The sequence below is a fragment of the Streptomyces sp. Je 1-332 genome (assembly GCF_040730185.1).
Classification (GTDB): domain Bacteria; phylum Actinomycetota; class Actinomycetes; order Streptomycetales; family Streptomycetaceae; genus Streptomyces.
The window spans coordinates 6832208-6889878 of sequence record NZ_CP160402.1; the positions used below are offsets into that span (position 1 = coordinate 6832208).

A 57671-nucleotide genomic window follows, 5' to 3' on the forward strand; every position below is an offset into this window, starting at 1 on the left:
GCCCGGCGCCCCGCGGCGATCCGCATCCTCACTCCGGGCGACCGGCCGGCCCGCACGCATCAGGGTCTCCTCACGCCCTCCGACGGCGAGGGCGACACGCTCCTCGTGGTCGACCAGTTCGAGGAGGTCTTCTCGCTCTGTCACGATCCGGCCGAACGGGATCAATTCCTGGCCCGGTTGCTGGTGGCCCGCGCCCCCGAGAGCCGCCTGCGCGTGATCGTCGCCGTACGGGCCGACTTCTACGGCCGGTGCGCCGAACACGGCCCCCTCGCCGAAGCACTGTCCGAGGCCGGTCTCCTCGTCGGGCCCATGTCGCCGAGCCGTCTGCGCGAGGCCATCGTCAGGCCCGCGGCGGCCGAAGGCCTCATCGTCGAGCGGGCGTTGACGGCCAGGATCGTCGCCGACGTGGCGGACGAGCCGGGCGGCCTGCCCCTCATGGCGCACGCCTTGCGCGAGGTGTGGCGGCGCCGCACAGGCAAGACGCTGACGGAGGCGGCGTACGAGGCGATCGGCGGGGTACGCGGCGCGATCGCGCACACGGCGGAGGAAGCGTTCGCACGCTTCACCGAGCCGGAGGCCATGACGGCCCGCACACTCCTTCTGCGGATGGTCGCGCCGGGGGACGGCACGCAGGACACCCGCCGCCCCGTCGACCGCGCCGAACTCCCGGCCGGCTGCGACGACGTACTGGAGGCCCTGATCGGGGCCCGCCTGCTCACCGTCGACGGCACGACGGTCGACCTCGCGCACGAGGCCCTGCTCAGCGCCTGGCCCAGACTGCGCGGCTGGATCGAGGGGGACCGGGAACGGCTGCGGCTGCATCGCGCACTGACCGAAGCGGCCGTCATATGGCGCGAGTTGGGGAGCGATCAGGGAGCGGTGTACCGAGGGACGCGGCTCACCGCGGCGCGCGAGACCTTCGGCGAAGACCCGGACACGGCCGAACTGACCCGTCTTGAGCGGCAGTTCCTGGAAGCGAGCGTCGCGGCGCACGACGAAGGGGTGCGCGCGAAGGCGCGCGCGGCTCGCCGCACACGTTCGCTGCTGTCCGGCCTCGTCGTGCTCCTGTGCCTCGCGGTCGTCGCGGGAGTGGCCGCCTGGCAGCAGAACCGTGACGGGGAGCGGCGCCGGGCGGAGGCGGAGGCTCGCCGGATCGTCGGCGTCGCGCGGACGCTGCGTGCGTCGGACCCGGCGACCGCGATGCGGCTGAGCGTGGCGGCCTGGCGCGTGGCGGACCTGCCCGAGACCAGGGAGGCGGTGCGCGGCGCCGCCGCGTGGCGGGAGCGGGACGCGTTCTCCGGCCTCGACGACGGCACCGCGCCGGGCGCCCCCCGCTTTCTGAGCGCGGACGGCCGCACGCTGACGTCGATGGCCCGTGACCGTGTGGTGCGCTGGGACATGCGCGACCGGCGCCGCATCGACGCGCACACCAGGCCGGGCAGCTACGAAAGAAGCATGGACGTCAGCGCCGAGGGGAGGCTGATCGCGCAGCACGGCGAAGACGGCGTTCAGGTGTGGGACATGCAACGGAAGCGAGCACTCGGCCGACCCTTCGGGCCAGGTGAATGGCGCGACACGGAAGGGGAGTTCGGGCCCAGTGGGCGGACCTTCGTCCTCCGCTCGGGGACCCGGGGTGGAGCCACGGTTCAGGTGTGGGACGTCCGGCGCCACGAGCTGCTCGACGAGATCTCCGGCCGAGCGACCGACAGCCCGGCCCCGGCGCTCAGCCCCGACGACCGGCTGCTCGCGACCTGTTCCGCCAAGGACGGCCGCCTCTCCCTCAGGGACACGGTGAAGGGACGGGAGATGCGACGGACGTGGCCGCGTGAGGTGGACGAACAGGCCTGCGGCGCTCCGGGGCTGATGTTCACGCCCGACAGCCGCGCGCTGGCGTTCGACGGGAAGGGCGGGCTCCGGACCTGGGAGCCGCGAACCGGACGGGAACGTCCGAAGATCAAGGTGCCGGGTCTCGACGAAGACAACCTGTCCTTCAGTGCGGACGGTGACACGGTGGCTGCCCTCGGGGACGGGGACATCACACTGTGGCGGACCGAGGCGCCCGGCACTCCACTGCTGCGCCACCCCGTCCCCGACCGCGGGGCCACCGACGTGCGGTGGGACGCGGAGGCAGGCGTGATCCGCTACATGGCCAATGCGGAGGTCGTCAGAACCATCGAGGTCGGCAAGGCTCTCTCGACGCACCGCCTGAAGCAGCCCCTCGCCGCGGCGCGCTTCAGCCCTGACGGGCGGACCCTGGCGTCCGTCGAAACCGGCGGCGACGGAGCCGAGTTCAGGCTGCGTGACGCGCGCGACGGCACGGTGTCCCGGGCGCTGCCGGGCCAGGGATGCCAAGACTGCGGAGCACCGGCGTGGGCGTTCTCACCGGACGGCCGCAGATTCGCGTACGGGGTCGCGGGCCGGCACGGCACCACCGTGCGGCAGTGGGACGTCGGACGCGGCAAGGGGGCGTCCCGCACTCGAGTGCCGTCGTGGGTCGAGAGCCTTGTCGTCCCGGCCGAGGGGGCGGACGTGGTGACCGGGGGCGCGCCCCTGGAGGTGCAGGACAACGACAACTGGCACGTCGAGGTCTGGAAGGTGGAGGGCACGACCCGCACCAAGGCGCTGCGCCGCCGGACCGCCGGTCATTCCGGCACCCTGGCTCCCGACGGCCTCTCGCTGCTCACCTGGGACGGTGTGCTGACCGACCTCGAGACGGGCCGGTCGGTCAGTGCGCTGCGCGGCGAGGACATGCTTGCCGCCGCTGTCTACAGCCCCGACGGCCGCCATCTCGCGGTGTCCGACACCAACGGCAGGCTCACCTTGTGGGATGCGCGAGGCACCCGCGTCCTCGGAGTGCTCTCGCCGGGTTCGTACGACAGGGGCAGTGCGAGCGAGCCACTCGGCTCCGTCCTGTCCTTCTCCGAGGACGGCCGCTACGTCGCGGCGGGCGGGGAGGACGGCACCGTACGCGTCTGGGAGACCGGCACGCCACGTCTGCAAGGCACCGAGTACCCCGGGACCGACGGCCCCGTCCTGGCCCTCGGCTTCGCGGGCTCCCAACTGCGCGTGGCCACACCGCGCGTTCCCACCCGTTCCCTGGCCATCGATCCCGAGCGGGCGGCGCAGGCCGTGTGCGACAGGGCCCGCGGCGGCCTCACGCGGGAGCAGTGGCGGACGTACCTGCCCGGCCTCGGCCATCGGGAGACCTGCACGGACTGAAGGGCGCCCCCACCGGCCCGAGCCGGTGAAGGCGCCCTTCGTCTCGTTCAGTGGCTTGGGGCGACCGACTCAGGACACGTCGAACGAAGCCGGGTCCGGGCCCAGGCGTCGGTCCTCGTTCAGGGCGCTGATCGCCGCCATGTCCTCGGGGTCGAGTTCGAAGCCGAAGACGTCGATGTTCTCCTTGATCCGGGACGGGGTCACGGACTTGGGGATCACCACGTTGCCGAGCTGGATGTGCCAGCGCAGGACGACCTGGGCCGGCGTGCGGCCGTGCTTCTGGGCGATTGCGATGATCGCCGGGACCTCGAGGAGGCCCTTGCCCTGGCCGAGCGGGGACCAGGCCTCCGTGGCGATGCCCTGTTCCGCGTGGAACTCGCGGGAGGCGCGCTGCTGGAGGTGCGGGTGGAGCTCGATCTGGTTGACCGCCGGGATGACCGACGTCTCGGCGAGCAGCTGCTCCAGGTGCTCGGGCAGGAAGTTCGAGACACCGATGGACTTCGCGCGGCCGTCGGCCTGGATCTTCTCGAAGGCCTTGTACGTGTCCACGGCGAGGCCCTTGGAGGGCAGCGGCCAATGGATCAGGTACAGGTCCACGTAATCGAGGCCGAGCTTGTCCAGGGACGCGTCGAAGGCGCGCAGCGTCGAGTCGTATCCCTGGTCGGTGTTCCAGAGCTTCGTCGTGACGAAGAGCTCCTCGCGGGCGATGCCGGAGGAGGCGATGGCCTTGCCGGTGCCCTCTTCGTTGCCGTAGACGGCAGCGGTGTCGATGCTGCGGTACCCGGCCTCCAGCGCCGTCGCGACGGCCGACCGGGCCTCGTCGTCCGGGACCTGCCAGACGCCGAAACCGAGCTGCGGCATCTCGACGCCGTTGTTCAGGATGATCGGGGGGACCTTGCTCACGAGCTTTCGATCCTTAAGTCGTCGGGTGGTACTCCCATGGTCAACGAACACGTGCGGTGCCGCATTCCTTGACCACTCCCATGTGCACGACTCTATTGCACATCTTTGAACTCGGAATACTTATGTGAACGACCGGTAAATGCTCGGATGTGCGGTGGCTAAGCCGCCGTCGTGCCGAGATACGCGTCCCGCACCCTCGGGTCCGCGCGTACCTCGGCCGCCGTGCCCTCGGCCAGGACGGTGCCGAGGTCGAGGACCACGACGCGGGCGCAGAGTTCCATCACGAACGCGACGTTGTGCTCCACGAGGAGCACGGCGCAGTCCTCCTCGTCCGCGAGGTGCCGGATGACGGCCGACAGCTGGCCTCGCTCGTCGGCCGTCATCCCGGAGGCGGGTTCGTCCAGGAGGAGCACCCTGGGCGGGTCCGCCACCGCGCGTGCCAGTTCCACCATGCGGGCCCGGCCGACCGGGAGAGCGCCCGCGTAAGCCTGGGCCAGGTGCTCAAGTCCGCACTCACGCAGCACGGTTGAGGCCCGAGCGCGTCGGTCCTTCTCGTACGTACGCCGGGTGGGCGCCGCGAGGAGGTCCGCGCCGAACCCGCCACCGCCGCCGCGCCACTCCTGCGCGACGAGCAGATTGTCGGCGACCGTGAGCTGCCCGAAGAGCTGCTGGCGCTGGAAGGTGCGGCGCATGCCGTGGCGGGCGCGCCAGACGGGCGAGCGGCGGGTGACGTCGGCGCCGTCGAGCAGGACGCGCCCCCGGTCGGGGCGGCGGATGCCGGAGACGACGTCGAACAGGGTGGTCTTTCCTGCTCCGTTGGGGCCGATGAGGCCGCAGACCTCGCCGGGGCGCAGGCTCAGGTCCACGCCGTCGAGTGCGTGGATTCCGCCGAAGCGGACGCCGATGCCGGACGCTTCGATGACGTTCTCGCTCATGGCCGGCCCACTCCCTCGGTGCTGCCCCGCGCGGCGATGCCCAGATAGGCCTGGGTCAGCTGGTCGGCCCGGACCTCGGAACGCGGGCCGCACCAGGAGACCCGGCCCTGCGCGAGGTAGGCGACGGTGTCGGCGATACCGAGGATCTCCGCCGCCTTCTCCTCCACCAGGAGCAACCCCGTCCCGGCGTCGCGGAGTTCGGCGAGCAGCCGGAAGACCTCGTCGACCACGCGGGGGGCGAGGCCGAGGGACGGCTCGTCAGCGATCAGGACCTCGGGCGGGCGCTGGAGGAGAGGTGCGAGGGCGAGCATCTGCTGCTCTCCTCCGGAGAGAGCGCCGGCGGTGACCTTCCGCCGTGCGGCGAGGCCGGGGAAGCGGTCGTACACGGCGTCGCGGGCGGGCGCCTCCCGGAGGTGCAGGGCGAGGTTCTCCTCGATGGTGAGGGAGGGGAAGATGCCGCGGCCCTCGGGGGCGAGGAGGACTCCCGCCCGGGAGCGGCGGACGGGCCCGCTGCCGGTGGCGTCCGCCCCGGCGACGTGGATCCGCCCCCCGGTGGGCGCGATCAGCCCTGCCGCGACTCGGCACGTCGTCGACTTGCCGGCGCCGTTGGGGCCGAGCAGGGCCAGGATCTCACCCGGGTGGACGGTGAGGTCCACGCCGTGGAGGACGGGGGCGCCGTCGTATCCGGCGTGGACGTCGTGGAGGGCGAGGGCTTCTTCCTCCCCGCTCCCGCCCCTTCCCGAACTGGGGCTCCGCCCCGGACCCCGCTCCTCAAACGCCGGAGGGGCTGGAATTTTCAGCCCGTCCGGCGTTTGAGGACGAGGCCGAAGGCCGATGCGGGGGTCCGGGGGCAGAGCCCCAGGTTTCGGGAAGGGGCGGGCTTGGGGAAGTTCACCGCCGGAGGCAACCTCAGCTCCCGACACCCGCACGCGCCTGCGATGCCTCCGCACCGACACCGCCGCGCAGTACCCATCCGGATCATTGGCCAACGCCAACCCGGCCAGACCGAACAGGATCACCGGCAGCTGCACCGACTCCGTCACGTAGTCGGCGATCAGATGCGGCACGATCGCGAAGACGAGCCCCGCCACGACCGCGAACTGCGGCCTGCGCACGCCCGCGGCCACCACCACCGCGAGCCACACGAGCCCCGTCATGGCGGTGAAGTCCGTCGCCGTGATCCGGGTGTTGAACGACGCGTACATCACGCCGCCGAAGCCCGCGAGCCCCGCCGACAACGTGAAAAGGAGCAGCTTCGTGCGCACCACCGAGACCCCGGAGGCCATCGCGGCGGCCGGAGCGGAGCGCACCGCCAGCATCGCCCGCCCCGTCGCTGACCCCCGCAGCGCACTCAGCGCGGCCACGGCCGCCGCCACGAGGACGACCATCGCCACGCCCATCGCGCGGTCGTCACTCAGGTCGACGGGGCCGAAGACGGCGCGCGGGATCTCCCACCCGGTGTCGCCGTTCCTCAACCACCCCATCTGGAAGAGGACTTGGTCGGCGAGGAAGGCCAGGGCGAGCGTGGCGAGCGCCAGTGACCGGCCGCCGAGCCGCAGCGCGGGCAGGGCGACCAGGGCGCCGAGCACCGCCGCCCCGCACGTCCCCACCAGCGCCGCGGCGATGAACGGCCACCCTTGGCTCATCAACAGGCCCGCCACGAGCGCCGCGCCCGTCACGAACGTCGCCTGCGCCAGGGACACCATCGCGCCGAGGCCCGTCACCACGGTGAAGGAGATGAAGACCAGGGAGATCGCAAGGCCCTGCGCGAGGATGCCGCTCCAGAAGGGCGTGGTGACCGTGTAGAAGGACAGGGCGAGCAGCACGCCGCCGACGGTCCACGGCCCCCAGCGCCGCATCCACGACTTTCCCGCCAGATAGTCGACCGGCGGCGCGTCCACCGCCGCCGTGCCCGCCGTCCGCTGCCGCCGCGTCATCAGGAGCAGCCCGGCGAAGAGGATCAGGAAGGGGACCGCCGTACGGAAGCCGGTGATCTTCTCCGCGAAATCCGCGTACCCGGCGACCAGGTTCTGCAGGACGCCCAGGCCGAGCCCGCCCGCGAACGCCAGCGGGATCGACATGAAGCGCCCGAGCACCGCGGCCGTGGCCGACACGAACAGGAACAGGGTGAAGTCGTGCGAGGAAAGCCCGAGGAGGGGCGTGGCGAGGACGCCCGCGAGCCCCGCGAGCCCCGACGACAGCATCCACGCCACCGTCGAGAGCCGGTCCGCGCTCATGCCCCGCAGCTCGACGAGCGAGCGGTTGTCCACGGCGGCCCGCAGCCGGAGCCCGAGCGGTGTGTGCCGCATCAGGATCCACAGGCCGATCGCGACCACGGCCGTCGCGACCCAGGTGATCAGCTGGTCGGAGTCGATGCCGACCCCGTCCATGAGCTGCCAGTTCTCGGCGGGGCTCGGCCCGACGCCCGGAAGTCCGAACTGGTTCTCGGCCGGCTTGACGGACGCCCCCGCGTCCTCCAGAAGCTCCACCACCCACAGGCCGAGCGCGGGCAGCGCGACGAGCAGTCCGATCGTCGCCACGATCTGCGCGGTCTCGCCCACCCTCGCCAGCTTGCGGAACATCAGCCGGTCGAGACCCCAGCCGAGCGCCGGCGCCACGACGAGGACGAGCAGCAACGCCGTCGGTACGGCGGGCCAGCCGAAGCCGGAGTGGAGTTCGTAGAAGGCGAGCGCGCAGAGATAGGCGGTCGCGCCGTGCGCGAAGTTGAAGAGGCCGGATGCGGAGTAGGACAGGACGAGACCCGTCGCGAGCAGCGCGTACAGGGCGCCGGAGACGAGACCGCTCAGCACGAATCCCAGCAGGTCGGACACGAGTGGCCCGCCCTTCTACTTGAAGGGGATGGGTTCGTAGCACCTGAAGGGCGACGACACCGAGTACGTGCCGTCCTTCAGCTGCACGAGGGCGCCGCAGCCGAACGACTCCTTCTGTCCCTTGGGCAGACTGCGGTCGCCGACCATCGTGTCCTTGTCCGAGAAGCCGTTCGCCGCCGCCTGGAAGGCGTTTACGGTCAGGTCCTTGCCCGCCTTCTCGGCGATCGAGAGGAAGAGGTCCGCCGACATATAGCCGGTCATCATGTGCATGTTGAGCGGGACATCCTCGCCCGCCGTCTTCCTGATGTCCGCCTTGAACTGCTTCATCGCCGCCGTCTTCTGCTCGAAGGGCTGGAAGGACAGCAGGATGTGCACGCCGTCGAGCGCCTTCCTCGTCGCGCTCTTGGCGAGCAGACCGGGGTCGTAGTCGGTCGGGTCCGTGATCACGCCCTTGAACCCGGAGCGCTTGACGGCCGTGAACAGGCCGATGTTGTACGGGGTCTGCATCACGGAGACAACGACGTCCGGCGCCTTGCCGCCGTCGGAGCGCAGGATCTCCTTGGTGTACGCCGACCAGTCGCTCGGCACGGAGGTCGCGGGCACGGTCGACTTGGCGTACGTGACCTGGTAACCGGCGGCAGCGAAGCTCTGCTTGTAGGTGCGGATGGCGAAGGTGCCCGCGTCGTTGTCGTTGGCGAGGATGGCCACGGACTTGCCCTTCGAGCCGTCCGTGACCTTCTTCAGGCCCTCGGGCCAGCTCTGGGTGATGGTGCCGCCCGGCATCGGGACCATGCAGCCGCCGAAGCCGTACATGTAACTCGGTCCGCAGAAGGGCGGGATGGTGCCCCAGCCGAACGTCGGCACCTTCTGCTTCTGGAGGAAGTCGGCGCCGGAGAAGGTGACCGAGCTCATCGGCGAGATCGCGAACACCTTGTCCTGCTGGACGAGTTTGCGCGCCGCCGCGAGATTCTTGCCGGGGTCCTGGCCGTCGTCCTCCGCGCCCAGGTAGTCGATCTTCCGCCCGTGTACGCCGCCTTCGGCGTTCGCGCGGTCGAAGCGGGCCTTCGCGCCGAGGTCGGTGTCCTTCTTGCTGTAACCGCTCGCGGTCGTCATGGAGACGATGCCGCCGACCTTGATGGAGTCGGCGCTCACGCCACGTACGGAACCGCCTGCCTTGTCTCCGCCGCTCGAATCACTGCTGTTGGAGGCGGAGTTGCAGGCGGTGGCGAGCAACAGCGCGGCCACGGCGGCGGTGATGGTGCGGATCGATCGCGACACGGGTCAGCCCCCTGAAGTCGAAGTGGGGCTGATTCTGTGCGGGACCTGATGAACCGTCAATAACTGGCACGGCAGTAATTGATGAACCGTCAGAAACTCCGCCCCGGCACCCTCAGGCCCGGTACAGGGCCTCGACCTCAGCCGAGTAAGCCGTCTCGATCGCCTTGCGCTTGAGCTTCAGCGAGGGAGTGAGCAACCCGTGCTCCTCGGAGAACTGATGCGCCAGTATCCGGAACGTACGGATCGACTCGGCCTGTGAGACAAGGGTGTTGGCGGCCACCACAGCCCGACGCACCTCGGTCTCCAGATCCGGGTCCCGCACCAGGTCCGTCGGGGACATCGGCGGCTTGCGGCGCATGTTCAGCCAGTGCTCGACGGCCTCCCCGTCCAGCGTGACGAGCGCCGCGATGTAGGGGCGGTCGTTGCCCACCACGATGCACTGCGCGACCAGCGGATGGTCGCGCACCCGCTCCTCCAGCTGCCCCGGCGAGACGCTCTTGCCGCCGGAGGTCACCAGGATCTCCTTCTTGCGCCCGGTGATCGTGAGGTAGCCGTCCTCGTCGAGCGCGCCCAGGTCGCCGGTGGCGAGCCAGCCCTCATGCAGGGTCGCGTCGGTGGCCTTGGGGTCGTTGAGGTAGCCCTGGAAGACGTTGCCGCCGTTCAGCCACACCTCGCCGTCCTCCGCGATGTACACGGTGGTGCCGGGGATGGCCTGGCCGACCGTGCCGTAGCGGGTGCGCTCGGGCGGGTTGGCGGTCGCGGCGGCCGTCGACTCCGTGAGGCCGTACCCCTCGTAGATCTCGACGCCCGCGCCGGAGAAGAACAGGCCGAGGCGCCGGTCCATCCCGGAGCCACCCGACATCGCGTGCCGGACGCGACCGCCCATCGCGTCGCGCACCTTGGCGTAGACGAGCTTCTCGAAGAGCGAGTGCTGCATGCGCAGGGCCGCCGAGGGCCCGGGGCCGGTGCCGAAGGCCTTGGCCTCCATCGCGTCCGCGTACCGCACGGCGCACTCCACGGCCTTGTCGAAGGGGCCGGTCTTGCCGTCCTTCTCGGCCTTGCGCCGCGCCGCGTTGAAGACCTTCTCGAAGATGTACGGCACGGCCAGGATGAAGGACGGGCGGAACGCGGCCAGGTCCGGGATGAGCGCCGCCGCGTTCAGGCTCGGCTGATGGCCCAGCTTGACCCCGCCACGGACCGCCGCGACCTGCACCATGCGCCCGAAGACGTGCGCGAGCGGCAGGAAGAGCAGCGTGGTCGCCTCGTCGCCGCGCCGGGAGTGGAAGACCGGCTCCCAGCGCTGGATGACCGTGTCCGCCTCGAACATGAAGTTCGCGTGCGAGATCAGGCACCCCTTGGGGCGGCCCGTGGTGCCCGAGGTGTAGATGATCGTGGCGATCGAGTCGGGCGTGACGGCGCGGCGGTGGCGGTTGACCACCTCGTCGTCGACGTCCTGGCCCGCCCGGTACAGCTCCTCCACGGCGTCGGCGTCCAGCTGCCACAGCCTGCGCAGCTGCGGCAGCCGGTCGATCACCGAGCCGATCGTCATCGCGTGGTCCTCGTGCTCGACCATGGCGGCCGACACCTGCGCGTCGTGCAGCATCCAGAAGACCTGCTCGGCGGAGGACGTGGGGTAGACCGGCACCACCTGGGCGCCGACCGTCCAGAGCGCGTAGTCGAAGAGCGTCCACTCGTAGCGGGTGCGGCACATGATGGCGACACGGTCACCGAAGCGCACGCCCTGGGCGAGCAGCCCCTTCGCCAGCGCCATCACCTGGTCGCGGAATTCCGCCGACGTGACGTCACGCCACTCGCCGTCGGTCTTGCGGCCGAAGGCGACGTGGAGCGGATCCCCAAGGGCATGGTCGAACACGACGTCGGCAAGGCCGCCCACCAGCGGCGCCGACGCCAACGGAGGGTTCGTGAACTCGCGCAATGATGCTCCTTGTGGCGCTCCGCACAGCGCCGGTGACGGTACCCCACCGCGCGGCCCGGCGGGAGAGGGGTGACCGACCCGTCGGTACGTACCATCGACGCTGGTCAGCCGGTGAAATCCGGCCACAAGGGGGAGAGGCGGGACAGATTACTTACGGTTGAGTAAGTTTCGGTGGCGTAATCTCCACCGAATCTGTACGCAGCGGTTACGGCTGTGGCTCCGCCGCAGGGACTCTCGCGGAGGACCGCCTACCCCCGCTGACGCCGCCGGTGCAGCCGGTCGCCGCCCGCGAGGATCGAGGCCGCGAGCGCGTCCGCCGCGCCCTGCGCCGAGGCCCGCCGCTCCCCGTGCAGGAGGACGAAGTCGACCGCGCCGAGCTCCGGAAGGCCCGCCCGCTCCGGGACGCGGACCAGGCCCGGCGGGATCAGGCCATGGGAGTGCGCCATCACGCCGAGTCCCGCCCGGGCGGCGGCCACGAGGCCGTTCAGGCTGCCGCTCGTGCAGGCGATCCGCCAGGCACGGCCCCGCCGCTCCAGGGCCTCGAGGGCCAGCGCGCGGGAGATGCCGGGTGGCGGGAACACGATGAGCGGCACCGGCTTCTCGGGGTCGAGGCGCAGCCGCTGCGCGCCGATCCAGACCAGCTCGTCATGCCAGACCAGCTCGCCGCGTGGGTCCTCCGGACGCCGCTTGGCCAGGACCAGATCGAGCTTGCCCGAGTCCAGCTTCTCGTGCAGCGTGCCGGACAGCTCGACCGTCAGCTCCAGATCCACGTCGGGGTGGTCGTGCCGGAACGACTCCAGGATGTCGGTGAGCCGGGTCAGGACGAAGTCCTCCGACGCCCCGAACCGCAGCCGCCCGCCGAGCCGCGTCCCGGTGAAGAACGCCGTCGCCTGCTCGTGCACCTCCAGGATCCGCCGCGCGAAGCCGAGCATCGCCTCGCCGTCCTCGGTCAGCTCCACGGAGTGCGTGTCCCGCGCGAAGAGCTGGCGTCCGGTGGCGTCCTCCAGGCGGCGCACGTGCTGGCTCACCGTGGACTGGCGGAGCCCGAGCCGCCGCGCGGCCTGCGTGAAGCTCAACGTCTGGGCCACGGCGAGAAACGTACGGAGCTGGGCGGGGTCGTACATGGTCACGAGCTTATCGCGGAACGTGATGACAGTCAGAGCGGTATCCGGGATTCCCGATCGCGGTGAACGGGAGGATCATCGAGAGGGCACGACATGCACCGAACCGTTGGAGCGAAGTGAAACGCCCGAGCTGGCCCACCTGGATGCCGATCGACCCCTACATCCTGGCGTTGCTCGGCACGGTGGGCATCGCCGCGCTGCTGCCCGCGCGCGGCACCGGAGCCGACATCGCGGGCGGGGCGTCGACCGGGGCCGTCGCGCTCCTGTTCTTCCTCTACGGGGCACGGCTCTCCACCCGTGAGGCCCTGGACGGGCTCAAGCACTGGCGGCTTCATGTCACCGTCCTCGCCTGTACGTTCCTGCTCTTCCCACTGCTCGGACTCGCGGCCAAGGGGCTCGTTCCGTACGTCCTGACGCCCGCCCTCTACAGCGGGTTCCTCTTCCTGACGCTCGTGCCGTCCACGATCCAGTCGTCGATCGCCTTCACCTCCATGGCACGCGGCAACGTCCCCGCGGCGATCTGCGCGGGCTCCTTCTCCTCGCTCGCCGGCATCGTCCTCACGCCGCTGCTCGCGGCGGCCCTGCTCGGCAACAGCGGGGGCGGTTTCTCCGCGGACTCCGTCCTGAAGATCGTGCTCCAGCTCCTGGTGCCGTTCCTCGCGGGGCAGTTCCTGCGCCGGTGGGTCGGCGCTTTCATCGCCCGGAACAAGAAGGTGCTGAGCCTCGTCGACCGCGGCTCGATCCTGCTCGTCGTCTACACCGCGTTCAGCGAGGGCATGGTGCAGGGCATCTGGCACCAGGTGACGCCACTGCGGCTCGGCGCGCTGCTCGGCGTGGAGGCGGTGCTGCTCGCCGTGATGCTCACCCTCACCTGGTACGGCGCCAAGAAGATGGGCTTCGGCCGCGGGGACCGTATCGCCATCCAGTTCGCCGGGTCGAAGAAGTCCCTCGCGGCCGGACTGCCCATGGCGAGTGTCCTGTTCGGTGCCCACGCCTCGCTCGCCGTACTGCCGCTGATGCTCTTCCACCAGATGCAGCTGATGGTCTGCGCGGTGATCGCCAAGCGCCGTTCGCGGGACCCGGAGAACGCCGAGGACTTCGTCACCGAGCCGTCGCGATCCGAAGCGACACGAACCGCGGTCGGTACAGGGACACGTTCCGGCTGACGTTGGCCGCCGCGCTCGCGGGCGCCGCGTCCAGCCAGTTGACGTCGTAACTGAGCAGCAGCCGCCCGTTCTCGCTGAGCGCGGGATGCGCCTGGGGGTTGTACGCGGCCATGTCCTGCTCGGCCGAACCGTCCTTCGGAAGAGGCGGCGCGAAGCCCTTCGCGGGCCCGTGCCAGGGGCCGGTGGGCGAGCACGACCAGTACGACGTCACGGTCGTCAGGCCCTCGGCTCCCGCGGCCATCGTGAACAGGACGTACGTCCCCTTCATGCGCACCACGGTGAACGCGCTGCCCACGCCCTTGCGTTTCCCGTCGCCGAGCACGGCTTCCGGTTTCCCCGTCTCCGTCCAGTCCTCGCCGTCCCAGTACCGCCACGCGCCGGGCTCCGCCAGCCTGCCCTTGGGCACGCGCGCCACATACGCGTGCGAGGCGGGGCGGGATACCGCCTTGCCGTCGTTGCCGCCGAAGACGTACGTCCAGTCGCCGTCGTCCACCGTCGTCGTGCCGTACAGGACCCGCTGGTCCAGGTCTCGCACGGCGCTCTGGTCGGAGACCTTGACGATGCCCTCGACGCGCAGGTCGGGCAGCGAGAGCGTGGCGACCTCGGTGGCGTGCGGCACTCCGTAGATCCACGGGCCCGTGCCGGTGGAGCGGGTCCACAGCAGGACGCGCACGACCTTCTCGGACGAGCCGGGGGAGCGGGGCTCCACCTTCGCGGCGACCGGCCAGCGCCACTGCTGCGGCGCGGGGTCGGGGAAGAGCGGGGTGGGCAGGGTGCGCTCCAGGGTGCCCGAACGCGACATGACCACCGCCGAGTTGCGCACCATGGGAGCGGTCGCGTCGCGCCAGGTGTGCGGCTGGCCCACCGGGTTGGGCGGGGCGTGCACCTGGCCGAGGAAGGTGTCGGAGAACAGCCAAAGGAGACGTCCGTCCGGCAGGCGCACCGAATGCGTGCCGTCGCCGCCGGTCCAGTCGTCCGCCCGCTCGGTGTCGTCGCCGTAGCGGGCGAACGCTCCGGTGACCTCGTCGTCGGCGGTCCAGGATGAGACGGTGCGCGCCTGACATGCGTCGCCGCCCTCCCGGTCGTCTTCCGGGAGGGCGGTGAGCAGCACGGCCGCGCAGGTCAGGGCGAGCAGCAGGACGATCCAGGTCCTGCGCGCGCTCCAGCCTCGGCGTCGACCTTGGTCGGCGGACACGTGCGGGACGTTAGTTGCTCCCGTGGACGTGGTCCATGGGGAGCCATGCGACGGTGTCCCGCGTCACAGGGGCCTTGGCCGCCCCGCTCCTGCCGAGTGCGGTCAGCTGGTCGTCGCTCAAAGCGCGGTCGTAGACCCGCACTTCATCGATGGAGCCGGTGAAGTGGGCTCGGCTGTCGACCCGTTGACCGACATGGAAGCCGAACCCGGAGGTGCGGGTGACCGTGCCGGGAACGTCCGCCGTGGTAACCCGCGTACCGTCGACGGACAGCGTCAGCTCCCCGCCGCCGCGCCGCAGCGCGATGTGATGCCACTGGCCGTCGTTGTAGGCACCGGTGGTGCGCACGGAGGCGGACCTGGGGGGAGAGGAGCCCTCACGCGTGGTGATCAGACCCGTGACGCGGTTGCTGGCGGGTTCGCCGCGCAGCCACACCTGAGGCTGGTTGGTGCCGATGCCGCCCATCCAGAGCAGCGGCTGCTCACCACTGGTCGCGGAGTACCGGAACCACAGGGAGGCAGTGAAGTCCTTCGTCCCTAGCGGGAGTTGGCTGCGGTAGGGCAGCCGTACGGCATCATTCGAGCCGTCGAAGGAGAGGGCCTTGCCGAACCGTCCCTCGGAGGTGGACGCCCCGCCCAGCACGGCCGCGGGCTTCGCGTGCGGCGCGCGGTCGTTGGTCCTCGGGTCAGGGCCCCGGCGCGGCTGCAGCCAGTCCTCGGTGAAGCGCGCGAAGCGGATCTCGTCACGGGCGTCGACCGCCCCGCCCTCGTACATCAGGCCCACGTGCTCGTCGTCGGCCCGCACCATGTCCGAGTAACCGGACCAGTCCGTGGTGACCGTCGTGCCACGGTCCACGCTGTCCCAGGTGCGGCCGCCGTCGTACGAGGAGCGGATCTGCATCGTGCGGCGGCGGTCCGGGTCGCCGGGGCAGGCGAGCAGCATCCGCTTGCCGAACTGGAGCGTGGAGCCCTGTACTTGGGGTGTGTAGAGGTCGGGAATGGCCTGGAACGGCGCGGCATAGGAATCACCCCCGTCACGGCTGATCGTGTGCGTGCGATGCCCGAGGTCGGTGCCGTCCTGCTCGCGCCCGCTGACGTAGACCGCGCCGTCCGGGCGCTCCGTGATGGTCATCTCGGACGGCTTCTGCCGGAACATGCCGTCCTGCGCTATCGGGTACGAGGCCTTGGCGCCGATCCTCCAGTTGTCGCCGCCGTCGTCGCTGACGATCAGGGACGCGTGGTTCGCGGTGACCCGCCTGCCGTCCCACGTCTCGGTGTTGGCGGTGAAGACGAGCCTCCCGGCGTGCCGGCCGCGGGTCAGCTGGAGGCCGTGCACGGGCCCGGTCGCGTACCAGGAGTTCCAGTCCTTCGGCAGGATCTGGTCGCTCAGGTCACGCGGCGCCGACCAGGTGCGGCCGTCGTCGTCGCTGTACTGGAGGTGCGGGGTGCGGTCGCAGGGGACGGTGCAGTTCCCGCTGTCCGTGCGGCCGGTGTTGTAGGTCTCCGCCAGGAGGATGCGGCCGGTCCTGCGGTCCACGATCGGCGCGGGGTTGCCGTGCGTGTCACCGGCGCCCTCGTTCACCACCTGCAGCGGGCTCCAGGTGCGGCCGCCGTCGTGCGACCGTTTGACGACGATGTCTATGTCGCCCGCGTCACCGCAGTCGTTCACACGCCCCTCGGCGAAGGCGAGGAGGGTGCCCTTGACCGTCTTCACCACGGCGGGAATGCGATAGCAGGCATACCCGGCATCCTGCGAGGCCTTGAAAAGCACCTGCTGCTCGAACCCCGCAGTGCGGACGTCCGGCGCCGCCTGCGCGGCGGGCCCGGGAAGCAGGGCCCCGACGGCGACGACGGTCAAGGCGGCCGTGGCGGTGCGCAGGGATCTGAGGCGTACATGGAGAGCTGATGGCATGGCGCGGCCCACCCTTCAAGGTGACTGGACATCCTGACATCCCACGTCCAACGTTCGCGCCTGAGACGCTACTTGGATGGCTCGACACCCCACAAGAAGCGTGCGTGGCACGAATGGACGCGGCCTGGTCAGGGGCCGGAACCCGTTCAGGGCAGCTGACGGAGCGGTACCGGGACCCCGCCGGCGCAGGGGGCGCTCCCCGCCGGTCGGGGTCCCGCCGCCGTGCAGCGGGGAGTGGCCGGTCAGCCCTGGGAGGCCGCGGCCCGCACGGCGATCCGGTGCTCGCCCGCGTACACGTTCATGGAGGAGCCGCGCAGGAAGCCGACCAGCGTCAGGCCCGTCTCGGCGGCCAGATCGACGGCGAGTGACGACGGCGCGGAGACGGCGGCGAGCACCGGAATGCCCGCCATCACCGCCTTCTGTGCCAGTTCGAACGAGGCGCGCCCCGAGACGAGGAGCACCGCCCGGGACAGGGGCAGCCCGCCCTCCTGGAGGGCGCGCCCGACGAGCTTGTCGACCGCGTTGTGGCGGCCCACGTCCTCACGTATGTCGAGGAGCGCGCCGTCCTCCGAGAAGAGCGCCGCCGCGTGCAGGCCACCGGTCCGGTCGAAGACGCGCTGCGCCGCACGCAGCCGGTCGGGGAGGCACGCGAGCAGGTCGGACCCCAGCCGGACCGGGGGAGTGTCGGCGATCGGGAACCGAGCCGTCGTCCGGACCGCGTCCAGGCTCGCCTTGCCGCACAGGCCGCAGGACGAGGTGGTGTAGACGTTGCGTTCGAGGTTGATGTCGGGCAGGAGGAGCCCCGGGGCGGTCTTCACGTCGACCACGTTGTACGTGTTCGAGCCGTCCGCCGTGGCCCCGGCGCAGTAGACGATGGACTGGAGTTCGTCCGCCGAGCCGAGCACCCCCTCGCTCACCAGGAAGCCCGCCGCGAGCGCGAAGTCGTCACCCGGCGTGCGCATGGTGATGGCAAGCGGCTTCCCGTTGAGTCTGATCTCCAGAGGTTCCTCCGCGACCAGGGTGTCCGGCCGCTCGGTGACGGCCCCGTCCCTGATGCGGATGACGCGGCGGCGCTCCGTGACTCGTCCCATGTCGATCAGTCCCGGTTCTGTACGTGCTGGTAGCCGAAGCGGCCCTTGATGCAGAGGTTGCCGTGGGTCACCGGATTGTCGTGCGGCGAGGTGACCTTCACGATGTCATTGTCCTGCACGTGCAGGGTCAGATTGCAGCCGACTCCGCAGTACGCGCACACCGTCGTCGTCTCGGTCTGCCGCTCCTCGTCCCAGGTCCCGGCGGCCCGCATGTCGAACTCGGACTTGAAACTGAGGGCGCCGGTCGGGCAGACCTCGATGCAGTTCCCGCAGTACACGCACGCGGAGTCGGTCAGCGGACCGTCGTGCTCGACGGCGATCCTGGCGTCGAAGCCGCGGCCCACCACGGAGATGGCGAAGGTGTTCTGCCACTGATCACCACAGGCGTCGACACACTTGTAGCAGAGGATGCACTTGTCGTAGTCCCGGACGTACAGGTCGTTGTCGACCCTGGGCTCTTCGTCGAGCCGCGCGGCGTCCGGACCGAAACGGTCGGGCTTGGCCTCGTACTCCTTGAGCCAGCCCGCGACCTTCGGCGTCGTCGACATGTCGACGGATGAGGCGAGGAGTTCGAGCACCACCTTGCGGCTGTGGCGGGTGCGCTCGGTGTCGGTCAGGACGGTCATGCCCGGATCGGCCCGGCGTGAGCAGGCCGGGGCGAGCGTACGGGCGCCCTCCACCTCGACGACACAGACCCGGCAGGCGTTCTTCGGGGTCAGGGTGTCGCCCTCGCAGAGGGTCGGGACGTCCTTGCCCGCGGCCCGGCAGGCGTCCAGGATGGTGGACCCTTCGGGCACCCGGGTGGCCTGCCCGTCCAGCGTGAACTCGACGAGACGGCGCGGGATTCCCAGCGGTACGGCTGTCACTTGTACGCCCCCAGACGGTCGATGGCGGATTCCACGGCGTTCCACGCGGTCTGGCCGAGCCCGCATATGGAGGCGTCCCGCATGGTTCTCCCCACCTCGCGCAGGAGAGCGATGTCACCGGCGGCATCGGCCCCCGTCCGCTCGACGATGCGGTGCAGGGCTTCCTCCTGGCGGACGGTGCCGACCCGGCAGGGCACGCACTGACCGCAGGACTCGTCGCGGAAGAACTCGGCGATGCGCAGCAGGACGCGGGGGAGCGGCACGGTGTCGTCCAGGGCGAGCACGACGCCGGAGCCGAGGGTGGTGCCCGCCTCCCTCGTCCCTTCGAAGGTGAGCGGGATGTCGAGCTCGTCGGGCCGTACGAAGCCGCCGGCCGCGCCGCCCAGGAGGACCGCGCGGAGGTTGTCCGGCTTCCCGGAGAGGGTGAGGAGTTCGGCGAGGGTGGCGCCGAAGGGGAGCTCGTAGATGCCGGGGCGTTCGACGCTGCCGGAGACGCAGAAGAGCTTGGGTCCGGTGGATGTGGCGGTGCCGATGGCGGCGTAGGCCTGGGCTCCCATGGTGAGGATGGGGAGGACGTTGACGAGGGTCTCGACGTTGTTCTCGGCGGTGGGCTTGCCGAAGAGTCCCTTCTCCACGGGGAAGGGCGGCTTGGACCGCGGCTCTCCCCTGTACCCCTCGATGGAGTTGAAGAGGGCGGTCTCCTCACCGCAGATGTAGGCGCCGGCGCCGCGCCTGATCTCGATGTCGAAGGCGTACCCCTGCCCGAGGACGTCGTCCCCGAGGAAGCCGCGGGCGCGGGCCTGTGTAATGGCGTGCTGGAGCCTTTGGAGGGCGCGGGGGTACTCGCCGCGGAGATAGAGGTAGCCGAGGTGGGCGCCCGTCGCGTACCCCGCGATGGTCATCGACTCGATGAGGGAGTACGGGTCGCCCTCCATGATCACGCGGTCCTTGAAAGTGCCGGGCTCGGACTCGTCCGCGTTGCAGACGAGGTAGTGGGGATGGTCCGGCTGGGCCGCGGTGGCCTGCCACTTCTTTCCCGTGGGGAAGGCGGCGCCTCCTCGGCCGAGGAGGCCGGAGTCCGTGACTTCGCGGATGACTTCGGCGGGGCCGATGGCGAAGGCCTGCCGCAGGGCGGTGTAGCCGCCGTGGGCGCGGTAGTCGTCCAGGGATGTGGGGTCCACGGTGCCGATTCTGCTGAGCAGCAGGAGTCCTTCTCGGCCTGCCTGGGGGACGGCCAGGGCCGCGGGGGGCTCTGGCGGGGCGGACTCGGGGGCGAGGGCGGCTTTGGTGAGGGTGTCGGGGGTGGCGGGGGCGAGGGTTGCGGTGACGTAGGTTTTCTCCCCGCTCCCACCCCTACCCGAATCCCCCGGCTCCGCCGCCACCCGTGGCCGTAGATCACCGGCTCCGCCGAGTTCGTCCTCAAACACCGGACGGGCTGAGACCCCCTCGCCCGGCCGTGGTCTCTCAGCCCGTCCGGCGTTTGAGGACGAGCCGTCAAGGCGATCGGTGGTGAGCTCAGGCCCTCGCGCCAGCGAGTTTTCGGGAAGGGGCGGGGTTGGGGAAGAAGGCGCCGCAGGCACACCGGCCCGCACCACCAACCCGGCGGGAGCCCTCTCGCACAACCCCAGGCAGGGCGAGGCCTCCACCGCCACCCCGGACCCGGGGCCAAGCCGCGACGAAACCTCCCCGCACAACTCCGCCCCACCCCCACAAGCAAGGTCCGTACACACCCGCACCACCGTCGCGGCCCGCGGCCGCACCGAGAACATGGAGTAGAAGGTGGCCACCCCGTACGCCTCGGCGGGCGGCACCGTCAGACGACGGCAGAGATAGTCGAGGCCCCCCTCACTCACCCACCCCACGCGATCGTTCAGCGCGTGCAACCCCGGCAACAGCTCATCCCGCCGCTCCCGCGCCGCACGCCCTCCCCGGGCCCACCGCAGATCCGCGTCGCTGCGGTCATCGGCACCCTCCCAGGCGGACTCCGGCGGCCCGAGCACCGCGTCGACCGCCGCCCGCTCCTCGTCCGTCGGCTTGCTGTCACCGAAGTGCAGATCCATACGTCACCCCACCTCACCTCACGTCGTCGGCACGGCCAGCTTGTCGATACGTATCGCCGACGCCTTGAACTCCGCCGTGCCCGCGATCGGGCAATTGGCCTCGATCGTGAGCTGGTTGGTGTCGACCTCGTCGGGAAAGTGCATGGTCATGAAGGCCAGACCGGGGCGGAGCCCGGGGTCCACCCACACCGGTGCCGTCACCGTGCCGCGCCGGGAGGACACGCGGACCTCCTCGCCGACCACGACCCCGTAACGCTCCGCGTCCTCCGGACACAGCTCGACGTACTCGCCCCGCCGCAGCGGCGAGGCGAAACTCCCGCTCTGCACACCGGTGTTGTAGGAGTCGAGCCGCCGCCCCGTCGTCAGGCGGATCGGGTAGGAGTCGTCGGTGAGGTCGACCGGCGGGTCGTGCGCGACGAGCCCGAAGGGCGCGAGCACGCCACGCCGTTCCGGGTCCGCTTCCCACAACCGGCCGTGCAGGTACGTCGGTTCGACCCGCTCCTGAGAAGGGCAGGGCCACTGGATGCCCTGCAAGGACTCCAGGCGGTCGTACGTCATGCCCCAGTGGTCCGGCGACACCGACCTCAGCTCGTCCCACACCGCCTGCGCGTCCGCGTACTTCCAGTCGTGGCCGAGCCGTTCGGCGAGGTCGCAGAGGATGTCGATGTCCTCGCGCGCCTCACCGGGCGGCCGCACGGCCTTGCGCACCCGCTGGACCCGCCGCTCGCTGTTGGTCGTCGTGCCGTCGGTCTCCGCCCAGGCGGCGGTCGCGGGGAGCACGACATCGGCGAGTTCGGCTGTCTTCGTGAGGAAGATGTCCTGGACCACGAAGAAGTCCAGGGCCCGCATCCGCCGCATCGCCTGCTCGCTGTCCGCCTCCGACTGTGCGGGGTTCTCGCCGATGCAGTAGACGGCCTTGAGCGCGCCCTCCTCCATCGCCTCGAACATCTCCGTCAGATTCAGCCCGTAGCGCGGCTGGATGACCGTGTCCCAGGCCGTCTCGAACTTCATCCGCGAGGCAGGGTCGAGGATGTCCTGGAAGCCGGGCAGGCGATTGGGGATCGCGCCCATGTCGCCGCCGCCCTGCACGTTGTTCTGCCCGCGCAGCGGCTGCAGGCCCGAGCCGTAGCGCCCGACGTGGCCGGTCAGGAGCGAGAGGTTGATCAGGGCGCGGACGTTGTCCGTGCCGTTGTGGTGCTCGGTGATGCCGAGTGTCCAGCACAGCTGCGCCCGTTCGGCCCGGGCGTAGGCGTGCGCCAACTCCCTGATCGCGGCGGCCGGTACGCCCGTCACCTTCTCGGCGAGCGAGAGGGTCCATGGCTCGACCAGGGCCGCGTACTCATCGAAGCCGGACGTCGCCCGCTCGATGAACGCCCGGTTGGCCAGGCCCGCGTGGATGATCTCGCGGCCGATCGCGTGCGCCATCGGGATGTCCGTGCCGACGTTCAGGCCGAGCCAGCTCTCCGCCCACTCGGCGGTCTTGGTGCGGCGCGGGTCGACGGCGTACATGCGGGCGCCGTTCCTGATCCCCTTCAGGACGTGCTGGAAGAAGATCGGGTGCGCGAAGCGGGCGTTGGAGCCCCACATCACGATCAGGTCCGTGTGTTCGACCTCCTCGTACGAGGACGTGCCGCCGCCCGAGCCGAAGGCCGCGGAGAGGCCCGCGACGCTCGGCGCGTGACACGTGCGGTTGCAGGAGTCGACGTTGTTCGTGCCCATCACCACACGGGCGAACTTCTGGGCCACGTAGTTCATTTCGTTGGTCGCGCGAGCGCAGGAGAACATCCCGAACGCGCCACGTGCCGCATCAAGGCCCGCCGCCGTACGGGCCAGCGCCTCGTCCCAGGTGGCCCGGCGGAACGGCTCGTCGCGCGAGTCGCGGACGAGGGGGTGGGTGAGCCGGGTGTACGTCGTGGGCACCCGGTCCCGTTTCCTGCTCATGCCGCGCTCCATGTGTTCTCGTTCATGGCGCGCTCCTCGTTTTCTCGCTCATGCCGCGCTCCTCATGCGGTCGGCCAGCAGGTCCGAGATGGCGTGGACGGTGTGGAGCGTCGGCACCGGGACCCCGGTGATCTCCGCGAGTTCGACGACGGCCGCGAGCAGCACGTCGAGTTCAAGGGGTTTGCCGCGCTCCAGGTCCTGGAGTGTGGAGGTGCGGTGGTCTCCGACGCGCTCGGCGCCTGCGAGGCGCCGCTCGACGGAGATGTCGGGGCGGCAGCCGAGCGCCGCCGCGACGGCGAGCGTCTCGTTCATCATGATCTCGATGACGCGGCGCGTGCCGCCGTGCAGACACATCTCGCGCATCGTGGCGCGGGAGAGCGCGCTGATCGGGTTGAAGGAGATGTTGCCGAGCAGCTTGATCCAGATGTCGCCGCGCAGGTCGGGCTCGACGGGACACTTCAGGCCGCCCGCCCGCATGGCCTCGCTGAAGGCGAGACAGCGCTCGGAACGCGAGCGGTCGGGCTCCCCGACGGAGAACCGTGTGCCCTCCAAGTGCCGTACGACGCCCGGCCCTTCGAGCTCGGTCGCCGCGTACACCACACAGCCGATGGCCCGTTCGGGCGCGATCACCGCACTGACCGCGCCCTCGGGGTCCACGCTGCTGACGCGGTGGCCGTCGTGCGGGCCGCCGTGCCGGTGGAAGTACCACCAGGGGATGCCGTTCTGGGCGGCTATCACCGCCGTCCTGTCGTGCAGGAGCGGCTCGATCAGCGGCCCGCACGCCGCGTACGAGTTGGCCTTCAGGCCCAGGAAGACGTAGTCGACGGGGCCGATGTCGGCCGGGTCGTCGGTGGCGTGGGCGCGCGCGGTGAAGTCGCCGCGCGGGCTGTGGACACGTACTCCGTGCTGCCTCATGGCCGCCAAATGCGGTCCACGGGCGACGAGATGGACGTCGGCACCGGCGCGGTGCAGCGCGGCTCCGACGTAGGCGCCGATCGCACCGGCGCCGAGGACTGCGACTTTCACGGTGGCGCGCTCCGTTCGGTCGAGGGATCCGAAGAAGGCTCAGGATCGACACCGCATGCTCGTGACGGACTACTTCGCATGCCATAACGGTCGATGGAATATTGTCTACAGTATGGAAGTTGGCCCAGCAAGGGGTCGCGCGGCACATTGCATACCGTCGACGCAATCGCGCTCGCCTCTTCCCAACTCCCCGCCCCGCTTCCTACTGTTCGGGATCATGAGGCCCCCCGTCGCACCCCCGGGCTGGAGCCGCTGGCTCGTACCGCCCGCCGCCCTGTCCGTCCACCTCTCCATCGGCCAGGCCTACGCCTGGAGCGTCTTCAAGCCCCCACTCGAATCAGCCCTCGACCTCAGCGGCACCCAGAGCGCGCTCCCCTTCCAGCTCGGCATCGTGATGCTCGGCCTCTCGGCGGCCTTCGGTGGCACGCTCGTCGAGCGCAACGGACCGCGCTGGGCGATGACGGTCGCCCTCGTCTGCTTCTCGTCCGGCTTCCTGATCGCGGCCCTCGGCGCGGCGATCAGCCAGTACTGGCTGATCGTCTTCGGTTACGGCTTCGTCGGCGGCATCGGCCTCGGCATCGGCTACATCTCGCCCGTCTCGACCCTGATCAAGTGGTTCCCGGACCGCCCCGGCATGGCGACCGGCATCGCGATCATGGGCTTCGGCGGCGGCGCGCTCATCGCCTCGCCGTGGTCCGCGCAGATGCTGGACTCGTTCGGCACGGACTCCGACGGCATCGCGCTCGCCTTCCTCGTGCACGGCCTCACCTACGCCGTCTTCATGGCGCTCGGCGTGCTCCTGGTGCGCGTGCCGCGTACGGAGGGGGCGCGCAAGCCCGGGGTTCCCGGCGCCCTGGACGGGCCGCAGGTCTCCGCGCGGGCGGCCGTTCGGACACCCCAGTTCTGGTGTCTGTGGATCGTGCTCTGCATGAACGTGACGGCGGGCATCGGCATCCTGGAGAAGGCGGCGCCGATGATCACCGACTTCTTCTCCGACACCTCGACGCCGGTCTCGGCCGCCGCCGCGGCGGGCTTCGTCGCCCTGCTCTCCGCGGCGAACATGGCCGGGCGCATCGGCTGGTCATCGACGTCCGACCTGATCGGGCGCAAGAACGTCTACCGCGTCTACCTGGGCGTCGGCGCGCTGATGTATCTGCTGATCGTCCAGTTCGGGGACACGTCGAAACCGCTCTTCATCGTCTGTGCGCTCGTGATCCTCTCCTTCTACGGAGGCGGCTTCGCGACGATCCCGGCGTATCTGAAGGACCTCTTCGGCACCTATCAGGTGGGCGCGATCCACGGCCGCCTGCTGACCGCCTGGTCGACGGCCGGTGTTCTCGGCCCGCTGATCGTCAACTGGGTCGCCGACCACCAGGAGGAGGCGGGCAAAAGCGGGGCGGGGCTCTACGGCCTCTCCCTCACGATCATGATCGGGCTCCTTGTCATCGGTTTCGTGGCGAACGAGTTCGTCCGCCCTGTCCACGCCCGCCACCACATCCCCGCCCCGAGGGAGGCAGCCCATGACGGCACCGACCAGCACGCCGCCAAGTGATCCGCCCCGCCGTCGGCCGCTGATCGTCGCCGCCTGGCTCTGGGTGGGGGTTCCGCTCGGATATGGGCTGTATGAACTCGTACACAAGGCCACCCAGCTCTTCACCGGGTGACGCCATGATGAGAAGTGGCCAAACACCACGCCCGATTCCTGTCGCTTTACGTGTCCTGTTACTGGTGAGTCGCTGAGCAGACTGGACGGTCCCGCATCTCCGGCAACAAGGGGGACCCGTTCATGCACGGCTCACGCATCGCCGCCGTCGGCCACTATCAGCCCGCCAAGATCCTCACCAACGAGGACCTGGCGGGCATGGTCGACACCAGCGACGAGTGGATCCGCTCCCGCGTGGGCATCCGCACCCGTCACATCGCCGGACCCGACGAGCCGGTCGACGAGCTCGCCGCGCAGGCCGGGGCCAAGGCCCTCGCAGCCGCGGGCCTCGCGCCCGACGCCGTCGACCTCGTCCTGGTCGCCACCTCCACCGCGATCGACCGCTCACCGAACATGGCGGCCCGGGTGGCGGCCCGCCTCGGCATCCCCTCGCCGGCCGCCATGGACATCAACGTGGTCTGCGCGGGCTTCACCCACGCGCTCGCCACGGCCGACCACGCCGTGCGGGCCGGGGGCGCCACCCGCGCCCTGGTGATCGGCGCGGACAAGATGTCCGAGGTGGCCGACTGGACGGACCGCACCACGTGCGTCCTGGTCGGCGACGGCGCCGGTGCGGCGGTCGTCGAGGCGTGCGGCCCGGGCGAGGAGCCCGGAATCGGACCCGTGCTCTGGGGCTCGGTGCCCGAGATGGGCAACGCCGTACGGATCGAGGGCACGCCCCCGCGGTTCGCGCAGGAGGGCCAGAGCGTCTACCGGTGGGCGACGACGCAGCTGCCGCCGCTCGCCCGCAAGGCCTGCGAGAGGGCCGGCCTCACGCCGGAGGACCTGGCCGGTGTCGTCCTGCACCAGGCCAACCTGCGCATCATCGAGCCGCTCGCCGAGCGGATCGGCGCGGTCAACGCGGTCGTCGCGCGCGACGTCGTGAACTCGGGCAACACCTCCGCGGGCAGCATCCCGCTCGCCCTGTCCAAGCTGGTGGAGCGCGGCGAGATCAACCACGGGGACCCGGTGCTGCTCTTCGGCTTCGGCGGGAACCTGTCGTACGCGGGCCAGGTCATCCGCTGCCCGTAGCGCGATCGCCCCATGTGACCGGACCGACTCCCCCTGGTGCTGGCCATTGTGCTCAGTAGACTGTAGACAAAAGGCAATCGTCGAGGAGGGGACCGCGATGTTGTCCACAGGACTGCCGCAGGGGGCGGTGCCCAAGCTGGAACGCCCTGGTCCGCTCCGTGAGCGGGTCTACGAGGCGCTGCTCGAACTCATCACGACCCGCGCGCTCCAGCCGGGCCAGCATCTCGTGGAGAGCGAACTGGCCGGGCACCTGGGCGTTTCGAGGCAGCCGGTGCGCGAGGCCCTGCAGCGGCTGAACACCGAGGGCTGGGTCGATCTGCGGCCCGCGCAGGGCGCGTTCGTGCACGAGCCCACCGAACAGGAGGCGGACCAGCTGCTCACGGTCCGCACGCTCCTGGAGGCGGAGGCCGCCCGGCTCGCCGCGGCCAACACGGGCACCGCGGGGATCACCGCCCTGGAAGAACTGTGCGCCAAGGGGGAGAAGGCCGTTGCCGACGGTGAGGTGGACCTGGTGGTGGCCACGAACGCGGCCTTCCACGCCAAGGTCATGGAACTCGCCGGCAATGTCGTCCTCGCCGAACTCGCCGGGCAGGTGGACCGCCGCGTGCGCTGGTACTACACACCGGTGGCCCGCCAGCGCGGCAAGCAGTCCTGGATCGAGCACCGCCAGCTGATCGCGGCGATCGCGGAACGCGACGAGAGCCGGGCCACGGAGATCATGCGCGCGCACACGGAACACACGCGGGAGACCTACCACCGGCGCCAGCGCGACGCCTGACGAGCACCCCGAGGGTCATGCGTGGGACACGCCTGTCCCCACCTTTGTCCTGTGACTGGAGAAAGTCATGGGTAATTCGTGCGCAACTTCTTCCCACTCCCGGCACGCGCTGCTACGTTCCCCTCGAAAGCCCGGCGAGCTGAACGAAAGCCGGGCGTGACGACATGAGTTGCCCACGAGGCGGGGAGGGGCGCGTGAGACGTATGACGGCTCGACCCGCCAATGCGCACCAGGCGCGACTGCTGCGGCTGCTGCGTGACGGAGGGCCCAACTCCCGTGCCCAGCTGGGCGATCAGGTCGACCTCTCGCGGTCGAAGCTGGCCGTCGAGGTGGACCGGCTCCTGGAGACTGGACTCGTGGTCGCCGACGGACTCGCCGCCTCGCGCGGCGGCCGCCGCTCTCACAACATCCGCCTGGCCCCCGCCCTCCGTTTCCTCGGCGTGGACATCGGCGCGACCTCGGTCGACGTAGCGGTGACCAATGCCGAGCTGGAGGTCCTCGGCCATATCAACCAGCCCATGGACGTGCGCGAGGGCCCTGTCGCGGTCTTCGAGCAAGTCCTCGCCATGGCGGCCAAGTTGAAGGCCTCCGGGCTCGCGGAAGGGTTCGACGGCGCCGGTATCGGTGTCCCGGGTCCCGTCCGCTTTCCCGAGGGCGTCCCGGTCGCCCCGCCGATCATGCCGGGGTGGGACGGCTTCCCCGTACGGGAGGCCATCAGCCAGGACCTGGGCTGCCCCGTCATGGTCGACAACGACGTGAACCTGATGGCGATGGGGGAACAGCACGCGGGCGTCGCACGCTCCGTGGGCGACTTCCTCTGCGTCAAGATCGGTACGGGCATCGGCTGTGGAATCGTCGTCGGCGGTGAGGTCTACCGAGGGGTGACCGGCAGCGCGGGCGATATCGGCCACATCCAGGTCGAACCGGACGGGCGGCCCTGCGCCTGCGGAAACAAGGGCTGCCTAGAGGCGTACTTCAGCGGCGCGGCACTCGCCCGCGACGCGGAGGACGCCGTCGGTTCCGGGCTCTCGATGGAGCTCGCCACCCGCCTGGAGGCGGCCGGGAAGCTCAGCGCGGTCGACGTCTCCGCGGCGGCCGCCGCGGGGGATTCCACCGCACTCGACCTGATCCGCGCGGGCGGCAACCGCACCGGCCAGGTCATCGCGGGACTCGTCAGCTTCTTCAACCCGGGCCTCGTGGTGATCGGCGGCGGTGTGACCGGCCTCGGCCATACGCTGCTCGCCGCCATCCGCACCCAGGTCTACCGCCAGTCGCTGCCCCTGGCGACCGGCAACCTCCCTATCGTCCTGGGCGAGTTGGGGCCCACCGCCGGAGTCATCGGCGGCGCCCGGCTCATCAGCGACCACCTGTTCTCGCCGGCCTGACCGGCACGTACGACCCCTGCGTCACCTCCGTACGACCCCGTACGACCTTGAGTACACCTCACCCAGCACAGCGCCCTGCTCTGCCCTGCCCTGCCCGAAAACCGTCGGCCGCACCCGCCCAAGGGAACCGTCATGGCACCAGAACCACCGCTGCTCACCATGTCCGGCATCACCAAGTCGTTCCCCGGCGTCCGCGCCCTCGACGGCGTCGACCTCCAGGTCCTGGCCGGCGAAGTGCACTGCCTCCTCGGCCAGAACGGCGCCGGGAAGTCCACGCTCATCAAGGTCCTCGCCGGGGCCCACCAACCCGACGACGGCGAGATCGCCTGGCGCGGCGAGCGCACCACGCTGAAGTCGCCCATCGCCGCCATGCGCCTCGGCATCGCCACCATCTACCAGGAGCTCGACCTGGTGGAGGGTCTGTCCGTCGCCGAGAACGTCCACCTCGGACACGAGCCGACGGCGGCCGGTTTCGTCGTGAAGGGGCGCGTGGCAAAGACCTCAACCGCCGCGCTGCTCAAGCGGCTTGGGCACGGTGAGATCGACCCGGGCACGCTCGTCGGTGATCTCTCCGCCGCCCAGCAGCAGATCGTCTCGATGGCCCGCGCGCTCTCCCACGAAGTGCGCCTCATCGTCATGGACGAGCCGTCGGCCGCCCTCGACCCGGACGAGGTCGACAACCTCTTCCGCATCGTCGGCGACCTCACCGCCGAAGGCGTCGCCGTCGTCTACATCTCCCACCGCCTCGAAGAGATCCGCCGCATCGGCGACCGCGTCACCGTCCTCAAGGACGGCCGCGCGGTGGCGGGCGGACTCCCGGCCAAGGAGACCCCGACCCGCGAGGTCGTCGCCCTGATGACGGGCCGCAACGTCGAGTACGTCTTCCCTGACCGGCCGAGCGAACCACCCCTCACCGAACCGGTGTTGAAGGTGACGGGCCTCGCCCGCGAGGGCGAGTTCGCACCCCTCGACCTCGAACTGCGCCCCGGAGAGATCGTCGGCCTCGCCGGACTCGTCGGCTCCGGACGCTCCGAGATCCTGGAGACCATCTACGGCGCCCGAAAGCCTTCCCGCGGTCAAGTGACGGTGGAAGGGCGGGTGCTGAAGCCCGGCAGTGTCCGCGCCGCCGTCCGCGCGGGGCTCGGGCTCGCCCCCGAGGAGCGCAAGGCGCAGGCCCTGCTGATGCTGGAGTCCGTCACCAACAACGTGTCGGTCTCCTCCATGTCCCGTTTCTCGCGCGGCGGTTGGCTGGACAGGGGAGCGGAGAGGAAGGCCGCGCAGTCCGCGACCCGCGAGCTCTCCTTGCGCCCCGACAACCCCGGCGCCCCCGTGCGCACGCTCTCCGGAGGCAATCAACAAAAGGCCGTCCTGGCCCGCTGGCTGCTCCGCGGCTGCCGCGTCCTGCTGCTCGACGAGCCGACCCGCGGTGTGGACATCGGCGCCCGCGCCGAGCTGTACGCCGTGATCCGCAGGCTCGCCGACGACGGCCTCGCCGTCCTGCTCGTCTCCAGCGAAGTGCCCGAAGTCCTGGGCCTCGCCGACCGTGTCCTGGTCCTCCGCGAGGGCCGCGTCGTCCATACGGCGCCCGCCCGCGACCTCGACGAACACCGCGTACTCGACCTCGTACTCGAAGGGAGCCCGGCGTCATGACGCAGCCCGCATCGCCGCCACGGCCCGCCGCATCGAAGAGCCAACCGGCGGACAGTGCAAGCCCGTTGCGGACACTCACCGCGCGTGTCGACGTGCGGACGCTGTCCCTTCTCGGTGTGCTCGCCGCCTTGGTCCTGATCGGCGGCATCACTCAGCCCGACTCGTTCCTGGACACCGACAACGTCCAGCTGATCCTCACCCAGGCGTCCGTCATCGGTGTCGTCACGGTGGGCATGACCTTCGTGATCATCTCCGGCGGCATCGACCTGTCGGTCGGCGCGATCGTCGCCCTCGCCTCGGTGTGGGCGACGACGGTCGCCACCCAGGAGTACGGCTTCGCGGGCATCCTGTTCACCGCGGTGATCGTCGGCATGGCCTGCGGTCTCGTCAACGGAATGCTCATCGCGTACGGCGCGATGGTGCCGTTCATCGCGACGCTCGCGATGCTGGCCGCCGGCCGTGGTCTCGCCCTGCAGATCACCGACGGCAAGACGCAAATGGTCACCGTGGACAGCGTGTTGAAGCTCGGTGAGCGCGACTCCTACATCCTCGGCATACCGCCGCTCGTGCTGGTCTTCGCGGCCGTCACCGTCGTCGGCTGGCTGCTCCTGAACCGCACCACCTTCGGGCGGCGCTCGGTCGCGGTCGGCGGCAACGCGGAAGCGGCACGCCTCGCCGGCATCGACGTACGCAGGCAGCGCCTCTACCTCTACCTGCTCTCCGGGCTCTGCTGCGGGATCGCGGCCTTCCTGCTGATCATCCTCTCCGGGTCCGGCCAGAACACGAACGGCAACCTCTACGAGCTCGACGCGATCGCCGCCGCGATCATCGGCGGCACCCTGCTCAGCGGCGGCCGGGGCACCATCACCGGCTCCGTGCTCGGCGTACTGATCTTCATGACGATCCAGAACATCTTCGCGCTGAACAACCTCCAGAGCGACGTCCAGCAGATCGCCAAGGGAGCGATCATCGTCGCCGCGGTGCTCGTCCAGCGGCGCACGTCATCCCATACCTGACCTGACCCGCAGACCCGCAGACCCGAAGGGTTCACCGCCATGCCAGACACATCCCCATTCGCGAGCCGCAGAGGCCTGCTCTTCGGAGCGGCGGCCCTGTCGACCGGTGCCCTCATCACCGGGTGCACCAGCAATGAGCCCAAGGACGACGACTCGGACGACAAGAGCCAGCAGGTCGCCGACGACAAGCCCGGCAAGAAGGTCACCATCGGCTTCGCGGGCCCGCAGGCCGACCACGGCTGGCTGAACGCGATCAACGACAACGCCAAGGAGCGGGCGAAGAAGTACTCGGACGTCACGCTGGAGTCCACCGAGGGCTCGAACGACACCGCCGCCCAGATCGGCCAGGTCGAGACGCTGATCAACAAGAAGGTCGACGTCCTGGTGGTCCTGCCGGCCGACGGCAAGGCGCTCACCCAGGTCGGCCTGAAGGCGATGCGGGCGGGCATCCCCGTCGTCAACCTCGACCGGGTCTTCGCGTCGCCGCAGGCCTACCGCTGCTGGATCGGCGGCGACAACTACGGCATGGGCCTCAGCGCCGGTCACTACATCGGCGAGAAGCTCAAGGACAAGAAGAACGCCAAGGTCGTCGAACTGGCCGGACTCGACAACCTGGAGCTCACCAAGCAGCGCACCAAGGGCTTCGACGACGCCCTGAAGAACTACTCGAACATCGAGAAGGTCGCCCGGCAGGCCGCCGAGTTCACCGTCGAGTCGGGCCAGTCGAAGATGTCCCAGCTCCTGCAGGCCCAGAAGAACTTCGACGCCCTGTGGAACCACGACGACGACCAGGGTGTGGGCGCCCTGCGCGCCATCAAGCAGGCCGGGCGCGACGACTTCCTGATGGTCGGCGGCGCGGGCGCGCTCTCCGCCATGCAGGCCATCGAGTCCGACGACAGCGTGCTCAAGGCCACCGTCCTGTACCCGCCGTCGATGGCCGCGTCGGCGATCGACCTGGCCCGCGCACTGGGCCAGAGCAAGGGTGTCAGCGGGATGGCGGAGTTCGAGATCCCTGCCTTCATCACGCTCTACTCGGCCGTGGTCGACAAGGAGAACATCAGCAAGTACATGTCCACCGGCTTCAAGTGATGCGCGCGTCCGCACCCCCCACCGAGCGTCGACGAGGAGGAGTACCGCATGCGTGAGACGGAACACGAGGCCGGGACAGGGAAGCGGCGGCTGGGGGTGGGCATGGTCGGATACGCCTTCATGGGCGCCGCCCACTCCCAGGGCTGGCGCACGGTCGGACGTGTCTTCGACCTGCCGGTGCAACCGGTCCTCTCTGCGGTCTGCGGGCGCGACGCGGTCGCCGTGCGCGCCGCGGCGGACCGCCTCGGGTGGGCGGGCGCCGAGACCGACTGGCGCGCGCTCGTGGCCCGTGACGATGTCGACCTCATCGACATCTGCACCCCCGGTGACAGCCATGCGGAAATCGCGATCGCCGCGCTCGAAGCGGGCAAGCACGTGCTGTGCGAGAAGCCCCTGGCCAACACCGTCGAAGAGGCCGAGGCGATGGTCGAGGCCGCCGAGCGGGCGCGCGCACGGGGGCAGGTGGCGATGGTCGGCTTCAACTACCGGCGCGTCCCCGCCCTCGCGCTCGCCCGGCAGATGGTCGCCGACGGGCGCCTCGGCACGCTGCGGCACGTCCGGCTCACGTACCTCCAGGACTGGCTGGTCGACCCCGGCTTCCCGCTGACCTGGCGGCTGCTCAAGGAACGCGCGGGTTCGGGCGCGCTCGGCGACCTGGGCGCGCACATCGTGGACCTCGCGCAGTATCTGGTGGGGGAGCCGGTGGCGGGTGTCTCGGCGCTGACGGAGACGTTCGTACGGGAGCGGCCGTTGCTCGACGGGGCGTCGAGCGGGCTCACCGCGGAGGGCGGCAGCGCCACCGGTCAGGTGACGGTGGACGACGCGGCTGTCTTCACGGGCCGCTTCTCGTCGGGCGCCCTCGCCTCCTTCGAGGCGACCCGTTTCGCCGCGGGGCGCAAGAACGCCCTGAAGGTCGAACTCAACGGCTCGGACGGTTCGTTGGCCTTCGATCTGGAGCGTCTGAACGAGCTCTCCTTCCACGATCACACGGAGCCGGCCACCTCATCGGGCTTCCGCCGCATCCTGGTGACCGAGCCGGGCCATCCGTACCTGGAGGCCTGGTGGCCGCCGGGGCACGGACTCGGCTACGAGCACACGTTCGTGCACCAGGCCCGCGACCTGCTGCACGCGATCGCCACGGGGGAGCAGCCCGAACCGTCCTTCGCCGCGGGTCTTTCGGTGCAGCGGGTGCTCGCCGCGGTGGAGGAGAGCGCGGCGAAGAACTCGGTCTACACCCCGATAGCCGCCAACCCCGTCACGGTCTGAGGAGGCCTGTCCATGCCCCGCGACTTCACGCTCTTCACCGGCCAGTGGGCCGACCTGCCGCTCGAAGAGGTCTGCCGCCTCGCCCGCGACTTCGGTTACGACGGCCTCGAACTCGCCTGCTGGGGAGACCACTTCGAGGTCGACAAGGCGCTGAGCGACAGCTCCTACCTGGACTCGCGCCGCCAGCTCCTCGACAAGTACGGCCTCAAGTGCTGGGCCATCTCCAACCACCTGGTCGGGCAGGCCGTCTGCGACGCGATCATCGACGAGCGGCACCAGGCGATCCTGCCCGCCCGCATCTGGGGCGACGGGGACGCCGAGGGCGTACGGCAGCGGGCCGCCCGCGAGATCGAGGACACGGCGCGGGCGGCGGCCGCCTTCGGCGTCGACACGGTCGTCGGCTTCACGGGCTCGGCGATCTGGCATCTGGTGGCGATGTTCCCGCCCGTGCCGGAGTCGATGATCGAGCGCGGCTACGACGACTTCGCCGAACGGTGGAACCCGATCCTCGACGTCTTCGACGTGCAGGGCGTGCGCTTCGCCCATGAGGTGCATCCCTCGGAGATCGCGTACGACTACTGGACGACGCAGCGTGCCCTGGAGGCCGTTGACCACCGCACGGCCTTCGGTCTGAACTTCGACCCCTCGCACTTCGTGTGGCAGGACCTGGACCCGGTCGGCTTCCTCTACGACTTCCGGGACCGCATCTACCACGTCGACTGCAAGGAGGCGCGGCGCCGTCTGGACGGCCGCAACGGCCGCCTGGGCTCGCACCTCCCGTGGGGTGACCCCCGCCGCGGCTGGGACTTCGTGTCGGCCGGCCACGGCAACGTCCCCTGGGAGGACGTGTTCCGGATGCTGGGCTCGATCGCGTACGAGGGCCCGATCTCGGTGGAGTGGGAGGACGCGGGGATGGACCGCCTCCAGGGTGCGCCGGAGGCGCTGAAGCGTCTGAAGGCGTACGACTTCGAGCCGCCGACGGCGTCGTTCGACGCGGCGTTCGGCGGCAACTGAGCCGCCACGGCAGGCGGCCGGGCTGAGCCACTTTGTCCTGGGCAAGGAAAAAGCTGAACTCTATTGCTGTGCAAGGGCTTTCCGTCCAAGACAAACGTGGCTACCGTCCCTGATGTGTACAGGACATGAACCTGCCCGGGGTGACGGCGCACCCCGGCGCCCAGCGCCCACCCCCGCACCACACCCGCGTACGACCGTCCCCCTTCCGGAGGAACTCCGTGCACAGGAAACGCCTCAGACTCCGCAAGTCCCTCGCGCTCCTCACCGGCACCCTGCTGGCCGGCGCCACCCTCAGCCTCACCGCCCCCACCGCGAACGCCGCCGACCCGGAGGCCGTCCGCGCCGCCCAGGAGCAGGCCGCCGAGGAAGCGGCGGCTCCGGCGGCCGAAGACTTCCAGCAGGTGACGCTCGCCAAGGGCGAACCCGAGACGGGCGAGCCCATGACACTCGCCGTCCTGCCCGACCGCTCGGTCCTGCACACGTCCCGTGACGGAACGCTCCGCCTCACGGACGCCGCGGGCAACACGAAGATCGCGGGCAAGATACCGGTCTACTCGCACGACGAAGAGGGCCTCCAAGGCGTGGGCCTCGACCCGAAGTTCAGCGAGAACCGCGCGATCTACCTCTACTACGCGCCCCCGCTCGACACCCCGGCGGGCGACGCCCCGGAGACCGGCACGGCCGAGGACTTCAAGAAGTTCGACGGCGTCAACCGCCTCTCCCGCTTCGTCCTGAAGACCGACGGCACCCTGGACAACGCCAGCGAGAAGAAGGTCCTCGACGTCCCCGCGACCCGCGGCATGTGCTGCCACGTCGGCGGTGACATCGACTTCGACAAGGACGGCAACCTCTACCTCTCGACGGGCGACGACTCCAACCCCTTCGCCTCGGACGGCTTCACGCCCATCGACGAGCGCGCGGACCGCAACCCCGCCTTCGACGCCCGCCGCAGCGCCGGCAACAGCAATGACCTGCGCGGAAAGATCCTGCGCATCAAGGTCGCCGACGACGGCACGTACACCGTCCCGGACGGCAACCTCTTCGCGCCGGGCACCGAGAAGACCCGTCCCGAGATCTATGCGATGGGCTTCCGCAACCCCTTCCGCATGAGCGTCGACAAGCCCACCGGCACGGTCTACGTCGGTGACTACGGCCCCGACGCGGGCGCCGCCGACCCCAAGCGCGGACCCGCGGGCCAGGTCGAGTTCGCCCGTGTGACGAAGCCGGGCAACTTCGGCTGGCCGTACTGCACCGGCAAGAACGACGCGTACATCGACTACGACTTCGCCACGCAGACCTCCGGCGCCGCCTTCGACTGCGCAGCGCCGAAGAACGACTCGGTGCACAACACCGGCATCACCGACCTGCCGGCCGCGCAGGAAGCCTGGATCCCGTACGACGGCGGCTCCGTCCCCGAGTTCGGCACCGGCTCCGAGTCCCCGATGGCGGGCCCCGTCTACCGCTATGACGCGGCGAACACCTCCCCGGTGAAGTTCCCGGAGGCCTACGACGGCGACTTCTTCGCCGGTGAGTTCGGGCGGCGCTGGATCAAGCGCATCGAGCAGGGCGCGGACGGCGCGGTCTCGAAGATCAACCCGTTCCCGTGGACCGGCACGCAGATCATGGACATGGAGTTCGGCCCCGACGGCGCGCTGTACGTCCTCGACTACGGCACCGCCTGGTTCGGCGGCGACGAGAACTCCGGGCTCTTCCGCATCGAGAACGCCACCGAAGGCCACTCCCCGGTCGTCGAGGCGAGCGCCTCCGTGACCAGCGGCCAGGCCCCCCTCAAGACCAAGTTCACGGCGAAGGCCACCGACGCCGACGGCGGCACGCTGACCTACGCGTGGGACTTCGGTGACGGCGGCAAGTCGACGCAGCAGAACCCCTCGTACACGTACAAGAAGAACGGCGTCTACACCGCGACGGTGACCGTCAAGGACTCCACCGGACGCACTGGCTCGGCCAGCGCGCATGTCACCGTCGGCAACACCGCGCCCAAGGTGACCCTGGAACTCCCGGGTGACGGGCAGCTGTTCACCTTCGGCGACAAGATTCCCTTCAAGGTCAAGGTGACCGACAAGGAAGACGGCCCGATCGACTGCACGAAGGTCAAGGTCACCCACATCCTCGGCCATGACAGCCACGGTCACCCGGTGACATCGGCCAACGGCTGCGAAGGCACCCTCCAGACGTCGGCGGACGGCGAGCACGACCCGAACGCCAACATCTTCGGGGTCTTCGACGCCGAGTACACCGACAAGGGTGCCAATGGCCAGCCCGCGCTGACCACCCACGACCAGAACGTCGTCCAGCCCAAGCACCGCCAGGGCGAGCACTACAACGACTCCAAGGGCGTCTCGGTGGCCAACCACACCCCGGCGCACGGCGGAAAGACGGTCGGTGACATCAACAACGGCGACTGGATCTCCTTCAAGCCCTACATCCTCGGCAACGCCACCAAGCTGACCGCGCGCGTCGCGTCGGCCGGCGAGGGCGGCACGCTGGAGGTCCGCAGCGGATCGGCCAAGGGCACCCTGCTCGGCAAGGCCAAGGTCGCGCCGACCGGTGGCTGGGAGACGTACAAGGAGGTGAGCGCCGCCCTCAGCAAGGCACCCAAGAAGACGACGACGCTCTTCCTGGTCTTCAGGGGCAAGGGCACCGGCGCCCTGTACGAGGTCGACGACTTCACGTTCACCACGAGCTGAGGAAGGGGCCACTCCACCATGCGGGCATCCGCACGTATCACCATCGCCACCGCTACGGCCGCCTTGCTCATCGGCTGCGTATCGGGCCCGGCGGTCTCCAGGCCGGAGCCAGCGGGTTCGGCGGCGGGTTCGAAGGCGAGTTCTAAGGCGGGCGAGAAGGTCCTGGTCTTCTCCAAGACCGCGGGCTTCCGCCACGACTCGATCCCCGACGGCATCGCGGCCATCAAGGAACTCGGCGCGGCGAACGGCTTCACCGTCGACGCCACCGAGGACGCGAAGGCCTTCACGGCCAAGAACCTCGCCCAGTACGACGCCGTGATCTGGCTCTCCACGACCGGTGACGTCCTCGATGGCAAGCAGCAGGCGGCGTTCGAGGGCTACATCAAGAAGGGCGGCGGGTACGTGGGCGTGCACGCCGCCGCCGACACCGAGTACGACTGGCCCTTCTACGGCGGACTCGCGGGCGCCTACTTCCAGTCGCACCCCGCGATCCAGCCCGCGAAGGTGCAGGTCGAGGACCACGGGCACCCGTCCACGGCGCATCTGCCGGGGATCTGGGACCGGACCGACGAGTGGTACAACTACCGCTCCAATCCCCGAGACCGCGCCCACGTCCTCGCCTCGCTCGACGAGTCGTCCTACTCGGGCGGCTCCATGTCGGGCGACCACCCCATCGCCTGGTGCCAGGACTACCAGGGAGGCCGCTCCTTCTACACGGGCAGCGGCCACACCAAGGAGTCGTTCGCCGACCCCGCGTACCGCACGCATCTGCTCGGCGGAATCCGCTGGGCGGCGGGCGCCTCGCAGGCCGACTGCCGTCCGGAGAAGGGCTACACGCCGATCTTCGACGGCAGGGCCAAGTCGCTCGAGGCCTGGAAGCAGGCTGGCCCGGGCTCGTTCGAGCTGAACGAGGGCGAGGGGACCCTGACAACCGTCGGCGGCATGGGCATGCTCTGGCACGACGGGGCGAAGGAGCTCGGCTCCTACTCCCTCAAGCTGGACTGGCGCATGGACGGCGACGACAACTCCGGGATCTTCGTGGGCTTCCCGGCCTCCGACGACCCCTGGTCGGCCGTGGACAACGGCTATGAGATCCAGATCGACGCCACCGACGTCCCGGAGAAGACCACGGGCTCCGTCTACGGCTTCAAGTCCGCCGACCTGAAGAAGCGCGACAAGGCGCTGAATCCGGTGGGGGAGTGGAACACGTACGAACTCCGGGTCGAGGGTGAACGCCTTCGGATCTATCTCAACGGAGTGAAGATCAACGACTTCACCAACACGGATCCGGCGCGGAGCCTGAAGGACGGTCACATCGGCATCCAGAACCACGGTGCCGATGACCAGGTCTCCTTCCGCGACATCCGGGTGAAGGACCTGCCGGCCCGCACCGCGTCGGGCGTGGGCCGCTAGACGACGGCGGGCGGAGGACGCCGGACCTCCGCCCGCCGTCTTATCCCTGCCTGCCGCTCTATCCCCGCCCGCCGTCTCTTTCCCTGTTTCTTCCCTGCGCGTTCGCCGCGTTTACGACAGGAGGCAGCCATGTCCAACTCTTCCGCTACCGGTTCCTCTGGTTCACCCGGCTCCTCGGGTGGCGAGCTGACCGGGGTGTGGCTGATCGGGGCGCGCGGTTCGGTCGCCACGACGGCTGTCGCGGGGTGCGCTGCCGTGACGGCCGGTCTGCACCCGCCGACCGGCATGGTCACGGAGACCTCGGCGTTCGCGGACTGCGGTCTGCCAACGTTGTCGTCGCTGGTCTTCGGCGGCCACGACGTGATGGAGTGCCCGCTGCCCAAGCGCGCGGAGCAACTGGCCGCCGGGGGCGTGCTCCCGCACGGCGTCCCCTCGGCGGTGGGCGCGGAACTGGCCGCGGCGGACGCGGAGATCCGCATGGGCGGGCCGCGCCGCGGGGACTCGGACACCAGGACGGACGAGGAGCTGATCGACTCGTTCGCCGCCGACCTCCGCGATTTCGTACGCCGCCGGGGGCTCGCCCGTGCGGTGGTGGTGAACGTGGCGTCGACGGAACCGGTGCCGGTGGAGGGCGAGGACCGGCTGCCCGCCAGCTCCCTCTACGCCGCGGCGGCGCTGCGGGCGGGCTGCCCGTACGTGAACTTCACCCCGTCGGCGGGCCTGCACCACCCGGCGCTCGCTTCTGCGGCCGCCTCGTCCGGGCTTCCCTACGCGGGCCGGGACGGCAAGACGGGCCAGACTCTCCTCCGCTCGGTTCTCGGCCCGATGTTCGCCCAGCGTGCGCTGGCCGTCCGCGCCTGGTCCGGCACCAACCTCCTGGGCGGCGGTGACGGCGCTGCCCTCGCGGACCCGGCCGCAGCCGCGGCGAAGAACGCGGGCAAGGAACGGGTCCTCGCCGACACGCTGGGCTCCGCCCCGGAGGGCGAGGTCCACATCGACGACGTCCCGTCGCTCGGCGACTGGAAGACCGCGTGGGACCACATCGCGTTCGACGGCTTCCTCGGCGCGCGCATGGTCCTCCAGACGACCTGGCAGGGCTGCGACTCGGCCCTGGCCGCCCCGCTGATCCTGGACCTGGCCCGCCTGACGGCCCGCGCCCACGAGGCGGGTCTGACCGGCCCGTTGGGCGAGCTGGGCTTCTACTTCAAGGACCCGGACGACGGCTCCTCATCGGCCCTGGCCGAACAGTACGAGGCACTCGTGGGGTTCGCTGGGCGGCTTCGGGGGGTGGGTGCGTGAGGGACTCCGGGGTGGAAGCTGAGGGGGCTGCGGGGGCTGGCATGGGTGTGGGTGTGGGTGTGCGCGTGGGTGGTGAGGCTTCTCGCGGTGGGGTGGGGGCTGGCGTCGGTGCTGAGGCTTCTCGCGACGGGCAGGAGGCCGGCGTAAGTCGTGAGGCTTCTCGCGGTGGCCTGCGTCTGGGCACGGGCCGCGACTGGGCCGAGCTGCTACGCGTCTCCGCTCTGTTCACCGTCCCCGGGGACGCCCTCGCAGGCGCGGCGGCGGCAGGGCTGAGCCCCAACCGCCGCACACTCCTCGCCATTGCCGCCTCGCTCTCCCTCTACGAGGCGGGCATGGCCCTCAACGACTGGGCGGACCGGGCGGAGGACGCGATCGAACGCCCGCACCGCCCGCTGCCGTCCGGCCGCATCGCCCCCTCGGCCGCACTGGGCGCGGCAGCGGCTCTGACGGCAGGGGGCCTGGCCCTGGCAGCCGGCGCGGGGCGCCCTGCCCTGGCGGTGGCGAGCGGCTTGGCGGCCACGGTGTGGGCCTACGACCTGGGCCTGAAGCACACCCCCGCGGGCCCGGCAGCCATGGCCACGGCCCGCGCCCTGGACTTGCTCCTGGGGGCGGCGGCTACTTCGGCGGGGGTTGCTGCGGCCGGGGCTGCGTCGGCGGGGAGCGCTTTTCGCGGTCTCAGGTCCGGCCATGCTCTGGGTGACGCCCCCCGGCTTCTCGCTGCCGTGCCCGCCGCCCTGGTACTGGGCGCCCATACCCTCGCGGTGACGGCGGTCTCGCGACGAGAGGCGCAGGGTGGTTCGACGGCGGTCCCGCTGGGCGCACTCGCCGCGACAGTCGCGCTCGCGCAACTGCTGGCCCGAAGCGGTGGGGCTGCCGGCGGCCCTGGCGGCATGGACGGCTTTGGCGGTACCGGTAGCCCTGGCAGCACCGGCGCGGACGCCGGCGCCGGAACCTCTCAACTCCCGGCAGGCCGCGGCGGAGCAGCCACCCGCGGCCTGCCGGGCTTCACCCCGGGGGAGTCGACGGGTGCCCGCCTGGTAGGCCTGGCGGGCCGGGTGGGAGGGCGGACGGAAGGTCGGCGCAGGCGCAACGGTGGCCTGCTGGGCTTCGCTGCGGCGAGCTCCGGCGGTGTCGCTCGGCGAGCCGGAGCCCGCGGCGTTGTTCAAGCCGCGCTCGCCGTCACCTACGCGGCCACCGCAGCCCGCCCCCTCTTCCACGCCGCGCTCAACCCCTCGCCGCAGCTCACCCAGCGGGCGGTGGGCGGCGGCATCCGGGCCATGATCCCGCTCCAGGCCGCACTCTCCGCCCGGGCTGGGTCCCTCGTGCCCGCCCTCCTGGCCGCCGCTCTGGCCCCGGCGGCCCGCAAGTTCGGCCGGAAGGTGAGCGTCACATGACGGAGACAACGGACCGGACGGACCTGACCGACCGGGCGAGTACCCCGCAGCCGCAGGCGGGACCGGCAGCTTCGTCCCCCCTCCGCTTCGGATACGGCACCAACGGCCTGACCGACCTCCGGCTGGACGACGCCCTGGGCCTCCTCGCCGACCTCGGTTACTCCGGCGTCGGACTCACTCTCGACCACATGCACCTCGACCCCCTCGCCCCCGACCTCGCCGCCCGCACCCGCCACGTGGCCCGTGGCCTGGAACGCCTCGGTCTGACGGCGACGATCGAGACCGGCGCCCGCTACGTACTCGACCCGCGCCGCAAACACGGCCCCTCCCTCCTGGACCCGGACCCGGACGCCCGCGCGGCCCGCGTCCGCCTGCTGATCCGTGCCGTGCAGGTCGCCGCCGACCTCGGTGCCCACGCAGTGCACTGCTTCAGCGGCATCACCCCCGAAGGCACCCCCGAGGACACCGCCTGGCAGCGGCTGGCCGAAGCGCTCGGTCCCGTACTGGACGCCGCGCTCGGAGTCGGCGTCCCCCTGGCCATCGAACCCGAACCCGGCCACCTCCTCTCCACACTCGCCGACTTCCACCGGCTCCGTCACGAACTGGGCGACCCTCCGCTGCTCGGCCTCACCCTCGACATCGGCCACTGCCAATGCCTCGAACCGCAGTCCCCCGCCGACTGCGTACGCGCCGCCGCCCCCTGGCTACGGCACGTCCAGATCGAGGACATGCGCCGCGGCGTCCACGAACACCTCCCGTTCGGGGACGGAGAGATCGACTTCCCGCCCGTCCTCGAAGCCCTGGCCTCCACCGGCTACCAAGGCCTCACCGTCGTCGAACTGCCCCGCCACTCCCACGCGGGCCCCCAACTCGCCTCCCAATCCATCGAGTTCCTCAACAAGGCAGCGACCGAAGCTCTTCGCCAAGGTCCGACCCCCATCCCGGCCGGAGGAGGAGCACCGTGACCGAAGGCCCCGTCATAGACGACCTCCGCACCCGCCTCGAAGCCGCCCTCGGCGGAGCCGCCCGCGCATGGTTGGACCAGGCCACCGCGGAGGCCACCGCCCACCGCGGGCGACCGGAGCAGAACGACACCCCCACCTGGGAGTTGCGCTTCGCCGAAGCCGGGCGACGCTGCGGCCAGGACCACGCCGACGCCGCCCGGGTGCTGCTCCTGCACGCGGCCGACGCGGCCCCAGCCACTCTCACCCGCGTCTACGAACAAGGCACCGCGGCCGAACGCCGCGCCGTCCTGCACGCCCTGCCCCACCTGGTCCAGGGCCCTGAGGCGCTGCCCCTGGTCGAGGACGCCCTGCGTACCAACGACACGCGCATCGTCGCCGCCGCCGTCGGCCCGTACGCCGCCTGGCACCTCCCCCCGCACGACTGGCGCCACGCGGTGCTCAAGTGCCTGTTCACCGGCGTCCCCGTGGAAGCCGTCGCCGACCTGGACCGCCGCGCCCGCGCCGACGCCGAGCTCGCCCGGATGCTCGGCGACTACGCCGCCGAACGCACCGCCGCCGGCCGCCCCGTCCCCAGCGACCTGCACCGCGTCCTGGCCCTGACCAACGCCCCTACGGCCCCCGAGACCCCTTCCACCGGCGAGGAGCAGGAGTCCTGATGCGCATCTTCGACCCCCACATCCACATGACGTCCCGTACCACCGACGACTACCAGGCCATGTACGCCGCGGGCGTCCGTGCCGTCGTCGAGCCCGCGTTCTGGCTCGGCCAGCCCCGCACCTCACCCGCCTCCTTCTTCGACTATTTCGACTCCCTCCTCGGCTGGGAGCCCTTCCGCGCGGCCCAGTACGGAATCGCCCACCACTGCACCATCGCCCTCAACCCCAAAGAGGCGAACGACCCCCGCTGCACCCCGGTTCTGGACGCCCTGCCCCGGTATCTCGTCAAGGACAACGTCGTCGCCGTCGGCGAGATCGGCTATGACTCCATGACGCCCGCCGAGGACGCCGCGCTCACCGCCCAGCTCCAGCTCGCCGCGGACCACGGGCTGCCCGCGCTCGTCCACACCCCGCACCGCGACAAGCTCGCCGGTCTGCGCCGCACCATCGATGTCATCCGGGAATCCGCGCTGCCCCTGGACCGGGTCCTCATCGACCATCTCAACGAGACCACGGTCAAGGAGGCCAAGGACAGCGGCTGCTGGCTCGGGTTCTCCGTCTATCCCGAGACCAAGATGGACGAAAACCGGATGGTGGCCATCCTGCGCGACCACGGACCCGAGAAGGTCCTGGTCAACTCCGCCGCCGACTGGGGCAAGAGCGACCCGCTCAAGACCCGCAAGGTCGCCGACACCATGCTCGAGTCCGGCTTCAGCGAGGACGACGTCGACCTGGTGCTGTGGCGCAACCCGGTCGCCTTCTATGGGCTCAGCGGCCGCCTCGCACTCGACGTCACGGACACCGAAGGCACCCACGAGGGCAACTCCATCCTCCGCGGCGGGGAGTGAGCCATGCGCTTCCGGCACCCCGACGGCAGCGTCGTCCACCTCGCGTACTGCACCAACGTCCACCCCGCCGAGACTCTCGACGGCGTCCTGGCGCAACTGCGCGACCACTGCGAACCCGTGCGCAAACGGCTCGGCAGGGACCGCCTCGGCATCGGCCTGTGGCTCGCCAAGGACGCCGCGCTCGCCCTGGTCACCGACCCGGCCGCCCTTCGCGGGCTGCGCTGCGAACTCGACCGGCGCGGCCTCGAAGTCGTCACCCTCAACGGCTTCCCGTATGAGGGCTTCGGCGCCGAAGAGGTCAAGTACCGCGTCTACAAGCCGGACTGGACCGACCCCGAGCGCCTCTCCCACACGACCGACCTGGCCCGCCTCCTTGCGGCCCTCCTCCCGGACGACGTCACCGAAGGCACCATCTCCACCCTTCCTCTCGCCTGGCGCACCCCCTTCGACACCCACGACGCAGAGGCCGCCCGCGCCGCCCTCACCGCACTCGCACAACGCCTCGACGCCCTGGCGGAGTTGACCGGCAAGTCGATCCGCATCGGCCTTGAACCGGAACCGGGCTGCACCGTGGAGACCACGGGCGACGCGATCGCCCCCCTCACCGCGATCGGCCACGACCGCATCGGTGTCTGTGTCGACACCTGCCACCTCGCCACCTCCTTCGAGGACCCGCGGACCGCGCTCGACGCGCTCGCCATTGCGGGCATCCCCGTCGTCAAATCCCAGCTCTCCGCCGCCCTGCACGCCCAACACCCCCATCTCCCCGAAGTCCGCGAAGCCCTCGCCGCCTTCGACGAACCCCGCTTCTTGCACCAGACCCGCACCCGCACCGCAGCCGGACTACGAGGCACCGACGACCTTGGTGAATCACTCGCCGGCGGCGCCCTGCCCGAGACGTCACCCTGGCGCGCCCACTTCCACGTCCCTCTGCACGCCGCTCCCGCGCCGCCGCTCACCTCCACCCTCCCTGTACTCAAGGACACGCTCGCCCACCTGGTCGGCGGGCCCGAACCCCGCACCCGTCACCTCGAGGTCGAGACCTACACGTGGCAGGCGCTGCCGCCCGAACTGCGACCGCGCTCCCGCCCCCAGCTCGCCGACGGCATCGCCGCCGAACTCACCCTCGCCCGCGATCTCCTGACGGACCTCGGCCTGAAGGAACTCCCATGAGCCCCACACCCCTCCTCGTCCTGGACGTCGTCGGCCTCACCCCCCGTCTCCTCGACCACATGCCGCACCTCAAGTCCCTCGGCCAGTCCGGCTCCCGGGCGCCGCTGGGCACCGTCCTGCCCGCGGTCACCTGCGCCGCCCAGTCCACCTTCCTCACCGGCACCACGCCCGCCGAGCACGGCATCGTCGGCAACGGCTGGTACTTCCGCGAGCTCGGCGACGTACTCCTGTGGCGGCAGCACAACGGCCTTGTCGCCGGAGACAAGCTGTGGGACGCCGCCCGTCGCGCGCACCCCGGCTACACCGTCGCCAATATCTGCTGGTGGTACGCCATGGGCGCCGACACCGACATCACCATCACCCCCCGTCCCGTCTACTACGCCGACGGCCGCAAGGAACCCGACTGCTACACCCGGCCCCCGGCCCTGCACGACGAACTCACCGAGAAATTCGGCACGTTCCCCCTCTTCCACTTCTGGGGCCCCGGCGCCGACATCGTCTCCAGCCGCTGGATCGTGAACGCCACACGCCACATCATCAGCACCCGCCACCCCGACCTGGCCCTGTGCTACCTCCCTCACCTTGACTACGACCTGCAGCGCTTCGGCCCCGACGACCCGCGCTCCTTCCAGGCCGCAGCCGAACTCGACGCGACCATCGCGCCCCTCCTCGACGACGCGAAGGCAGAGGGCCGCACCGTCGTCGCCCTGTCCGAGTACGGCATCACCCGCGTGGACCGCCCCGTCGACATCAACCGTGCCCTGCGCCGTGCCGGCCTGCTCGAAGTGCACACCCAGGACGGCATGGAGTATCTCGACCCGATGGCTTCGCGCGCCTTCGCCGTAGCGGACCACCAGATCGCCCACATCTACGTGCGCAGGCCCGAGGACCTGGAAGTCACCCGCCAGGCACTCGCCGACCTTCCCGGAATCGAGCAGCTCCTCGACGACGAGGGAAAGAAGACCCACCACCTGGATCACCCGCGCTCCGGCGAACTCGTCGCCGTCGCGGAGCCGGACGCGTGGTTCACGTACTACTACTGGCTCGACGACGACCGCGTGCCCGACTTCGCGCAGCTGGTCGAGATCCACCGCAAGCCCGGCTACGACCCTGTCGAGCTCTTCATGGACCCCGAGGACCCGTACGTCCGCGTCAAGGCCGCGTCCGCACTGGCCCGCAAGAAGCTCGGCATGCGCTATCGCATGGCAGTCGTGCCCCTGGACCCGTCACCTATTCGCGGCAGCCATGGCCGCCTCCCCACGAGCGAGGACCCCGACTCCGGACCGCTCATCCTGTGCTCCACCCCCCGCGCTGTCGGTGACCGCGTCGCGGCCACCGATGTGAAATCGCTGTTGCTCCAACTCGCGGGCCTGCACTGAGCCCTGGCGGGCCCGCATCGCCGAATTGGAATTGCTGGAATCTGCTTGATCTCCAATTAACCAGACGGCTCGGACCGTGCCATCAGGGTCCGCCCCTGATCCATCCCTGATCCGTTGCTCGAACCCATCCCTGATCCATCCCTGACTCGATCCCGGGAGACCCGCATGACCCGCAACCACACCTCAGCCGACCCCGAACTGGCCCAGAGGCTCAGCAGACGCGGAGTGCTCGGCGTCGCGGCCGGCGCCACCGCCGCGGCCCTGATCGGCACCGCCGCCACCGCGACGACCGCCACGGCCGCCCCCGCCACCGACGCGGCGGGGAAGGGCCGCGGCCGAGCCGTCCTGCCTCCGGGCCGACTCGGCATCCAGCTCTACAGCCTCCGCGACAAGGTCTCCACCCTCGGATTCGCGCCGGTCTTCGCCGAGTTGGAGAAGTACGGCTACGACGAGATCGAGTTCGCCGGATACACCCAGGGCTCGGCGGGCGACATCACCCTCGCCCAGCTCAAGAGGCTGGCCCACGACCACGGGCTGAACCCGATCGGCAGCCACGTCGGCTACTACGACGACAACAACCCGAACGCGTACACCTTCGCGCAGAACCTCACGAAGGTCCTCGACGACGCCGAGGCGCTCGGGCTCAAGCACATCGGAACCGCGGCTGGCCCCTTCCGTTATGGATCGACCGTCGACGGCTGGAAGCGCGCCGCCGAGGACTTCAACACGTACGGAGAAGCCGCCCGCAAGCGCGGCATGAAGTTCTACCAGCACAACCACGCTGAGGAGTTCTCCTTCGCCACCGACAAGCCGAAGGTCCGCCTCTACGACGTGCTGCTCGCGGAGACGGACCCCGACTTCGTCTTTCTGGAGATGGACATCTACTGGGCGTTCTCGGCGCAGTTCCGCTTCGGCAAGCGGGCGGACGGCACGCCGGCGCCGTTCGAGCCGATCAGCTACGTCCTCAAGCAGCCGCACCGTTATCCGCTGTTCCATGTCAAGGACGGCATACGTGACGAGACCACCCGCGACGGCTTCCGCATGTCGGACGTCGGGGACGGCGACATCGACTACAAGAAGTTCCTTTCCAAGGTGACCGCGCGGACCCATAACGGCCGCCGCTACCACCACTGGCAGACGGAGCACGACAACCCGGTCGAGTCCTTCGCCTTCGCCCGCAAGTCCAGTGCGCACCTGCACTCGCTCCGCGAGCGCTGCGGGGACTGACCCGGGCCCCGGCGCAACTGAGCGCGGAACACAACAGCGGCCGCCCCGTGCACCTGAGTGCACGGGGCGGCCGCTGGTCCTACGGCACTTGACGGGGCTCGTGCGATCAGGCCATCTCCTCACCGAGGGGTTGCGGATTGGGTTTGATGCCTTTGTCCTTCGGCCTTCCGGGCTGGGACAGGAAGAGCGCGATGAATCCCGCGAACAGGGAGATCGAGCCCGCCAGTGTGAAGGCCCCGGTGTGGCCCCAGTTGCTCACCACGACCGCGCCCATTCCGGAGCCGAGAAGACCGGACACCAGCTTGGAGCTGTAGACCAGGCCGTAGTTGGAGGCGTTGTTGTTCTCGCCGAAATAGTCCGCCGTCATCGCCGCGAACATCGGGAAAATGGCGCCGCCTCCGAAACCGGAGATACTGGAGAAGACCAGGAACAGCGGGAGGTTCTTGATGTCCGCGGCCCACAGGATTCCGTACTGGGAGAGGCCGAGGACGATGCAGACGAAGATCAGGCAGCGTTTGCGTCCGTAGAGGTCCGAGAGCCAGCCGATGACACCTCGGCCCGTGCCGTTGACGATGGCCTTCAAGGACATGGCCGTGGCGACGATTCCGCCGGCGAATCCGGCTTCCTTTCCGATGTCCACCTGGAAAGCGATGCCGAAGATGTTCACGCCGGATGTGCACAGCAGACAGAACCACATCAGCGCGACGCGCCCGGTCTGCCACGCCTCCTTGGGCGTGTACTGCCGCACGGCGGGCGGGTTCATCGCCAGCGCGCGCCTGGCCCGCGGGTCGTCCGGCGGCCGCAGCGGGTCCACGTCGGCCGGCCACCAGTTCTTCGGCGGGTCACGGAAGAAATAACCGGCCACGGCGACCATCGCCGCCAGGAAGAGGCCGACGCTCACCAGCACCCAGCGGAAGTTCGTCAGGTCCATGTAGCCGGTGAAGAGGAACACGAACGGCACCGAGCCGTAGGCGAATCCGCCGTTGACGAATCCGGTCTTCCCTCCCTTCCGTTCGGGATACCACTTGCCGACCATGTTCACGCAGGTCGCGTACACCATGCCGGCGCCCATACCGCTGAACATGCCGAAGCCGATATAGGCGACGATGACATGCGGCGCGAACGCCAGTGACAGATAGCCGAGCAGCGTTCCGACAGCGCCGCACATCATCGCCCAGCGTGCCGGAAGCTTGCCGCTCTCGCGCAGCTTGCCCGCCGGGAAGGCCACCGCTGCCTGGAAGAAGACCCAGACTCCCAGCATCCAGAAGATGTGGGTGTCGCCCCACGAATGCGCGGTGTGCAGGGTGTCCTCGGCCGACGCGAACGCGTACTCGGCCGAGCTGATGCCCATCATGCCGATCCACGGCAGGATGACCATCCACTTGCGTTTGCGGCCCATGATGTCGATGTCGGTCTCACCGACTCGGTACATCCGGCCGTTGGCGTCCGTCACCTCCCGGTACGGGACGGCGGTAAGTATGTCGGTTGTCGTCATGTTGGTTCAGCACCCCTTGCGTCGAAAAGATCCTGGCCAGCGCCCCCTGTCCAATTCCTTTCGTGTGCGCACGGGTCCCGGGGCCGGCCGGCGCGCACCGCCGACCGGCCCCCGCACCGGTCACCTCATGGGCCGCCCCCCCAACAGACCGGCCGCTCGGGCCCACCGGTACTTCGCGCCGAGCGCGGCCACCGGCTTCTCCGTCGTGTACGGGTACGCCACGACACCCCGCTCGAAGAGGTACTGGCAGGCCTCCTCCACCTCGACATCGCCCGCCAGGGATGCCACGACGGGCTTCTCGATGCCGCGCTCCCGGAACTCCGCGATCACCCGGGCCGTTAGTTCGGCGAAGACCATGGGAGGGGTGACGATGGTGTGCCAGTAGCCCAGGACGAGTGCGTGAATGCGGGGATCCTCGAGGCCGAGCCTGATCGTCGCCTCGTACGTCGACGGGGGCTCGCCCCCGGTGATGTCGACAGGGTTTCCCGCCGCCCCGAAGGGCGGAATGAACGCCCGGAAGGACGCGTCCAGGTCGTCGGGGATCTCCATCAGCCGCAACCCGTTGTCGGTCACCGCGTCCGAGAGCAGCACCCCGGACCCGCCCGCCCCCGTGATGATCACGATGTTGTCGCCCTGTGGTGTGGGAAGCACCGGCAGCGCGCGAGCGTACTCCAGCATCTCGTTGAGACCGGGGGCTCTGATGACGCCCGCCTGCCTGAGGATGTCGTCGTACACGGCGTCATCGCCCGCCAGGGCGCCCGTGTGCGATCCCGCGGCCTTCGCTCCGGCAGCCGTGCGTCCGGCCTTCAGGACCACGACCGGCTTCTTCGGGACGGTCGCCCGCGCGGCCTCCACGAAGGCACGGCCGTCCTTGAGGTCCTCCAAATGCATGGCGATGCACTGGGTGTTGGGGTCCTCACCGAACCACGTGAGGAGATCGTCCTCGTCGAGGTCGGACTTGTTGCCGAGTCCGACGATCGCCGAGACGCCCGTCTTCGTGGTGCGGGCGAAGCCGAGGATGGCCATCCCGATGCCGCCGGACTGACTCGTCAGAGCGACCCCGCCCTTGACGTCGTACGGCGTGCAGAACGTCGCGCAGAGGTCCTGCCAGGTCGAGTAGTAGCCGTAGATGTTCGGGCCGAGCAGCCGTACGCCGTGCCGCTCGCCGATCGCCACGATCTCGTCCTGGAGGGCCTGTTCACCGGTCTCGGCGAACCCGGAGGGGATCAGGACCGCGTTGGGGATGCCCTTGCGACCCACCTCCTCCAAGGCCGAAGCCACGAACTTGGCGGGGATCGCGAAGACCGCCACATCCACCTCACCGGGAACGTCCGTGACACTCTTGTACGCCTTGCGGCCCAAGATGTCATCGGCCTTCGGGTTCACCGGATGGATCTCGCCGGAGAAGCCGCCGTCGATGAGGTTGCGCATCACCGAATTGCCGATCTTGCCCTGCTCGTTGGAGGCACCGATCACGGCGACGGAGCGGGGCTCCATCAGCCGCCTCATCGACGTGAGCATCTCCTCGCGCGTGTACGTACGGCGCGGTTTCGTGACCCCTTCGGAGAGGATGACGCGGATGTCCGCGGCGATCGCGCCCTCCGGGGTGGCGATCACCGGGTTGAGGTCCACCTCCGCGATCTCCGGGAAATCGGTGACCAGTTGGGAGGCCCGGCGTATCTGCTCGGCGACGGCCCACCGGTCCACCGCCGGCGCGCCCCGCACCCCTCGGAGGATCTCCGCGGCACGGATCGAGTCGAGCATGGAGGCGGCCTCGTCCGCGTCGACCGGCGCGAGACGGAACGTGACGTCCTTGAGGACCTCGACGAGTACGCCGCCGAGCCCGAAGGCGACGACCTTCCCGAACGTCGGGTCGGTCACCGCCCCGACGATCACTTCCTGGCCGGAGGGCAGCAGCTCCTGCACCTGCACGCCCTCGATCCGTGCCTCCGGCGCGTACGCACGCGCGTTGTCGACGATCTCGCAGAAGGCGGCCCGTACGTCGGTGGCGCCTTCCACGCCGACCATGACGCCGCCCGCGTCGGTCTTGTGCAGGATGTCGGGGGAGACGATCTTCATGACGACGGGCCCTTCGAAGCGTGCCGCGTAAGCGACCGCCTCGTCCACGTCCGTCGCCAGCTCCTCGCCCGGCACGGCGATCCCGTACGCGTCAGCGAGGATCTTGCCCTCCGGCGCCGTCAGCGAGGTGCGTCCCTCGGCGCGCACGGCGTCGAGGAGCGCCCGCACCGTCAGTGCGCGGTCTTCGGCCATCAAGTCTTCGGCCATCAATCAGATCACTCCGTTCGACTTGAGCAGGCGCAGTTCCTCGTCGCCGAGGCCCAGCTCACCGACGAAGACCTCCGCGTTGTGCTCGCCGAGGAGCGGCGAACTGACCACGTCGACGGGGGAGTCCGACAGCTTCAGGGGGGAGCCGACCGTGGTGAAGGAGCCGCGCCGCGGATGCGCGACCTCGACGACCATCTCGTTCGCGGACAGCGAGGCGTCCTCGATGATCTCCTTGGTGGAGAGGATCGGGCCGCACGGGATGTTGTGTGCGTTGAGCCGCTCGAGGACGTCCCACTTGGGGAGCGTCGCGGACCACTCCTCGATCAGCTGGAACATCTTGCCGAGCTTGGGAAGCCGGGCCTCCGGGGTGGCCCATTCGGGGTCCTCGGCGAGCTCGGGGCGCCCGATGAGCTCGGTGAGCGGCTGCCAGCCCACGGGCTGCACGATGACGTACACGTAGTCGTTCGGGCCACCCGGCGCGCACTTGACCGCCCAGCCGGGCTGCCCGCCGCCGGACGCGTTGCCGGAGCGCGGCACCTCGTCCCCGAAGTCCTCGTTCGGATACTCGGCGAGCGGTCCGTGGGCCAGGCGCTGCTGGTCGCGCAGCTTGACCCGGCACAGGTTGAGCACCGCGTGCTGCATGGCGACGTTCACGCGCTGCCCGCGACCGGTGTTCTCCCTCTGGAAGAGGGCGGCAAGAATGCCGGCGACGGCGTGGATGCCGGTCCCGGAGTCGCCGATCTGGGCGCCGGTCGCGAGCGGCGGGCCGTCCTCGAAGCCCGTGGTCGACATGGAGCCGCCCATGGCCTGTGCCACCACTTCGTAGGCCTTGAAATTGGTGTACGGGCCGTCTCCGAAGCCCTTGATCGAGGCGTAGACGATCCGGGGGTTGATCTCCTGGATGCGTTCCCAGGTGAAGCCCATCCGGTCCACGGCGCCGGGCCCGAAGTTCTCGACCATCACATCGGAGCGCCGGATCAGCTCCGTCAGGAGCTCCTTGCCGCGCTCCGTCTTGGTGTTGAGGGTGATGCTCCGCTTGTTGCAGTTGAGCATCGTGAAGTAGAGCGAGTCGACGTCCGGGAGATCACGCAACTGCTTGCGCGTGATGTCCCCGGAGGGGGCCTCGAGCTTCACCACGTCCGCACCGAGCCAGGCGAGCAGCTGGGTGGCGGACGGCCCGGACTGGACGTGTGTCATGTCGAGGACGCGTACGCCCTCAAGAGCCTTGGTCGTCATCGCACGGGCTCCTCACTTGTACATGGTCTGGTTCATGGTTCCGGGGGCGTACGCGTCCGGATCGACCCATACGTTGATCAGCGAGGGCTTGCCCGACTCGCGCGCCCGCAGCAGAGCGGGGCCGATGTCGGCGGGGTCGCGGACCTCTTCGCCGTGACCGCCCAGCATCTGGGCGAACTTGTCGTAGTGGACGTCTCCGAGGGTGTTGCCGATCCGCTCGCGCTCCTCGCCGTATTTGGCCTTCTGGCCGTAACGGATCTGGTTCATCGAGGAGTTGTTGCCGACGATCCCGACGAACGGCAGGTTGTAGCGGACGAGCGTCTCGAAGTCCCACCCGGTCAAGGAGAAGGCGCCGTCTCCGAAGAGGGCCACCACCTCCTTGTCGGGCCGCGCCTGCTTGGCGGCGAGCACGAAGGGGACGCCGACGCCGAGCGTGCCGAGCGGGCCCGGGTCCATCCAGTGGCCCGGCGACTTGGGCTGCACGACCTGTCCGGAGAAGGTGACGATGTCGCCGCCGTCGCCGATGTAGATGGAGTCTTCGGTAAGGAAGTCGTTGATTTCGCTCACGAGACGGTAGGGGTGGATGGGCGCGGCGTCGGACTTCAGGTTCGGCAGCCGCTTCTCGATCGCCGTCTGCTCGGCGGCACGCAGCTCGTCGAGCCACTCCTTGCACTTGGAAGCGCCGCCGTTGAGCCGCCCGGACGCCGCCTCGGTGACCGACTTCAGGATCAGTCCCGCGTCACCGACGATCCCCAGATCGATGTCCCTGTTCTTGCCGACGGTGCGGTAGTCGAGGTCGATCTGCACGACCGTCGCGTCCGGGGAGAGCCGCTTCCCGTAGCCCATACGGAAGTCGAAGGGTGTCCCCACGATGACGATGAGATCGGCGTTGGAGAAGGCGTAGCGCCGCGAGAGCTGGAAGTGGTGGGGGTCCCCGGGGGGCAGGGTCCCGCGGCCCGCGCCGTTCATGTAGGCGGGCACGTTCAGGGCCCGCACGAGCTCGATGGCGGACGCGGTGCCCCGCGTCGTCCAGACCTGGCTGCCGAGCAGGATCGCGGGCTTCTCGGCGTGCGCGAGCAGGTCGGCGAGCTTCTCGATGGCCTCGGGGTCGCCGGCCGAGCGGGTGGACGCGCGGTACTGCCCGGCCTGCGGCACCCGGGCCTTGTCCACCGGCACCTTGGCGTCGAGCACATCGCGCGGTATCTCCAGGAAGGACGGTCCGGGAGCGCCGTGGAAGCACTCGCGGAAGGCCATCGAGACCATGTCGGCGGCGCGTGCCGTGTCCGGCACGGTCGCGGCGAACTTGGTGATGGGCGTCATCATGTCGACGTGCGGAAGGTCCTGCAGTGACCCCATCTTGTGCTGGGTGTGCGCTCCCTGGCCGCCGATCAGCAGCATGGGGGACTCGGCGCGGAAGGCGTTCGCCACACCCGTGACGGCGTCCGTGGTTCCCGGCCCCGCCGTCACCACCGCGCATCCCGGCTTACCGGTGAGGCGCGCGTAACCGTCGGCCGCGTGGGCGGCGACCTGCTCGTGGCGTACGTCGACGACATCGATCCCCTCGTCGACGCAGCCGTCGTAGATGTCGATGATGTGGCCGCCGCACAAGGTGTAGATGACCTCCACACCCTCTGCTTTGAGTGCCTTGGCGACCAGGTGCCCACCGGAGATGTGGGTCTGGTTCGTGTCGCTGCTGCCGTCGGACATGGCGAAGTCCTGTCCCTTCGTAGGGGAGTTGGAGCTCTCAGATGCTGCTCGCACACTGCTCGGAGGTGCTCTCGCGGTAGATTGCATACAGTCGACGAATACTGTATGAAGCTTGTTATCCCGCATCCGGTCAGTGGTGTCCAGGGGGCGTGCGGCACTTTTCGGAGGCGGGGGGTTCGCTCCCCGGAACGACACGGCGTCAGGAGCCGGAATGGACCTGTTCGAGCACCAGGCAAGGGAACTCTTCGAGGAACACGGCATCTTGGTGCCGCGTGCGGAGGTCGCCGAGTCGGCGAAGGAGGCACGCGCGGGCGCCGAACGCCTCGGCGGCCGCGTCGTCGTCAAGGCCCAGGTGAAGACCGGCGGACGCGGCAAGGCCGGCGGCGTCAAGGTCGCCGCGAACCCGGCCGCCGCCGAGATCACGGCACGTCAGATCCTCGGCATGGACATCAAGGGCCACACCGTGCACAAGGTGATGGTGGCCCAACCCGTGGAGATCGCATGCGAGTTCTACGTCTCGTACGTACTGGACCGCACGGCGGGACGCTTCGTGGCGATCGCGTCCGCCGAGGGAGGCATGGACATCGAGGAGGTGGCGGCGAGCAGGCCGGAAGCAGTCACGCGCGTGGAGATCGATCCGGCAACGGGAGTGAGCGAGGCGAAGGCGGCCGAGATCGCCGCAGCGGCGGGACTCCCCGAGGCCACCGCCGACGTACTGGTCAAACTGTGGCAGGTGCTGATCCGCGAGGACGCGCTCCTCGTCGAGGTGAACCCCCTCGTCCGCACCGCCCAGGGAGAGATCCTCGCCCTCGACGGCAAGGTCACCTTGGACGACAACGCCCGCTTCCGCCAGGCACGCTGGGGTGCGGACGACTCCGCCCACGACGACCCCCTGGAGGCGGCGGCCGCGTCCAAGGGCCTCAACTACGTCAAGCTCGACGGCGAGGTCGGCATCATCGGCAATGGCGCGGGCCTCGTCATGTCCACTCTCGACGTGGTCGCGGGCTGCGGAGCGCGCCCCGCGAACTTCCTCGACATCGGGGGCGGCGCCTCCGCCCAGATCATGGCCGACGGCCTCTCCGTCATCCTTTCCGACCCCGCGGTCAAGTCCGTCTTCGTCAATGTCTTCGGCGGCATCACCGCGTGCGACGCCGTCGCCGACGGCATCGTCCAGGCGCTGGAATCGGTCCAGTTGACCAAGCCGCTCGTCGTCCGCCTCGACGGCAACAACGCCGTGCGGGGCCGCGCCATCCTCGACGCGCGCTCCCACCCCCTCGTCCAGCAGGCCCCCACCATGGACGGCGCCGCACGCCGCGCCGCCGAACTCGCGGGTCACACCAACGCAGCCTAAGGAGCCGGGACATGGCGATCTACCTCACCAAGGAGAGCAAGGTCCTCGTCCAGGGCATGACCGGCGCCGAGGGCATGAAGCACACCCGCCGCATGCTCGCGGCGGGCACGGACATCGTCGGAGGCGTCAACCCCCGCAAGGCCGGCCGGACCGTCGACTTCGACGACCGCGCCGTCCCCGTCTTCGGCTCCGTCCGCGACGGCATCGAGGCCACGGGCGCCGACGTCACCGTGGTCTTCGTGCCTCCCGCCTTCTCCAAGGCGGCCGTCACCGAGGCCGCCGACGCCGGTATCGGCCTCGCTGTGGTCATCACGGAGGGCATCCCCGTGCACGACTCCGTCGCCTTCCACGCGTACGCCAAGGAGCGCGGCACGCGCGTCATCGGACCCAACTGTCCCGGGCTCATCACCCCCGGCCAGGCCAACGCGGGCATCATCCCCGCCGACATCACCAAGCCCGGACGCGTCGGCCTGGTCTCGAAATCGGGCACGCTCACCTACCAGCTCATGTACGAACTGCGCGACGTCGGCTTCTCCACCTGTGTCGGCATCGGCGGCGATCCCGTCGTCGGCACCACGCACATCGACTGCCTCGCCGCCTTCGAGGACGACCCCGACACCGAACTGATCGTGCTCATCGGTGAGATCGGTGGTGACGCGGAGGAACGCGCTGCCGCCTACATCAAGCAGTCCGTCAGTAAACCCGTCGTCGCCTACATCGCCGGCTTCACCGCACCCGAGGGCAAGACCATGGGCCACGCGGGAGCCATCGTCTCGGGCTCGTCCGGCACCGCGCGCGCGAAACAGGAGGCGCTGGAGGCAGCCGGGGTACGCGTCGGCGCCACACCGACGGAAACCGCCCGCCTCGTTCTCGACCAACTCGGGGCATGAGGCATCCCGCCTCGTTCTCAGCCCGTACGAGCCATGCACCTCCCGCCCCGATCTGTGCACCGTGAGCGGAGACATACGAATGGCACCCACCCTCCCCAACCCTCGCGTCCTCAAGGCCGGTACCGCCTGGAGCGAAGCCTGGCGCCGCTGCATCGCCGTCGCGCCCGAGGCCTTCCGCGACGACCGCGTCCTCAATCTCTGGAACGGCGCATGGCAGGCGGACGGCCGCGCCCTCCCCGCCACATCACCCGTCGACGGCAGCCCCATCGCGGGCCCGCCACGCCTCGACTCCGCCACCGCCCAGCAGGCCGTACGCGCCTCATTCGACCAGCACCGGGCCTGGCGTCACATCCCGTTGGACGAACGGCGAGCCCGCGTAGCCGCCACCCTCGACGCTCTCACCGAGCACCGTGAACTGCTCGCCCTCCTCCTCGTCTGGGAGATCGGCAAGCCCTGGCGCCTCGCCCAGGCCGATGTCGACCGGGCCATCGACGGCGTGCGCTGGTACGTCGACGGCATCGAACCGATGGTCGACGGGCGGACCCCGTTGGACGGTCCCGTATCCAACATCGCGAGCTGGAACTACCCGATGAGCGTGCTCGTTCACGCAGTGTTGGTACAGGCACTCGCGGGCAACGCGGTCATCGCCAAGACCCCGACCGATGGCGGCGTCGCCTGTCTCACCCTGGCCTGCGCGCTGGCCGCCCGCGAAGGGATCCCCGTCACCCTCGTCAGCGGCAGCGGCGGGGAACTGTCCGAAGCGCTGGTCCGCGCACCGGAAATCGGCTGCGTCTCCTTCGTCGGCGGACGTGACACGGGCGCCGCCGTCGCCACCGCCGTCGCCGACCTCGGCAAGCGGCACATCCTCGAACAGGAAGGACTGAACACCTGGGGCATCTGGAACTACAGCGACTGGGAAGCGCTCAGCGCCGTCATCCCCAAGCTCTTCGACTACGGCAAGCAGCGCTGCACCGCGTATCCGCGTTTCGTCGTCCAGCGGGGCCTTTTCGACGAGTTCCTCGCCGCCTATCTCCCGGCCGTGCGCACCGTCCGCGTCGGTCACCCCCTGGCGGTCGAACATGCCGAGGACCCGTTCCCGCAGCTGGACTTCGGCCCGCTGATCAACGCGGCCAAGGCGAAGGAGCTGGGCGACCAGGTGGCGGAGGCGATCGACCGCGGTGCCGTGCCGTTGTACCGCGGCGCTCCCGCGGCGGACCTCTTCCTGCCGGGCC

At 70.1% G+C, this 57671-nt stretch carries 41 protein-coding genes (2 of these 41 running past the window's edge); 24 read left to right on the forward strand and 17 right to left on the reverse strand.

The window, feature by feature from the left end; all coding sequences use genetic code 11:
* Window positions 1–3219, forward strand: partial view of a hypothetical protein gene (locus ABXJ52_RS30820; protein WP_367046433.1) — the 3' portion only. The gene continues 483 nt to the left of window position 1, outside the view; only the last 3219 of its 3702 coding nucleotides appear in the window; its start codon lies beyond the left edge, outside the window; the stop codon is at window positions 3217–3219.
* A 69-nt stretch (window positions 3220–3288) separates the two neighbouring features.
* Here ABXJ52_RS30820 and ABXJ52_RS30825 read toward each other — a convergent pair whose 3' ends face one another.
* From ABXJ52_RS30825 to ABXJ52_RS30850, 6 genes are all read right to left on the reverse strand, one after another.
* Entirely contained in the window at window positions 3289–4122 is an 834-nt protein-coding gene (locus ABXJ52_RS30825; protein WP_367046435.1) for an aldo/keto reductase, read from the reverse strand.
* Window positions 4123–4280: 158 nt separating this feature from the next.
* On the reverse strand, window positions 4281–5057 hold the full coding sequence (locus ABXJ52_RS30830) for an ABC transporter ATP-binding protein (RefSeq protein ID WP_367046437.1): 777 nt from the start codon (window positions 5055–5057) through the stop codon (window positions 4281–4283).
* Window positions 5054–7888, reverse strand: coding sequence for an ATP-binding cassette domain-containing protein (locus ABXJ52_RS30835; protein ID WP_367046439.1), 2835 nt, complete (start codon window positions 7886–7888; stop codon window positions 5054–5056). Before ABXJ52_RS30835 ends, ABXJ52_RS30830 begins: the two co-directional genes overlap by 4 nt.
* A 15-nt stretch (window positions 7889–7903) precedes the next feature.
* Entirely contained in the window at window positions 7904–9166 is a 1263-nt protein-coding gene (locus tag ABXJ52_RS30840) for an ABC transporter substrate-binding protein (RefSeq protein ID WP_367046441.1), read from the reverse strand.
* A 112-nt stretch (window positions 9167–9278) separates the two neighbouring features.
* Complete coding sequence (locus tag ABXJ52_RS30845; protein ID WP_367046443.1) at window positions 9279–11102, reverse strand: AMP-binding protein; 1824 nt, start codon at window positions 11100–11102, stop codon at window positions 9279–9281.
* A gap of 248 nt (window positions 11103–11350) precedes the next feature.
* Window positions 11351–12226 (reverse strand): LysR substrate-binding domain-containing protein, encoded by an 876-nt coding sequence (locus ABXJ52_RS30850; protein WP_367046445.1) that lies wholly within the window; start codon window positions 12224–12226, stop codon window positions 11351–11353.
* A gap of 116 nt (window positions 12227–12342) precedes the next feature.
* Here ABXJ52_RS30850 and ABXJ52_RS30855 point away from each other — a divergent pair, with 116 nt between their 5' ends.
* Window positions 12343–13392, forward strand: coding sequence for a bile acid:sodium symporter family protein (locus ABXJ52_RS30855; RefSeq protein ID WP_367046446.1), 1050 nt, complete (start codon window positions 12343–12345; stop codon window positions 13390–13392).
* Here the strand turns inward: ABXJ52_RS30855 and ABXJ52_RS30860 are convergent.
* From ABXJ52_RS30860 to ABXJ52_RS30890, 7 genes are all read right to left on the reverse strand, one after another.
* Window positions 13328–14587, reverse strand: a complete 1260-nt coding sequence (locus ABXJ52_RS30860) for a DUF4185 domain-containing protein (protein WP_367046447.1) — start codon at window positions 14585–14587, stop codon at window positions 13328–13330. The two genes, ABXJ52_RS30855 and ABXJ52_RS30860, sit on opposite strands and share 65 nt — an antisense overlap.
* A 10-nt stretch (window positions 14588–14597) precedes the next feature.
* Window positions 14598–16496: a sialidase family protein gene (locus ABXJ52_RS30865; RefSeq protein WP_367046449.1), complete on the reverse strand. Its 1899-nt coding sequence runs from the start codon at window positions 16494–16496 to the stop codon at window positions 14598–14600.
* A gap of 242 nt (window positions 16497–16738) precedes the next feature.
* Window positions 16739–17587: a formate dehydrogenase accessory sulfurtransferase FdhD gene (gene fdhD / locus ABXJ52_RS30870; RefSeq protein ID WP_367046450.1), complete on the reverse strand. Its 849-nt coding sequence runs from the start codon at window positions 17585–17587 to the stop codon at window positions 16739–16741.
* A 5-nt stretch (window positions 17588–17592) separates the two neighbouring features.
* Complete coding sequence (locus ABXJ52_RS30875) at window positions 17593–18453, reverse strand: 2Fe-2S iron-sulfur cluster-binding protein (protein ID WP_367046452.1); 861 nt, start codon at window positions 18451–18453, stop codon at window positions 17593–17595.
* Window positions 18450–20513, reverse strand: coding sequence for an NADH-ubiquinone oxidoreductase-F iron-sulfur binding region domain-containing protein (locus ABXJ52_RS30880; protein ID WP_367046454.1), 2064 nt, complete (start codon window positions 20511–20513; stop codon window positions 18450–18452). The genes ABXJ52_RS30875 and ABXJ52_RS30880 overlap by 4 nt, the downstream gene beginning before the upstream one ends.
* A gap of 18 nt (window positions 20514–20531) precedes the next feature.
* Complete coding sequence (locus ABXJ52_RS30885) at window positions 20532–22454, reverse strand: molybdopterin-dependent oxidoreductase (protein ID WP_367046456.1); 1923 nt, start codon at window positions 22452–22454, stop codon at window positions 20532–20534.
* Window positions 22455–22502: 48 nt separating this feature from the next.
* A complete protein-coding gene (locus ABXJ52_RS30890; protein WP_367046459.1) occupies window positions 22503–23480 on the reverse strand; it encodes a 2-dehydropantoate 2-reductase in 978 nt (325 codons plus the stop codon).
* Between the two features lie 217 nt (window positions 23481–23697).
* Between ABXJ52_RS30890 and ABXJ52_RS30895 the strand changes: the two genes are divergently transcribed.
* The 19 genes from ABXJ52_RS30895 (at window position 23698) to ABXJ52_RS30985 (ending at window position 47474) form a co-directional block, all read left to right on the forward strand.
* Window positions 23698–25032, forward strand: a complete 1335-nt coding sequence (locus ABXJ52_RS30895) for an OFA family MFS transporter (RefSeq protein WP_367046462.1) — start codon at window positions 23698–23700, stop codon at window positions 25030–25032.
* 234 nt (window positions 25033–25266) lie between these two features.
* The gene (locus ABXJ52_RS30900) at window positions 25267–26214 is read left to right on the forward strand and encodes a beta-ketoacyl-ACP synthase III (protein WP_367046464.1); all 948 of its coding nucleotides are present in this window, start codon (window positions 25267–25269) and stop codon (window positions 26212–26214) included.
* A 97-nt stretch (window positions 26215–26311) separates the two neighbouring features.
* Window positions 26312–26992, forward strand: a complete 681-nt coding sequence (locus tag ABXJ52_RS30905; protein ID WP_367046466.1) for a GntR family transcriptional regulator — start codon at window positions 26312–26314, stop codon at window positions 26990–26992.
* Between the two features lie 203 nt (window positions 26993–27195).
* Window positions 27196–28377, forward strand: coding sequence for an ROK family transcriptional regulator (locus ABXJ52_RS30910; RefSeq protein ID WP_367046468.1), 1182 nt, complete (start codon window positions 27196–27198; stop codon window positions 28375–28377).
* A gap of 132 nt (window positions 28378–28509) precedes the next feature.
* Window positions 28510–30027 carry a sugar ABC transporter ATP-binding protein gene (locus ABXJ52_RS30915; RefSeq protein ID WP_367046470.1) on the forward strand — a complete coding sequence of 506 codons (1518 nt, stop codon included), beginning with the start codon at window positions 28510–28512 and terminating at the stop codon, window positions 30025–30027.
* Entirely contained in the window at window positions 30024–31043 is a 1020-nt protein-coding gene (locus ABXJ52_RS30920) for an ABC transporter permease (RefSeq protein WP_367046472.1), read from the forward strand. The genes ABXJ52_RS30915 and ABXJ52_RS30920 overlap by 4 nt, the downstream gene beginning before the upstream one ends.
* A 39-nt stretch (window positions 31044–31082) precedes the next feature.
* Window positions 31083–32132, forward strand: coding sequence for a substrate-binding domain-containing protein (locus ABXJ52_RS30925; RefSeq protein ID WP_367046474.1), 1050 nt, complete (start codon window positions 31083–31085; stop codon window positions 32130–32132).
* Window positions 32133–32180: 48 nt separating this feature from the next.
* Complete coding sequence (locus ABXJ52_RS30930; protein WP_367046476.1) at window positions 32181–33398, forward strand: Gfo/Idh/MocA family oxidoreductase; 1218 nt, start codon at window positions 32181–32183, stop codon at window positions 33396–33398.
* Window positions 33399–33410: 12 nt separating this feature from the next.
* Window positions 33411–34412 (forward strand): sugar phosphate isomerase/epimerase family protein, encoded by a 1002-nt coding sequence (locus ABXJ52_RS30935; protein WP_367046478.1) that lies wholly within the window; start codon window positions 33411–33413, stop codon window positions 34410–34412.
* Between the two features lie 218 nt (window positions 34413–34630).
* Window positions 34631–37120 carry a PQQ-dependent sugar dehydrogenase gene (locus tag ABXJ52_RS30940; RefSeq protein ID WP_367046480.1) on the forward strand — a complete coding sequence of 830 codons (2490 nt, stop codon included), beginning with the start codon at window positions 34631–34633 and terminating at the stop codon, window positions 37118–37120.
* Window positions 37121–37138: 18 nt separating this feature from the next.
* Window positions 37139–38533, forward strand: coding sequence for a ThuA domain-containing protein (locus tag ABXJ52_RS30945; RefSeq protein WP_367046482.1), 1395 nt, complete (start codon window positions 37139–37141; stop codon window positions 38531–38533).
* Window positions 38534–38662: 129 nt separating this feature from the next.
* Window positions 38663–39832, forward strand: a complete 1170-nt coding sequence (locus tag ABXJ52_RS30950; protein ID WP_367046484.1) for an inositol-3-phosphate synthase — start codon at window positions 38663–38665, stop codon at window positions 39830–39832.
* A gap of 170 nt (window positions 39833–40002) precedes the next feature.
* Window positions 40003–41226 (forward strand): SCO3242 family prenyltransferase, encoded by a 1224-nt coding sequence (locus tag ABXJ52_RS30955; protein ID WP_367049397.1) that lies wholly within the window; start codon window positions 40003–40005, stop codon window positions 41224–41226.
* Window positions 41223–42191 (forward strand): sugar phosphate isomerase/epimerase family protein, encoded by a 969-nt coding sequence (locus ABXJ52_RS30960; protein ID WP_367046486.1) that lies wholly within the window; start codon window positions 41223–41225, stop codon window positions 42189–42191. Before ABXJ52_RS30955 ends, ABXJ52_RS30960 begins: the two co-directional genes overlap by 4 nt.
* A complete protein-coding gene (locus ABXJ52_RS30965) occupies window positions 42188–42847 on the forward strand; it encodes an EboA domain-containing protein (protein ID WP_367046488.1) in 660 nt (219 codons plus the stop codon). Before ABXJ52_RS30960 ends, ABXJ52_RS30965 begins: the two co-directional genes overlap by 4 nt.
* A complete protein-coding gene (locus ABXJ52_RS30970; RefSeq protein ID WP_367046490.1) occupies window positions 42847–43695 on the forward strand; it encodes a TatD family hydrolase in 849 nt (282 codons plus the stop codon). The genes ABXJ52_RS30965 and ABXJ52_RS30970 overlap by 1 nt, the downstream gene beginning before the upstream one ends.
* A 3-nt stretch (window positions 43696–43698) precedes the next feature.
* A complete protein-coding gene (eboE, locus tag ABXJ52_RS30975; RefSeq protein WP_367046492.1) occupies window positions 43699–44868 on the forward strand; it encodes a metabolite traffic protein EboE in 1170 nt (389 codons plus the stop codon).
* The gene (locus ABXJ52_RS30980) at window positions 44865–46247 is read left to right on the forward strand and encodes a nucleotide pyrophosphatase/phosphodiesterase family protein (RefSeq protein ID WP_367046494.1); all 1383 of its coding nucleotides are present in this window, start codon (window positions 44865–44867) and stop codon (window positions 46245–46247) included. Before eboE ends, ABXJ52_RS30980 begins: the two co-directional genes overlap by 4 nt.
* 165 nt (window positions 46248–46412) lie before the next feature.
* Window positions 46413–47474 carry a sugar phosphate isomerase/epimerase gene (locus tag ABXJ52_RS30985; RefSeq protein WP_367046497.1) on the forward strand — a complete coding sequence of 354 codons (1062 nt, stop codon included), beginning with the start codon at window positions 46413–46415 and terminating at the stop codon, window positions 47472–47474.
* A gap of 106 nt (window positions 47475–47580) precedes the next feature.
* Here ABXJ52_RS30985 and ABXJ52_RS30990 read toward each other — a convergent pair whose 3' ends face one another.
* From ABXJ52_RS30990 to ABXJ52_RS31005, 4 genes are all read right to left on the reverse strand, one after another.
* Window positions 47581–48969 carry an OFA family MFS transporter gene (locus ABXJ52_RS30990; protein ID WP_367046499.1) on the reverse strand — a complete coding sequence of 463 codons (1389 nt, stop codon included), beginning with the start codon at window positions 48967–48969 and terminating at the stop codon, window positions 47581–47583.
* Between the two features lie 120 nt (window positions 48970–49089).
* On the reverse strand, window positions 49090–51240 hold the full coding sequence (locus ABXJ52_RS30995; protein ID WP_367049399.1) for an acetate--CoA ligase family protein: 2151 nt from the start codon (window positions 51238–51240) through the stop codon (window positions 49090–49092).
* 18 nt (window positions 51241–51258) lie between these two features.
* Window positions 51259–52491, reverse strand: a complete 1233-nt coding sequence (gene frc / locus ABXJ52_RS31000) for a formyl-CoA transferase (protein WP_367046501.1) — start codon at window positions 52489–52491, stop codon at window positions 51259–51261.
* A gap of 12 nt (window positions 52492–52503) precedes the next feature.
* Window positions 52504–54198: a thiamine pyrophosphate-binding protein gene (locus tag ABXJ52_RS31005; RefSeq protein WP_367046503.1), complete on the reverse strand. Its 1695-nt coding sequence runs from the start codon at window positions 54196–54198 to the stop codon at window positions 52504–52506.
* Between the two features lie 211 nt (window positions 54199–54409).
* On the opposite strand from ABXJ52_RS31005, the gene sucC reads away from it, so the two are divergent.
* From sucC to ABXJ52_RS31020, 3 genes are all read left to right on the forward strand, one after another.
* Window positions 54410–55549: an ADP-forming succinate--CoA ligase subunit beta gene (sucC, locus tag ABXJ52_RS31010; protein ID WP_367046505.1), complete on the forward strand. Its 1140-nt coding sequence runs from the start codon at window positions 54410–54412 to the stop codon at window positions 55547–55549.
* A gap of 11 nt (window positions 55550–55560) precedes the next feature.
* Window positions 55561–56439 carry a succinate--CoA ligase subunit alpha gene (sucD, locus tag ABXJ52_RS31015; RefSeq protein WP_367046507.1) on the forward strand — a complete coding sequence of 293 codons (879 nt, stop codon included), beginning with the start codon at window positions 55561–55563 and terminating at the stop codon, window positions 56437–56439.
* 79 nt (window positions 56440–56518) lie between these two features.
* Window positions 56519–57671 carry the 5' portion of an aldehyde dehydrogenase family protein gene (locus ABXJ52_RS31020; protein WP_367046509.1) on the forward strand. 401 nt of this gene lie beyond the right edge of the window, so the window shows 1153 of its 1554 coding nt (coding positions 1–1153); it begins with the start codon at window positions 56519–56521; the stop codon falls past the right edge of the window.

What these genes read in the sequence shown, in the direction of transcription:
- ABXJ52_RS30830 (WP_367046437.1), bottom strand. Translation starts at nt 5,057, where the DNA reads ATGAGCGAGAACGTCATCGAAGCGTCCGGCATCGGCGTCCGCTTCGGC.
- ABXJ52_RS30850 (WP_367046445.1), bottom strand. Translation starts at nt 12,226, where the DNA reads ATGTACGACCCCGCCCAGCTCCGTACGTTTCTCGCCGTGGCCCAGACG.
- ABXJ52_RS30865 (WP_367046449.1), bottom strand. Translation starts at nt 16,496, where the DNA reads ATGCCATCAGCTCTCCATGTACGCCTCAGATCCCTGCGCACCGCCACG.
- fdhD (WP_367046450.1), bottom strand. Translation starts at nt 17,587, where the DNA reads ATGGGACGAGTCACGGAGCGCCGCCGCGTCATCCGCATCAGGGACGGG.
- ABXJ52_RS30880 (WP_367046454.1), bottom strand. Translation starts at nt 20,513, where the DNA reads ATGGATCTGCACTTCGGTGACAGCAAGCCGACGGACGAGGAGCGGGCG.
- ABXJ52_RS30885 (WP_367046456.1), bottom strand. Translation starts at nt 22,454, where the DNA reads ATGAGCAGGAAACGGGACCGGGTGCCCACGACGTACACCCGGCTCACC.
- ABXJ52_RS30895 (WP_367046462.1), top strand. Translation starts at nt 23,698, where the DNA reads ATGAGGCCCCCCGTCGCACCCCCGGGCTGGAGCCGCTGGCTCGTACCG.
- ABXJ52_RS30900 (WP_367046464.1), top strand. Translation starts at nt 25,267, where the DNA reads ATGCACGGCTCACGCATCGCCGCCGTCGGCCACTATCAGCCCGCCAAG.
- ABXJ52_RS30905 (WP_367046466.1), top strand. Translation starts at nt 26,312, where the DNA reads ATGTTGTCCACAGGACTGCCGCAGGGGGCGGTGCCCAAGCTGGAACGC.
- ABXJ52_RS30910 (WP_367046468.1), top strand. Translation starts at nt 27,196, where the DNA reads ATGACGGCTCGACCCGCCAATGCGCACCAGGCGCGACTGCTGCGGCTG.
- ABXJ52_RS30915 (WP_367046470.1), top strand. Translation starts at nt 28,510, where the DNA reads ATGGCACCAGAACCACCGCTGCTCACCATGTCCGGCATCACCAAGTCG.
- ABXJ52_RS30920 (WP_367046472.1), top strand. Translation starts at nt 30,024, where the DNA reads ATGACGCAGCCCGCATCGCCGCCACGGCCCGCCGCATCGAAGAGCCAA.
- ABXJ52_RS30925 (WP_367046474.1), top strand. Translation starts at nt 31,083, where the DNA reads ATGCCAGACACATCCCCATTCGCGAGCCGCAGAGGCCTGCTCTTCGGA.
- ABXJ52_RS30930 (WP_367046476.1), top strand. Translation starts at nt 32,181, where the DNA reads ATGCGTGAGACGGAACACGAGGCCGGGACAGGGAAGCGGCGGCTGGGG.
- ABXJ52_RS30935 (WP_367046478.1), top strand. Translation starts at nt 33,411, where the DNA reads ATGCCCCGCGACTTCACGCTCTTCACCGGCCAGTGGGCCGACCTGCCG.
- ABXJ52_RS30945 (WP_367046482.1), top strand. Translation starts at nt 37,139, where the DNA reads ATGCGGGCATCCGCACGTATCACCATCGCCACCGCTACGGCCGCCTTG.
- ABXJ52_RS30950 (WP_367046484.1), top strand. Translation starts at nt 38,663, where the DNA reads ATGTCCAACTCTTCCGCTACCGGTTCCTCTGGTTCACCCGGCTCCTCG.
- ABXJ52_RS30960 (WP_367046486.1), top strand. Translation starts at nt 41,223, where the DNA reads ATGACGGAGACAACGGACCGGACGGACCTGACCGACCGGGCGAGTACC.
- ABXJ52_RS30970 (WP_367046490.1), top strand. Translation starts at nt 42,847, where the DNA reads ATGCGCATCTTCGACCCCCACATCCACATGACGTCCCGTACCACCGAC.
- eboE (WP_367046492.1), top strand. Translation starts at nt 43,699, where the DNA reads ATGCGCTTCCGGCACCCCGACGGCAGCGTCGTCCACCTCGCGTACTGC.
- ABXJ52_RS30980 (WP_367046494.1), top strand. Translation starts at nt 44,865, where the DNA reads ATGAGCCCCACACCCCTCCTCGTCCTGGACGTCGTCGGCCTCACCCCC.
- ABXJ52_RS30985 (WP_367046497.1), top strand. Translation starts at nt 46,413, where the DNA reads ATGACCCGCAACCACACCTCAGCCGACCCCGAACTGGCCCAGAGGCTC.
- ABXJ52_RS30990 (WP_367046499.1), bottom strand. Translation starts at nt 48,969, where the DNA reads ATGACGACAACCGACATACTTACCGCCGTCCCGTACCGGGAGGTGACG.
- ABXJ52_RS30995 (WP_367049399.1), bottom strand. Translation starts at nt 51,240, where the DNA reads ATGGCCGAAGACCGCGCACTGACGGTGCGGGCGCTCCTCGACGCCGTG.
- frc (WP_367046501.1), bottom strand. Translation starts at nt 52,491, where the DNA reads ATGACGACCAAGGCTCTTGAGGGCGTACGCGTCCTCGACATGACACAC.
- ABXJ52_RS31005 (WP_367046503.1), bottom strand. Translation starts at nt 54,198, where the DNA reads ATGTCCGACGGCAGCAGCGACACGAACCAGACCCACATCTCCGGTGGG.
- sucC (WP_367046505.1), top strand. Translation starts at nt 54,410, where the DNA reads ATGGACCTGTTCGAGCACCAGGCAAGGGAACTCTTCGAGGAACACGGC.
- sucD (WP_367046507.1), top strand. Translation starts at nt 55,561, where the DNA reads ATGGCGATCTACCTCACCAAGGAGAGCAAGGTCCTCGTCCAGGGCATG.